Annotated in this window: 59 protein-coding genes, 1 tRNA gene and 1 pseudogene; 24 read left to right on the top strand and 37 right to left on the bottom strand. The window is 51.5% G+C overall.

Translation table 11 applies throughout. The features are described 5' to 3' along the window. Positions 1–119: 119 nt before the first annotated feature. The gene (locus tag HXY31_RS09765) at positions 120–455 is read right to left on the bottom strand and encodes an Sjogren's syndrome/scleroderma autoantigen 1 family protein (protein ID WP_292642513.1); all 336 of its coding nucleotides are present in this window, start codon (positions 453–455) and stop codon (positions 120–122) included. A gap of 96 nt (positions 456–551) precedes the next feature. Here HXY31_RS09765 and HXY31_RS09760 point away from each other — a divergent pair, with 96 nt between their 5' ends. Together HXY31_RS09760 and HXY31_RS09755 are read left to right on the top strand one after the other, a co-directional pair. Next, positions 552–860: a translation initiation factor gene (locus HXY31_RS09760; RefSeq protein WP_292642512.1), complete on the top strand. Its 309-nt coding sequence runs from the start codon at positions 552–554 to the stop codon at positions 858–860. A gap of 46 nt (positions 861–906) precedes the next feature. Next, entirely contained in the window at positions 907–1,338 is a 432-nt protein-coding gene (locus tag HXY31_RS09755; protein WP_292642510.1) for a hypothetical protein, read from the top strand. Here the strand turns inward: HXY31_RS09755 and HXY31_RS09750 are convergent. Next, on the bottom strand, positions 1,328–2,242 hold the full coding sequence (locus tag HXY31_RS09750; protein WP_292642508.1) for a transcription initiation factor IIB: 915 nt from the start codon (positions 2,240–2,242) through the stop codon (positions 1,328–1,330). The two genes, HXY31_RS09755 and HXY31_RS09750, sit on opposite strands and share 11 nt — an antisense overlap. A 198-nt stretch (positions 2,243–2,440) precedes the next feature. Further along, positions 2,441–3,637, bottom strand: a complete 1,197-nt coding sequence (locus tag HXY31_RS09745; RefSeq protein ID WP_292642506.1) for a transposase — start codon at positions 3,635–3,637, stop codon at positions 2,441–2,443. A 141-nt stretch (positions 3,638–3,778) separates the two neighbouring features. Between HXY31_RS09745 and HXY31_RS09740 the strand changes: the two genes are divergently transcribed. Then, the gene (locus HXY31_RS09740) at positions 3,779–4,543 is read left to right on the top strand and encodes a hypothetical protein (RefSeq protein WP_292642504.1); all 765 of its coding nucleotides are present in this window, start codon (positions 3,779–3,781) and stop codon (positions 4,541–4,543) included. Between the two features lie 114 nt (positions 4,544–4,657). Here the strand turns inward: HXY31_RS09740 and HXY31_RS09735 are convergent, their stop codons facing one another. Next, positions 4,658–4,864, bottom strand: a complete 207-nt coding sequence (locus tag HXY31_RS09735) for an AbrB/MazE/SpoVT family DNA-binding domain-containing protein (protein ID WP_292642502.1) — start codon at positions 4,862–4,864, stop codon at positions 4,658–4,660. A 101-nt stretch (positions 4,865–4,965) separates the two neighbouring features. On the opposite strand from HXY31_RS09735, the gene HXY31_RS09730 reads away from it, so the two are divergent. Continuing rightward, a complete protein-coding gene (locus HXY31_RS09730) occupies positions 4,966–6,084 on the top strand; it encodes a DDE-type integrase/transposase/recombinase (RefSeq protein WP_292642501.1) in 1,119 nt (372 codons plus the stop codon). Between the two features lie 198 nt (positions 6,085–6,282). On the opposite strand, the gene HXY31_RS09725 is transcribed toward HXY31_RS09730, so the two are convergent. Further along, complete coding sequence (locus HXY31_RS09725) at positions 6,283–7,263, bottom strand: hypothetical protein (protein WP_292642499.1); 981 nt, start codon at positions 7,261–7,263, stop codon at positions 6,283–6,285. A 422-nt stretch (positions 7,264–7,685) separates the two neighbouring features. On the opposite strand from HXY31_RS09725, the gene HXY31_RS09720 reads away from it, so the two are divergent. Further along, positions 7,686–8,012 carry a hypothetical protein gene (locus HXY31_RS09720; RefSeq protein ID WP_292642497.1) on the top strand — a complete coding sequence of 109 codons (327 nt, stop codon included), beginning with the start codon at positions 7,686–7,688 and terminating at the stop codon, positions 8,010–8,012. A gap of 32 nt (positions 8,013–8,044) precedes the next feature. Further along, positions 8,045–8,722, top strand: a complete 678-nt coding sequence (gene rpiA / locus HXY31_RS09715; RefSeq protein WP_292642495.1) for a ribose 5-phosphate isomerase A — start codon at positions 8,045–8,047, stop codon at positions 8,720–8,722. On the opposite strand, the pseudogene HXY31_RS09710 reads toward rpiA, so the two are convergent. Both HXY31_RS09710 and HXY31_RS09705 read right to left on the bottom strand, forming a co-directional pair. Further along, a pseudogene (locus HXY31_RS09710) lies at positions 8,719–8,961 on the bottom strand (DUF5654 family protein). The gene rpiA and the pseudogene HXY31_RS09710 overlap by 4 nt on opposite strands. Before the next feature lie 60 nt (positions 8,962–9,021). After that, positions 9,022–10,428, bottom strand: a complete 1,407-nt coding sequence (locus HXY31_RS09705) for an amidohydrolase family protein (RefSeq protein WP_292642493.1) — start codon at positions 10,426–10,428, stop codon at positions 9,022–9,024. 82 nt (positions 10,429–10,510) lie between these two features. On the opposite strand from HXY31_RS09705, the gene HXY31_RS09700 reads away from it, so the two are divergent. From HXY31_RS09700 to HXY31_RS09690, 3 genes are all read left to right on the top strand, one after another. After that, a tRNA-Ala gene (locus HXY31_RS09700) sits at positions 10,511–10,583 on the top strand. 54 nt (positions 10,584–10,637) lie between these two features. Then, positions 10,638–11,945, top strand: a complete 1,308-nt coding sequence (locus HXY31_RS09695) for a hypothetical protein (protein WP_292642491.1) — start codon at positions 10,638–10,640, stop codon at positions 11,943–11,945. Positions 11,946–12,035: 90 nt separating this feature from the next. Further along, positions 12,036–12,884: a hypothetical protein gene (locus HXY31_RS09690; protein ID WP_292642489.1), complete on the top strand. Its 849-nt coding sequence runs from the start codon at positions 12,036–12,038 to the stop codon at positions 12,882–12,884. Between the two features lie 41 nt (positions 12,885–12,925). On the opposite strand, the gene HXY31_RS09685 is transcribed toward HXY31_RS09690, so the two are convergent. Continuing rightward, complete coding sequence (locus tag HXY31_RS09685; protein ID WP_292642487.1) at positions 12,926–13,900, bottom strand: hypothetical protein; 975 nt, start codon at positions 13,898–13,900, stop codon at positions 12,926–12,928. An 18-nt stretch (positions 13,901–13,918) separates the two neighbouring features. After that, positions 13,919–14,107 carry a hypothetical protein gene (locus HXY31_RS09680; RefSeq protein WP_292642485.1) on the bottom strand — a complete coding sequence of 63 codons (189 nt, stop codon included), beginning with the start codon at positions 14,105–14,107 and terminating at the stop codon, positions 13,919–13,921. Positions 14,108–14,255: 148 nt separating this feature from the next. On the opposite strand from HXY31_RS09680, the gene HXY31_RS09675 reads away from it, so the two are divergent. From HXY31_RS09675 to HXY31_RS09660, 4 genes are all read left to right on the top strand, one after another. Continuing rightward, on the top strand, positions 14,256–14,831 hold the full coding sequence (locus tag HXY31_RS09675) for a hypothetical protein (RefSeq protein WP_292642483.1): 576 nt from the start codon (positions 14,256–14,258) through the stop codon (positions 14,829–14,831). 65 nt (positions 14,832–14,896) lie between these two features. After that, on the top strand, positions 14,897–16,168 hold the full coding sequence (locus HXY31_RS09670; protein WP_292642481.1) for a DNA methyltransferase: 1,272 nt from the start codon (positions 14,897–14,899) through the stop codon (positions 16,166–16,168). A gap of 29 nt (positions 16,169–16,197) precedes the next feature. After that, positions 16,198–16,857: a BsaWI family type II restriction enzyme gene (locus HXY31_RS09665; protein WP_292642479.1), complete on the top strand. Its 660-nt coding sequence runs from the start codon at positions 16,198–16,200 to the stop codon at positions 16,855–16,857. A 160-nt stretch (positions 16,858–17,017) separates the two neighbouring features. Further along, a complete protein-coding gene (locus HXY31_RS09660; RefSeq protein ID WP_292642477.1) occupies positions 17,018–17,596 on the top strand; it encodes a hypothetical protein in 579 nt (192 codons plus the stop codon). 50 nt (positions 17,597–17,646) lie between these two features. On the opposite strand, the gene HXY31_RS09655 is transcribed toward HXY31_RS09660, so the two are convergent. The 10 genes from HXY31_RS09655 to HXY31_RS09610 form a co-directional block, all read right to left on the bottom strand. Continuing rightward, positions 17,647–17,937 (bottom strand): hypothetical protein, encoded by a 291-nt coding sequence (locus HXY31_RS09655; RefSeq protein ID WP_292642475.1) that lies wholly within the window; start codon positions 17,935–17,937, stop codon positions 17,647–17,649. Between the two features lie 222 nt (positions 17,938–18,159). Next, the gene (locus tag HXY31_RS09650; protein ID WP_292642473.1) at positions 18,160–18,468 is read right to left on the bottom strand and encodes a hypothetical protein; all 309 of its coding nucleotides are present in this window, start codon (positions 18,466–18,468) and stop codon (positions 18,160–18,162) included. Positions 18,469–18,493: 25 nt separating this feature from the next. After that, complete coding sequence (locus HXY31_RS09645) at positions 18,494–18,718, bottom strand: hypothetical protein (RefSeq protein WP_292642471.1); 225 nt, start codon at positions 18,716–18,718, stop codon at positions 18,494–18,496. Between the two features lie 93 nt (positions 18,719–18,811). Beyond that, positions 18,812–19,111 (bottom strand): hypothetical protein, encoded by a 300-nt coding sequence (locus HXY31_RS09640; protein WP_292642469.1) that lies wholly within the window; start codon positions 19,109–19,111, stop codon positions 18,812–18,814. A gap of 39 nt (positions 19,112–19,150) precedes the next feature. Next, entirely contained in the window at positions 19,151–19,537 is a 387-nt protein-coding gene (locus HXY31_RS09635; protein WP_292642467.1) for a hypothetical protein, read from the bottom strand. Beyond that, the gene (locus HXY31_RS09630; RefSeq protein WP_292642465.1) at positions 19,531–19,779 is read right to left on the bottom strand and encodes a hypothetical protein; all 249 of its coding nucleotides are present in this window, start codon (positions 19,777–19,779) and stop codon (positions 19,531–19,533) included. The genes HXY31_RS09635 and HXY31_RS09630 overlap by 7 nt, the downstream gene beginning before the upstream one ends. A gap of 47 nt (positions 19,780–19,826) precedes the next feature. Continuing rightward, positions 19,827–20,339: a CAP domain-containing protein gene (locus tag HXY31_RS09625; protein WP_292642463.1), complete on the bottom strand. Its 513-nt coding sequence runs from the start codon at positions 20,337–20,339 to the stop codon at positions 19,827–19,829. Positions 20,340–20,558: 219 nt separating this feature from the next. Further along, positions 20,559–24,548 (bottom strand): hypothetical protein, encoded by a 3,990-nt coding sequence (locus HXY31_RS09620; protein WP_292642461.1) that lies wholly within the window; start codon positions 24,546–24,548, stop codon positions 20,559–20,561. Beyond that, complete coding sequence (locus HXY31_RS09615; RefSeq protein WP_292642459.1) at positions 24,549–24,932, bottom strand: hypothetical protein; 384 nt, start codon at positions 24,930–24,932, stop codon at positions 24,549–24,551. Further along, the gene (locus tag HXY31_RS09610) at positions 24,932–25,216 is read right to left on the bottom strand and encodes a hypothetical protein (RefSeq protein WP_292642458.1); all 285 of its coding nucleotides are present in this window, start codon (positions 25,214–25,216) and stop codon (positions 24,932–24,934) included. Before HXY31_RS09610 ends, HXY31_RS09615 begins: the two co-directional genes overlap by 1 nt. A gap of 111 nt (positions 25,217–25,327) precedes the next feature. Here HXY31_RS09610 and HXY31_RS09605 point away from each other — a divergent pair, with 111 nt between their 5' ends. Continuing rightward, entirely contained in the window at positions 25,328–25,657 is a 330-nt protein-coding gene (locus HXY31_RS09605) for a hypothetical protein (protein ID WP_292642456.1), read from the top strand. Between the two features lie 20 nt (positions 25,658–25,677). On the opposite strand, the gene HXY31_RS09600 is transcribed toward HXY31_RS09605, so the two are convergent. Then, positions 25,678–26,964, bottom strand: a complete 1,287-nt coding sequence (locus HXY31_RS09600; RefSeq protein ID WP_292642454.1) for a winged helix-turn-helix transcriptional regulator — start codon at positions 26,962–26,964, stop codon at positions 25,678–25,680. Between the two features lie 425 nt (positions 26,965–27,389). On the opposite strand from HXY31_RS09600, the gene HXY31_RS09595 reads away from it, so the two are divergent. Next, the gene (locus HXY31_RS09595; protein ID WP_292642452.1) at positions 27,390–27,824 is read left to right on the top strand and encodes a hypothetical protein; all 435 of its coding nucleotides are present in this window, start codon (positions 27,390–27,392) and stop codon (positions 27,822–27,824) included. 166 nt (positions 27,825–27,990) lie between these two features. Beyond that, positions 27,991–29,256, top strand: coding sequence for a helix-turn-helix domain-containing protein (locus HXY31_RS09590; RefSeq protein ID WP_292642450.1), 1,266 nt, complete (start codon positions 27,991–27,993; stop codon positions 29,254–29,256). 393 nt (positions 29,257–29,649) lie between these two features. Here HXY31_RS09590 and HXY31_RS09585 read toward each other — a convergent pair whose 3' ends face one another. From HXY31_RS09585 to HXY31_RS09550, 8 genes are all read right to left on the bottom strand, one after another. Next, complete coding sequence (locus tag HXY31_RS09585; protein WP_292642448.1) at positions 29,650–30,108, bottom strand: hypothetical protein; 459 nt, start codon at positions 30,106–30,108, stop codon at positions 29,650–29,652. An 11-nt stretch (positions 30,109–30,119) separates the two neighbouring features. Continuing rightward, entirely contained in the window at positions 30,120–30,320 is a 201-nt protein-coding gene (locus tag HXY31_RS09580; RefSeq protein ID WP_292642446.1) for a hypothetical protein, read from the bottom strand. Positions 30,321–31,110: 790 nt separating this feature from the next. Further along, the gene (locus HXY31_RS09575; protein WP_292642445.1) at positions 31,111–31,374 is read right to left on the bottom strand and encodes a hypothetical protein; all 264 of its coding nucleotides are present in this window, start codon (positions 31,372–31,374) and stop codon (positions 31,111–31,113) included. 4 nt (positions 31,375–31,378) lie between these two features. Then, positions 31,379–31,642: a hypothetical protein gene (locus HXY31_RS09570; RefSeq protein WP_292642443.1), complete on the bottom strand. Its 264-nt coding sequence runs from the start codon at positions 31,640–31,642 to the stop codon at positions 31,379–31,381. A 103-nt stretch (positions 31,643–31,745) separates the two neighbouring features. Next, positions 31,746–32,981: a P-loop NTPase fold protein gene (locus tag HXY31_RS09565; RefSeq protein ID WP_292642441.1), complete on the bottom strand. Its 1,236-nt coding sequence runs from the start codon at positions 32,979–32,981 to the stop codon at positions 31,746–31,748. A gap of 52 nt (positions 32,982–33,033) precedes the next feature. After that, on the bottom strand, positions 33,034–33,525 hold the full coding sequence (locus HXY31_RS09560) for a hypothetical protein (RefSeq protein ID WP_292642440.1): 492 nt from the start codon (positions 33,523–33,525) through the stop codon (positions 33,034–33,036). A gap of 89 nt (positions 33,526–33,614) precedes the next feature. Beyond that, positions 33,615–34,178 carry a hypothetical protein gene (locus HXY31_RS09555; RefSeq protein WP_292642438.1) on the bottom strand — a complete coding sequence of 188 codons (564 nt, stop codon included), beginning with the start codon at positions 34,176–34,178 and terminating at the stop codon, positions 33,615–33,617. A gap of 713 nt (positions 34,179–34,891) precedes the next feature. Beyond that, complete coding sequence (locus HXY31_RS09550) at positions 34,892–35,017, bottom strand: hypothetical protein (protein WP_292642436.1); 126 nt, start codon at positions 35,015–35,017, stop codon at positions 34,892–34,894. Positions 35,018–35,184: 167 nt separating this feature from the next. On the opposite strand from HXY31_RS09550, the gene HXY31_RS09545 reads away from it, so the two are divergent. The 5 genes from HXY31_RS09545 (at position 35,185) to HXY31_RS09525 (ending at position 38,555) form a co-directional block, all read left to right on the top strand. Then, positions 35,185–35,910 (top strand): hypothetical protein, encoded by a 726-nt coding sequence (locus HXY31_RS09545; protein WP_292642434.1) that lies wholly within the window; start codon positions 35,185–35,187, stop codon positions 35,908–35,910. Positions 35,911–35,967: 57 nt separating this feature from the next. Then, positions 35,968–36,237 carry a hypothetical protein gene (locus HXY31_RS09540; protein ID WP_292642432.1) on the top strand — a complete coding sequence of 90 codons (270 nt, stop codon included), beginning with the start codon at positions 35,968–35,970 and terminating at the stop codon, positions 36,235–36,237. 410 nt (positions 36,238–36,647) lie between these two features. Further along, complete coding sequence (locus HXY31_RS09535; RefSeq protein ID WP_292642430.1) at positions 36,648–36,923, top strand: AbrB/MazE/SpoVT family DNA-binding domain-containing protein; 276 nt, start codon at positions 36,648–36,650, stop codon at positions 36,921–36,923. Between the two features lie 3 nt (positions 36,924–36,926). Then, a complete protein-coding gene (locus tag HXY31_RS09530) occupies positions 36,927–37,334 on the top strand; it encodes a putative toxin-antitoxin system toxin component, PIN family (protein ID WP_292642429.1) in 408 nt (135 codons plus the stop codon). Positions 37,335–37,745: 411 nt separating this feature from the next. Continuing rightward, positions 37,746–38,555, top strand: coding sequence for a hypothetical protein (locus HXY31_RS09525; RefSeq protein WP_292642427.1), 810 nt, complete (start codon positions 37,746–37,748; stop codon positions 38,553–38,555). A gap of 175 nt (positions 38,556–38,730) precedes the next feature. On the opposite strand, the gene HXY31_RS09520 is transcribed toward HXY31_RS09525, so the two are convergent. The 5 genes from HXY31_RS09520 to HXY31_RS09500 form a co-directional block, all read right to left on the bottom strand. Beyond that, on the bottom strand, positions 38,731–39,780 hold the full coding sequence (locus tag HXY31_RS09520) for a DNA/RNA non-specific endonuclease (protein ID WP_292642425.1): 1,050 nt from the start codon (positions 39,778–39,780) through the stop codon (positions 38,731–38,733). A gap of 2 nt (positions 39,781–39,782) precedes the next feature. Beyond that, positions 39,783–41,039 (bottom strand): hypothetical protein, encoded by a 1,257-nt coding sequence (locus HXY31_RS09515; protein ID WP_292642424.1) that lies wholly within the window; start codon positions 41,037–41,039, stop codon positions 39,783–39,785. Positions 41,040–41,048: 9 nt separating this feature from the next. Beyond that, positions 41,049–41,327, bottom strand: coding sequence for a hypothetical protein (locus HXY31_RS09510; protein ID WP_292642422.1), 279 nt, complete (start codon positions 41,325–41,327; stop codon positions 41,049–41,051). A gap of 101 nt (positions 41,328–41,428) precedes the next feature. Continuing rightward, a complete protein-coding gene (locus HXY31_RS09505) occupies positions 41,429–41,929 on the bottom strand; it encodes a DUF5667 domain-containing protein (RefSeq protein ID WP_292642420.1) in 501 nt (166 codons plus the stop codon). Between the two features lie 77 nt (positions 41,930–42,006). Next, positions 42,007–42,864, bottom strand: a complete 858-nt coding sequence (locus tag HXY31_RS09500) for a methyltransferase domain-containing protein (RefSeq protein ID WP_292642418.1) — start codon at positions 42,862–42,864, stop codon at positions 42,007–42,009. A 359-nt stretch (positions 42,865–43,223) separates the two neighbouring features. On the opposite strand from HXY31_RS09500, the gene HXY31_RS09495 reads away from it, so the two are divergent. Beyond that, complete coding sequence (locus HXY31_RS09495) at positions 43,224–43,436, top strand: TRAM domain-containing protein (RefSeq protein WP_292642416.1); 213 nt, start codon at positions 43,224–43,226, stop codon at positions 43,434–43,436. A gap of 75 nt (positions 43,437–43,511) precedes the next feature. On the opposite strand, the gene HXY31_RS09490 is transcribed toward HXY31_RS09495, so the two are convergent. The 3 genes from HXY31_RS09490 to HXY31_RS09480 form a co-directional block, all read right to left on the bottom strand. After that, entirely contained in the window at positions 43,512–43,958 is a 447-nt protein-coding gene (locus HXY31_RS09490) for a hypothetical protein (RefSeq protein WP_292642414.1), read from the bottom strand. A 42-nt stretch (positions 43,959–44,000) separates the two neighbouring features. After that, entirely contained in the window at positions 44,001–44,780 is a 780-nt protein-coding gene (locus tag HXY31_RS09485; protein ID WP_292642412.1) for a hypothetical protein, read from the bottom strand. A gap of 201 nt (positions 44,781–44,981) precedes the next feature. Further along, positions 44,982–45,170, bottom strand: a complete 189-nt coding sequence (locus HXY31_RS09480) for a hypothetical protein (protein WP_292642410.1) — start codon at positions 45,168–45,170, stop codon at positions 44,982–44,984. Positions 45,171–45,359: 189 nt separating this feature from the next. Between HXY31_RS09480 and HXY31_RS09475 the strand changes: the two genes are divergently transcribed. After that, positions 45,360–45,683: a hypothetical protein gene (locus HXY31_RS09475; RefSeq protein ID WP_292642408.1), complete on the top strand. Its 324-nt coding sequence runs from the start codon at positions 45,360–45,362 to the stop codon at positions 45,681–45,683. A gap of 135 nt (positions 45,684–45,818) precedes the next feature. Further along, positions 45,819–47,951 (top strand): hypothetical protein, encoded by a 2,133-nt coding sequence (locus HXY31_RS09470; RefSeq protein ID WP_292642406.1) that lies wholly within the window; start codon positions 45,819–45,821, stop codon positions 47,949–47,951. Positions 47,952–47,994: 43 nt separating this feature from the next. Here the strand turns inward: HXY31_RS09470 and HXY31_RS09465 are convergent. Further along, positions 47,995–48,991: helix-turn-helix domain-containing protein (locus HXY31_RS09465; RefSeq protein WP_292642405.1), on the bottom strand; the 997-nt coding region annotated here is incomplete at its 5' end.

Below are 48,991 nucleotides of genomic sequence, written 5' to 3'. Positions count from 1 at the left end.
TACATTGTGTAACATTTTGAGCACGAAAAAATGATACAATTTTGCATGATGGCAGGAGGCAAAAAACAATCTCGTGCGCAGAATTAGTTCTTTTAAGGCGGACTTTTTTTGCAAAGCCGCTACCTGACTGACAGGCTCCTCATCTTTTCAAGTATCCTGAGGTACGTCTCAAGCAGGTCTGCCTTCTGCTTCTGGATTGCAAGGTCTTTTTCGTCTGCAAGCTCTGCCGCAAGCGCGCTTATCCTGCGCTCGATTGCTGCCGCAGAATCAGTGGCGGCTACTGCTTGCGCCGGCTTTTCCTCCTTGCTTTCCTGGCCGCAGTTGATGCAGGTCGTCTTGCCTCCAAAGCGTACCTGCACGCCGCCGCATTTTGGGCACTGCTCGCTCACAAGCGTGCCACCCTTTAGCAGAATGGACGCAGCGCTCTTTATCTTGGAGCCGTCTTCAGCAGACATGCTACAGAGTTGCACGAGCCTGCAAATATCTTCTTCGACCTGTGCGTGAGACACAACAAGGCTTAATAAGAGGAATTGCGAAAAGCGTGTTACTCGATGGCGGTTATCTGCAAAAAATGCGGTCTCCCTGACGACCTCTGCGCCTGCGGAGAGCTCGACAAGGAAGAAGCCCGAGTCGTAGTCCGCCTTGAAACCAGAAGATTTTCCAAGACCACGACGCTGATTGAAGGCATAAACCCCAAGCTGTCCGACATGCAGAAAATTGTCAAGGACCTGAAGAGCACCTTTGCGTGCGGCGGCACGGCAAAGGACGGCTTTATCATGCTGCAGGGCGACCACCGCGACGACGTCAAGAACTACCTGGTCAAGCTTGGGTTTAACGAAGCAGCTATAGAGGTTCAGTAATATTATTCGACAAGGCATTTAAGCCGGCCGGCGCTTCAGCTTGACAGTGCACAGGAACAACGTCCGGCGACGGCGCAAGCTGGAAGGCAACCTCGGTGAGACTGTCAGGATTGCGTCCATTGTGCAAAAAGGCGTGGACACCGGCAGGTCAAGCTACGTCGAGATGAGGGCGCTAGCCCGGACCACAAACCGCAACCTGAGGCCCAAGGTCCGCGCAATTCTGGAATATCTGGATGATGATATCATCAAAATCCTGCCTGCCGAACTGTCTGAAGGCTATACCGACGTGCTTACGCCAAACGGCAACGTGAGGCAGGACAGGCTGGACCGGCTTCTGTCGATAGACGCGGACATTGTTACATACCTTGGCATAATCGAGTCGGAACTGAAAAACAACAGCGCGCCTTCAGACTCGCTAAAGGCACTAAGAGAGCTGGTTCAAGAAAGGAAAAAGTTTGTGGACGCCCTCAGAGCTTGAGGTGCGTCTTTAGGCCCTTGTAGCGGTTCCTGATGGTTACCTCGGTGACGCCTGCTGCCTCGGCCACGTCCTTCTGCGTCTTGTTCTCTCCGTTCATGACGCACGCGACGTAAAGCGCGGCTGCTGCAAGCCCCATCGGGTCCTTGCCTGCAGAGATCTTGCCCTCTTCTGCCTTTTTCAGGATGTCAAGCGCCTTGCGCTTGGTTTTCTCAGACAGCCCTGCCTTGCTTGCAATCCTTGCGACACATTTCACTGGGTCAACCACTGGCATCTTCAGGTCCAGCTCGCGGATGAGCAGACGGTAGCACCTTGCGACGTCCTTCTTCTTGATGTTGCTTGCGTTTGCGATGTCTTTAAGCGTCCTTGGAGTCTCTGTGTCGCGGCACGCCGCGTACAGCGCGGCTGCGACAAGCGCGGATATCGACCGGCCGCGGACCAGGCCCTTCTCAAGTGCCTTCCTGTACACGTAGGCTGCCTTTTCGATGACCGCGTCGCCGACTGCCAGCTTGTCCTTGAGCCTGTCAAGCTCAGAGAAAGCCTGGCGGAAGTTGCGGTCCACCGGCTCGTGCACCTGGCTCCTGCTGTCCCACGTCCTGAGCCTCTCAATTGTGCTCTTCATGGAAGCAGAGAGCGGCTTGCCCGACGCGTCCTTGTCGACTGGACCTATGATAGTAGCAAGGCCCATGTCGTGCATTGCAAGCGACGTGGGGATGCCTGCCCTGCTCCTGTCCTCGTGCTCTTCCTTTGAGAAGGCACGCCATTCCGGGCCGAGCTCCTCTATCCTCTCGCTGACGACGAATCCACAGTTACCGCAAAACATCTCACCGCTCGAGTTGTCTGTCACCATCGAACCCCTGCCGCAACGCGGGCAGCGGTCGCCAAACACGGAAATGTCTTTTACCAATTTCTCTCCACCAAAATTCCTGTTCCCTTTGTAGGCCTATATTTATATTTTATTCTAATATATAAATATTACGCCAGGCGGTACTGGTAAGTTATCGGCTCATGCATGCGAATTTCGTCACTGTTAACTGTCGGCGCACACCTCTCGGGGCAAGAAATCTATAGATTTTTCATATGATATTTAGAGGGCTGTGAATAACTATCCTTGGAAGCATTTTACACACCTACTCAAGTCCGGCCTTCCTATTTCTACAGCCGTTTTTGCCACCAGTAACATCACCATACAGATACACACGGAGTGCAGCGTAGCCCACTCTATTCCCACATGTTTCAAGGAGTCAAGATTCAGGGAGCCTTTCCCGACAGAGAACCCTTGCTCCGAAAACGTCCTTGCATCAAACTCCCTATCAAACTCTTCAGAATCAGGGTCTACCCAGAAATTCCTGACGAGATTCTTTACATAGAACTTCAGGCACAGTTCCTTCCTTCTGGCCTTCTTTTCTTCAATGGTAGAGCCCGAAGCGTTCCTTGTATTGAGTGGTATGAAAGGGACTGCTTTGAGCCTCCGGATTATCTTCAGCCTCGTCTCGTTACTGTCGTATCCTGCGTCTGCAAGGAACTTGCTGACACTGACGCCAAGCCGCAATACCATCCTTACAAACCACGAAACAGTCCTGTTCTCGCCGTAGGCGGCAGTAGTTACTGTAATCATAACCGGCAGTCCGGACGCCGAATCTATCATTATGTGAACCTTGTAGCCGTAGACGAACTTTTCCCTGTGGCTGTCCCACGTCCATGAAGCGTCTTTGTCCCTGCTCTTGTTGCGCCTGCATTTCTTTTTGTCATGCCTGGGGCTGTTGCTCCACTTGCAGTCCTTGAACCAAGCCCATATTATGGAGCAATCAAGGCTAACCTTATCTCCCTTGATTATGCCGAGCTGTATCAGCTGGACAACCATGGAGATGAATATGTCCAGCATCTTTTCACGCCCAAGCCTCTCTGCAAACTTGTAAAAGGTAGTCCTGTCAGGCACCTTGTACTGTATATTTCCACGTACCGCCTTTCTCAGGTCAAGTGTTACCAGCCACTGTGGGTGTGTGTTGAGGAAGCGTACCAATGCAAGTACGCTGTCCATGCTTTGCAGGTACATGAGCAGCAGTGCCATAAAGATAGAGCTTGGGCGGTAGCCTTTGGGGCCAGACCTCTTCTCTCTGTCAGGGTCTACTATCCTGTCTACAAATGAAAGGTCTGTCTTTTGGAACACCAGCTCGGAAGGAAACGCGTCCTCCCTGACCGGTTTTGGTTTGTTGTTAGCGCGGTCCTTATTTACTACGCTTGGTTCCCCGTGACAGGAGTGGATAACTCCTCTGCTATGGCCGTCCCTTGGTATTTGCATGTTACCAATGCCAATCCTCTGGGACGGGTCATAGCTTTATCGAGCGATTCAGGTTGACAAAATAGTGAGAGAGCAGTTATTCACAGCCCTCTATTTATGAAGTACTTAAATAGCTGTAATAGGCACCTAAAACCGACCGGTATGACTATTGTTGTAGGAATACGCTGTGTTGATGGTGTCGTGATTGCGACAGATACGCAATCCGAATTTGATAGGGGTGTTTCAGTCAAAAGGCTGAATGTGACTAAAATACACCCACTCAACGGCAAATTCGCGGTTGCAGGAGCAGGTGCAGTAGCACACATAGTACGAGCCGTCGAGCTAATCAGGTTAGCAATGCGACAGGCTCAAGAAGAAGCGAGTAAGGATGAGTTAACAGACATTATCATAACAGACATAATCGAGAAAACCTTAACTGCGGCGCATAAGCGGTACAACCTAGACAGAGCAAGGGAACTCGAAGATGGTAGTGAGAGAGACTTTTTCCAGCCGATTCTTCTATGTGGCGGGATCTGCCCTTGTGCAGATGGTAAGCAAAATCATTACCTTTCAGTTCTCCATTCTGCAGGTTTGGTTGAACCTACTCAAGACTACGCTACGATTGGAAGCGGTGCGGCCTATGCAGAATACATCTTAAAAAATTACTACCATGATAAGATAACAGTTGACGAGGCAATCCCAATGGCAATCTACGCAATAGATGAGGTGAAACAGATTGATCCCAACTGTGGCGGTGAAACCAGAGTCGGCGTAGTCAAGAACGAATATCAGGAATTGCCTCCTGAGGTAGTTCAAACGATCCGAACTGAGCTTGTTTCGGTTCTAGACTATATTGACAAGAATCTGATACCACAGGTCTTAAAAGGTAAAATTAAGAAAGAAGATATATCGAAGTTAGGAGACTAGAGAGTGAGAGAATAATGGTTGGGCGATCGGTGACGGATAAGCTTAAGAAATCTGACTCATACTATAACAGCGAGCCAATTGAGGAAATAATAAAGAGGCTTGTTCGTGAAACCATCAATAAGCGGATGCAGCACCAGATTTAGAATCTCTCTTTTCCTTTCCTTTTGGTGTAAGGACTAATTTACCATCCTTGATATTTGGTTCAAGTTCAACACCCTCTTTCCATCCAAGTTTTTCAACCTCATCCTGAGGTAGGACTAAAACCCATTTGTTATACTCTTTATTGCCTACCTTGCGGTTGAAGCGCTTCTGTAGCTTCATATATTCTAAAGAACACACCGGTTCCTAATAAACATAGGCACCTAACTATAATTAGGCACCTAAAGGTTTATAGCTAAGTTGTTTGTAGTATTAGGTGCCTAATGCAAGCGCAGAATGAACGACAGATAAAAGGTCAGGAAATAGCCAGGCTCGAAGGTGCAATTCAGCGCGTCAACGAATATTCTTACCGTGTAAAGTCACAGTCAGGAAAGGGAGACTATGAGGTTATTTCAAGCGAATTTGGATGGGGTTGCTCCTGCCCCGACCACACATACCGCAGCCAGAAATGCAAGCACATCCATGCGGTAGAGTTTTCCCTGACAATACGCAAAAAGGTGGAAAGCCAGATTGTTATCGCGCCTGTACCTATTGGCAATTGCCCGCGATGCAAGTCTGAACGGGTTGTACGTCATGGCGTCCGCAAGAACAAATCTGGCACAATTCAGCGTTATTTCTGTAAAGAATGTAAGTTCTGGTTTACTCTCAACATAGGCTTTGAAAAGATGCACGCATCCCCTCAGATGATAACGACAGCCATGCAGCTATACTTTAGCGGCGAAAGCCTAAGAAACGTGCAAAAGTTTCTGCACTTGCAGGGCATAAAAATCAGCCACGTTTCTGTGTACAAGTGGATTGGCAAGTATGTAACTTTGATGCAGGAATACTTGGATCAGATAACTCCGCAAGTATCCGGCACCTGGCGTACTGACGAGCTCTACCTAAAAGTGAAAGGGAATACAAAGTATCTTTATGCTCTCATGGATGATGAAACTAGGTTCTGGATAGCGCAGCAGATAGCAGATACGAAATACACGCAAGATGTCAGGCCACTGTTCAAAGAGGGCAAAGAAGTAGCAGGCAAAAAGCCTGACATGCTGATAAGCGACGGCGCACACAACTTTCATGAAGCATATCTTAAGGAGTTCTGGTCAAAGGTTCCGCCAAGAACTAGCCACATTAGGCACATCCACATTGCGGGGGACATGAACAACAACAAGATGGAAAGAATGAACGGGGAAGTCAGAGACAGGGAAAAGGTCATGCGCGGACTGAAAAAGCAGGACACTGCCGTGCTGAAAGGCTATCAGTTATACCACAATTATTTCAGACCGCATGAGGGGCTAGGTGGTCAGACACCGGCGGAAGCGGCGAACATCAAGATTGAGGGTAGAAACAAGTGGATGACAGTGATTCAGAATGCGAGTGTCGATCTAAACTAATGGCTGCGCATTTCCTTACCTATCTGTCGGTTAATCGAATAACCGACAGCGAGCATATTGCCCATAGAAGCTTTGATGACTTTTGTACAATCATCCTTATCTTTAAGCTCAAACTTTGGAACAGGCAGACCCATACATCTTTTCCATTAAGGTTCATGGATATAATTGTACGAGGTCGTCAAACTCTCTAGGATAGCTCTAGAAACATTGACTAGTACATTGCACAGCTAATCCTACGAGAATTAGCAAGTTAGCCGAAATTAGAGCAATATATACCCAATTCCATCTAGCCATTAATTCAACATCGTGGAAGAGGATAATCCTAAGACCGATCATAGCCGCAACAATTCCTGCCGTTAATGCCGCAGAAAATTTGAAGCTCTCTATAACTGCTACGAAGATATACAAGTTAAACGGTATCAGCAACCCGCCCGCAAGTATTCCAAACCATGCCCAATTTCTGACCATAAGTGGGACACCCACCTTGTACTGAATCTGAATAGTTTGGGGAAACTTTCGACCAAAACGCAAAACATAGTTCCTTTTGTCCTTGAGAATTACTTCGTAATCTTTCGTGTCCTCTAATCTTCTAAGTGGATAAATGAAGCGCGGGTTGTCAATGCCTATAGTCTCTGGGTGCTCATCATCAAGTGAAAAAGTGGTCGGTAATTCTGTCAGTTCATATTTTTCGCTAACTTTTATTTCTACATAAAGACTAGATTCTTCTGTTGGAGAGAATTGCCTATTTAGTGGCACATCGAGAGTGAGAATATCATTAGATTGTTTATGCCCTATTGGTTCTTTCCAATTCAATTCTAATTCTTCATAGTAGTCTGATTCTCGGTACGGCAGAATTATCAAAGCAAAGTTTTCAGACGCCAAAACTTCTTCTTCTATCACACCTTTGGTCAAATCAGTAGCAATTTTCTTTATTTCATCTAACGTAATGTTGCGTCCAAGCAATCTAGAAAGTTCAGTATATGGCAAGATTGGTAATTCAGTACCGTCTTGTAGTCGAGCATTTAGATGCGGCAAATATTTCCTAAATGGATAGATATAGAATTGTGTTTTGGCAGGAATTAACATGGTAAGTTTAACTTGGACTTTCATCACACAAGAATCCATAATTTCGTATATGTGATATTGCCTGATAATCTCCACTTTCGGCGATGCAGACACTTTCAGCTTAATCCCAGAGACTAGTTTAAGAACATTGTTACATTAGGCGAATCTCAGACAGTAACTTTTTCGCACCGTGCGCCGACAGTTAACAGTGACGAAATTCGCATGCATGAGCCGATAACTTACCAGTACCCGCCAGGCCGAATTCCGCGAACCGCGGTGGAAAATGCACGCAGTCAGCGCGCTAAACCTGCAAGAAATTCCAGCCACTGATGCAAAGGCTGAAAATTATAGCTCTTACCTTGGCTTGTGGCGCTTGCGCCTTTCTGCCTTGGCGTACTTTTTGCTGCCGGACCTCTGCGCGCTGTACGCATGCGTCCTCTTGTCGCGTTTTGCCATCTTGCAAGTCTAGCGATACCCGCGCTATATATTCTGTCGTAACAAAAACAATAAATGGCATACGCTGCATGCGTAATGCGATGCAGAACCAGAACCGGATTCCGCGCTGGCTTGTCGAAAGCGACCCGTCGTGGGAAAAATCCATAGACACCGACATCGGCATGTTAAAGTGGACAAAGAAGGGGACCGGGATCCAGGCAGTGTGCTCGCCTACTGCCATGTTCTGCGACGTTTTGGGAAGCGACGACCTGCAGCAGGGCGTCACTGACCTTTCTGCAAGCGTCTCTCGGATGAACAAAAAGGCCGACCTTGCAAATGACATCGCAAAATATCTGTCAAGCAGGTACCTGAACCCGGGCATAAACGGGCCGGCGCGCTTTGACCTGAGAAAGACGCGCAGGTTCTAGCTTTTTATACCAAATGCTGCTTGCGGTTTCCTGTGTCTTTACAGGACGCGATTAGCAAGCTCGCAAAGGACGCCGTCGAAAAATTTGTCAAGCCCGGCCAGGTTATCGGCCTTGGCAGCGGCAGCACCGCGGCAGTAATCGTCAGGGAGATGGCAAGCCTCGGGTTCAAGGACTCGCTTGCGTGCATACCCACCTCGCTCCAGATAAAGGCAGAAGCTGAAAAGAGCGGCCTTCGGTTTGCCGACGAGGGCCGTATACCTGACATCGACGTCGTGTTTGACGGCGCCGACCAGATAGACGCAAGCTATTACATGATAAAGGGCGGGGGCGGCGCGCTATTGCGCGAAAAGATCCTGATAAGCTCCGCAAAGACAGTAGTAATCGCGGCAGATTCTTCCAAGTTTGTCAAGTCGTTCTCAAGGTCCGTCCCGATAGAGGTGCACCCGCTTGCCCGCGTGTCTGTCGCCAAAAAACTGTCGAGCGTGGGAGGCAAGCCAGTGCTTCGCACCCTTGACAAGGGCTACCCGTTTATCACGGAAAACGGCAACGTGATACTTGACACTACCTTTGCTTCAATCGCCGACGTGCCGCGCATGGAAGTAGAGCTGAAAAGCATCGCCGGCGTCATGGAAGTGGGGCTGTTCACCCGGCGCGCCGACGCCTACTACAGGGCGCAGGCCGACGGGACCTTTGAAATAGTCAAGCCCTAGGACTTGGTCTCGTCAGCCGGTCCTGCGACCTTGCTAGAGACCTTTCCAATCCACAGCGTCACAAACACCGCGATTATCGTCACCACCACGGCGTAGGTTATCATCGCCCACAGCCCGCTGCTCTAGCCGAAAAAGACCTTGAACACTTCCTGGATGGCGCTGTTCCACGCTAGCGCCGCAACAAGGCCAAAAGCCGCCGTTATGAGGGCTGCAAACTTCTCTACAACCTCTTTTTTCATCAGGCACGTTGTCCGAAAATTATTCTATTAAGCATTCAGGAAGATACATCCGGTCGGTGTCTAGGCCGGCCTTTTTACAAACTGGCCGTGGCCCAGCGCGTCGCCTGCTACCTTTCCGTCTTCCATCACGACTTTTCCGCGCACCATCGTCAGGACCGGCCAGCCCTTCATCTTCTGCCCGTCGTAAATCGTATAGTCTGAATATGACTGCAGCAATTCCGGCGTCACCTTTTGCTCAAGATCCATGTCGACTATCACAAGGTCGGCGTCGGAGCCCGGCTGAATCGCGCCCTTTTTGGGGTACATGCCAAGTATCCTTGCAGTGTTGTAGCTTGTCAGCTCTGCGACGCGCTCTATCCCTATCCTGTCCTGGTTGACGCCGTGGTGCAAAAGCACCGGAATCATCGTCGCTATGCCGGGAAAGCCTGCAAGCGCGGACCAGAGGTCGCCGTCGCCCATCTTCATATCGAGCCTGTTTGCGACGTGGTCCGTGCCGATTGTGTCAATCACGCCGTTTCTGAGTGCAGACCACACGCTCTGCACGTCGCTTTTTGAGCGGATGGGCGGGACCACCTTGCCTTTTAAACTGTCAAAGTCAAACGTGTGGGTCAGGTACTGCGGGCAGGTCTCGATGTAATAGTTTGCTTTTCCTTTCTGGCGCTCGTTCAGTATTGCGTCAATTGCGGCGTTTGATCCGATGTGGACGAAATACAGGCTGGCGCCGAATTTTCGACCAATCTCAGAAATCTTGGCGACGCTTGCAGCCTCTGACGAAGGCGGCCTGCAGTCGGACCACGCCTTCAGTCCCGACATTTTCGTTTCCCTGCCGCGCCTGATGTGCTCGGCGCATACCGCCGGGTCCTCCGCGTGGACAAGAACAGTCGAGTGCGCGCGGGCTCCCTGCTTAACAATAGACGAGAGCAGGCTGTCGTCCATGTTCACCTCGCCGTCCTTGACCCTGTGCTCGCCGGGGTCAAGGTCCATGTAGATGTGGTTCAGGTCCGCGCCGAGGTTCATGTATATCTTTAGAGAATTGACGCCGATGCTTTTCAGGTAGGGGATGTCCTTTACCTGCTCCTTTTTCAGTATCGACGCGTGTATGGCGTAGTCGATGTAGTGTGATCCCTTGCTTGCCTGCAGCTGCTTTTCAATTGCGCGGTAGCTGTCGTCATAAAGCCGGAGCATGCGCACCATCGTAGTCACGCCGCCGACAGCTGCAGAGCGCGACTCTGTCCTTGCGGCCTCTTCTATCGGCGTGTAGACGCCATAGTGCACGTGCGGGTCAATTGCGCCGGGCAGGACGTACCTGCCGGCTGCGTTTATCCTCCTTGACGCCTGCACGTTTTCTGCCGACTTTTCTAGCGCCTTTATCCTGCCGTCCTCTATCAGGATGTTTGTCTCGACGACGCCCGCCTTCGGGACGACTGCCTGGGCGTTTGTTACCAGCACGTCGCACGAGTTTTGCATCCCGCTACAGCTGGATGGCTTGTGCTTATGATTTTATCGCTCCGATGTTTTATATTCGGGCGCCAGCAACGACAGACCTGCCGGGCTGGTAGTTCAGGGGTAGTAATGCTCGCTTCGCAAGCGAGAGGTCGCGGGTTCAAATCCCGCCCAGTCCACTCCTATATGTATTCAGAACCCTTATCTATTTGGCCCTTTTATGACATCTAGCCGTGTCTGGGGAACGATACAACTACAAGGGCTTGCTTGCTGAAGACAAGAATCTTGAGCGCTGGTACAACAATCTAAAGCGCTCTAGTCCGGCAAATGCCGACAAAAGCCTTCAGCGCGTCGGATATGTTTGCAGAGTCTTTAACACGACAACGGCAAAGATGGCGACCATGACTGCAAAAGAGGCCGCAGATCTCATCTACGATGTGCTTTCTGCGCTAGAGAAAGAAGGAAAGCAACCAACCTACATGCAGGATTATGTCAAGTCTCTAAAATCGTGGTTCTTCCATAATCAGATTCAAATCATTCAAAAATTCAAACTGCCAAAGAGCAAGTCTTCGACAAAGGTCTCAGACGAGCAATCCCCTACCCCCGATCAGGTTAGAAGGGTCCTCAACGCAGCGGACCAGAAGCAGAAGGTCGAATGTACTCTTGTTGGCTTTGCAGGGTTGAGGCCAGAGGTCGTCGGGAACTACCTAGGGGATGATGGCCTGCAAGTCCGGGACCTGCCAGAAATGAAGGTAAACCACAAGAAAAAGACTGTAGAGTTCGAGAAGATTCCTACTCTTGTTATGGTACGCGAGAATCTGTCAAAGGCAGGACACCAGTATATCACATTCATGCCCGACGAAGGATGCCAGTACATCAGGGAGCTCCTGGAGCTTCGCCTCCGACGAGGAGAGAAGATAAAGCCAGAGTCACCAATCGTTAACTCGATCAAGTATAACAAGCATCCAGGCCACATCAGGACTACGAACATCGGAGACTCTATGAGAACTGCCATAAGGAAGGCCGGTTTTGACTGGCGGCCATACATCCTTCGGACCTACTTTGATACAAGAATGATGATGGCGGAGGGAGACAGGATAATCATCGAGGACTGGCGCGTATTCTGGATGGGTCATAAAGGAGACATCGAGCACGTCTATACTTTAAACAAGAAGAAGTTGCCTGAGGACCTTATCGAGCAGATGCGAGAGGCATTCGCCAAAGCGGCCGAGAAGCATCTGGTAACGACAACAAAGCGAGAAGTAATGTCGCAGGATTTGATAAGAGCGCAGTGGAACCGTCAGTTCCTCGAGATGGCCGGCTATTCCGCGCAGGAGATAGATGCAATGGGTGACCTTTCATCGCTGACACCCGCCCAGATCAACAAGCTCTTTCAGGAAAAAACAAAAAGGAATCTTGGCCTGAACGGCAATACTCAGAAGGTTGTACCCCTTGAGGAAGTTCGCACTCACATAATGGATGGATGGGAGTATGTGAGGGACCTTCCTCCTGGCGATGCAATAATCAAACTGCCAAGCTAGGAACCTGCGCGCTTCAACCCTATCGCCCAATCGAAATGCAGGGCAAATGTTCTATAGTTTTATTAGGTTCCATATGAAAACGGAAATTAATTGTCACGCGTGGAACCAATCTTCGAGATCAGCGAGATCAGAACCTTCGCTTTCGAGGCCCTTAACCGAATATTGCATGCGAGACCAAATGAAGGTGGGGGCTCGCAGCTTGCAAACCTCTATACGACAATTCAGATAATAGCTGCCGAGAAAGGCCGGATTGATTCACCGAACGGCGAAGCCCGAAATGCCCGAATGCGACATCCAACGAATGGGCGCAGGGTTTTGACGGCTGTATCGCATCTCTTCAATGAAGGAATACTAGCTTGGGGGTTGAACATTCATTCCGAATGGGACTCGCCATGGTTCACAATTACAGAATATGGGGAGTCGGTTCTGAAAGGAGATCCCAATCCCCACGACCCGGAGGGTTACATAAGGCAATTCAAAGATAAAGTCCCTAATCCGGACCCAATCGTACTCATGTATCTAGAAGAGAGTCTACAATGCTTTAGAAACAACAATTTGTTGGCCGCTTCTGTGATGCTCGGAGTTGCTTCTGAGGCCACCTTTGACAGATTCTTCGAGGCCCTTCACAATTACACAACTGGTCCTGACAAAGCGAAGCTAGAGAAAATCAAAGAGCGTGGGAGTACAAAGGAGAAGTTTGACCTGACAATGAAGGTGGTGAATGATTTCAAGAAACACTTTCCAGATGAATTGCAGGATGCACTGGAAACCCAGATTCAGGGCATCTTCACTTTGATCCGCTACCAAAGGAATGAATCTGGCCACCCGACCGGGAAAAGAATGACAAGGGAAGAAATGCACGGCTATCTTCTGATCTTTATCATGCAGGCACGTAGGTTCTACCAGTTGGTAGACTGGATGGTCAAGAACAAACCTTAGACATCACTCGACGATACTGCTAGGATAGCGACCGGCTCTTATCACGACCTTCCCTGACCAGCAGGTTCAGGTGGCTGAACCGGGGGAGGCGGCAAGTTCATTGTTTTCATGAACGCCTTACCTCGGTGATTTTCAATGATTTTGAGGGCATTGGTGCCGTTGAAGGTGTGAGTTGTAGCATGGTAAATAGACAATACAAGGTCCTGAAATTCTTGGTCTCTCTCTAAGTCTTCTATGTAAAGCCCAAGTTCTCTGGCTTTAGTTCTGCTAATGGGCCTTGAGTGAGTCCTGAAATTGTCATGGTTCGACAGATATTGCGCGATCCTTTTCGCTTTTTCTTCTGCATCTCCAGCACCCAAAAACATGTAGTTGGAAAGCCATTCAGAGACAAGGCTCTCAGACAGCTGTATAGCGTTATCACATTCTACCAGCAAAGCAGGCCCGTACTGTTCCAGAATGGGCATCCAAGAGCCGAGGTTAGCAGGATCTCGGCATTCAGTTCTGGCAAGCTGGAATTGCTTTAGAATGTCATGCGCCGGCACGGCTTTTGGCCCCAATTTAGTGAGTACCATCATCTGCGGGTCAATAGGGCCCAGAAAGGAATGCTTGCCCATCACAATCGAGTTTGCAGAACAAGCGAGCATGGTGGCAGCAGACATTGCGGCCTGTGGGATGATGACCCGGATATTCTGAAACTTTGTCCTAAGATAAGAGACCATTGCTTCCGTGGCCTCTGCCAAACCGCCGGGGCTGTGCACTATAAGGTCCAGTGCCCCGCCGTTTAGGCCATGGATCACCTCCATCAACCCTTGCAGGTCCTCGAAGGTTATACTCAGGCTGTTAGGGTCTACGTTGACGTCTGTTTGCATCCACTTTGTTGCGTACAGAATAACGTTTCTGCCCGTCTTTTGCTGCAGCTTGGCAAGGTATTTCTTGCGAACGCTGTCAAAAGGGATTATGTTTTCTCTGCTCGCAACCTGCTGGAGCTCTTCTATTATCTCGCCCCAGGTAGGCATTAGGTTAACTTCATCCTGCTACTGTGAGGATGAGTTGGATGTAGATATTATAACTTTCGTGCCGGGCCTAGACAAATATGCATTAGCTCGTTTCACGAGCTCGTCGTATCTGCCATACGCCTTCATCAGTTCTGCTATGCCAGGTTGCTGTTGTGCCTTTTTTACTACCTCGTCATACTCCGCAGCCATGTCAGAACCAGTTACCACAATGGAAGTTTCAACCTAGTATAATAAAAGGATTCTTAGTTTGACACGAGAACATTTCAGGCGCCACCACGATAGTGAATATTACTATAAAAGTCCTCTACAAAAAGGCATCCGAAAGGGATATGGCTGAGAGACCTACATAGAGAAGGTGTTCGAGGTCGTTTCTCTCGTACTGGCTCTGCTCCGTAGAAGGCCCCAGGACCTTCGACAGAAGAGTATGCCCTTTAGCCTTGCGGGATTGATAATAGCACCTCTTGCATTCTCCCACCTCGGACCATCTGAAATGGCCCCCTTGGTCAGTCCGATCATCAACCCGTTGATACTGGCCGCCATAATGGCTGTTTCAATGTTTCTGTTCTACTTTTACTACAAGGACATCATCAAGATGCGATACCGCTATCCCAAAGCCATCTTGATAGGCGGAATGGCCATGGTTGGGGCCATTGCCTTTGCCAATGTGGGAGGCACTGTAGCGATAACGTTTGTGACAAGTGCGCTTGATTATGGAATGTACGACGCCGGCTTTGATTTCTTTGCATACATCAGGGGAGAGATCTCCTGGGAGGAATACCATGAACGTTACTATAACCTACTAGTCCTGAAGGGAGGCTGGACTGTGATGTCAACTTGGATGAACTATATGGTATTCAGCACGGTGGAACGAGACATTATTGAGTGCACTTACCGGAAGTTGAGAAAGCGGTTTCCGCGATTGCCAAGGTGAGCCTATTATTAATGACGACAGTAACAAACAAAAAACTGTTATAGTTGAGTTCTAGCAAGGTCGGTGTGCTGTCTCTGGAAGTCGACGATTCCTGGTCGTTCAAGGACGCCACAAGAACAGAAACTTCCTATCTTACGCATGGTTATCACCGGTACCCTGCCAAGTTTATCCCACAGCTTGCAGCAAGGGTCATCAGGGAGAATACGCAGCCGGGGGACCTAGTTTGCGACCCCTTCATGGGTTCAGGAACCACCCTGGTGGAAGCCATAGTGAACGGTCGCAGGGCTTATGGAACCGATGTCAATCCCGTGGCCGTGTTGATTTCCACAGCAAAAACGACTGCCATCGAGCCCGAAAAGCTGAAGCGGGAAGTCGGTGCTGTCTTTGAGTATCTGAAGGCGGCCATAGTGAAACAGGAAGGTCAGGCGCTCCTTACTTCTGAAAGCTTTGATGTGCATTTGCCGGCCCATTCCAGAATCGATTATTGGTTCCCCGAGAAACAAAAGCACGACCTAGCTCTCATTCTTGGAAGGATCATGGCTGTCAACGATGAAGATGTGCAGGCTTTTCTACTCTGCTCTTTCTCAAACATTCTGAAGGGATGCTCAAGATGGATGATGAAGTCTGTCAAGCCTACCATAGACAAGCACAAGGTGCCAGCGCCCCCATACCAGAGCTTTTTGTTGCAGACAAAGAGGATGGTCAAGAGGAATGAAGAGTTCTGGAGCGCTATCCGCAACCAAGAAATCGAATGTACAGTTGACGGCAGAGATGCGAGGAATCTGGCTTTAGCAAACGATTCAGCACAGCTAGTTGTTACGAGTCCTCCTTATGTAACGTCCTATGAATATGCTGACCTACACCAGTTGACCGGATTGTGGCTTGGATATGTTGACAGCTTGAAGGAATTTAGAGCGAAATTCATAGGCTCAATACAAAAGGAAGATGGAGAGCTTGATCTGTACAGCTCCATTGCAAAGGAAACAATAAAGGAACTGCGGGACAAAGATAGAAGAGAGGCCACCGGTGCCGAACGCTACTTCTTTGAAATGCAACAATGCTTTGAAGAGATGCACAGAGTTCTCAAGAAAGGCGGCAGGGCAGCCATCGTAATAGGAGATACGGACCTGAAGAAGGTGAAAATCAGAAACGGAGAGGTCTTTATCGAAGGAATGGAACACATAGGGTTCAAGAAACACCAGATAATCAAGCGCCCAATCCCAAGCAAGATTCTGCCGCTAACCCGGGATGAAAAGACTGGCAAGTTTGCCAGAACCGCCGCCGCTGACAGGATGGCCTATCCGACAGAATACATCATAATAATGGAGAAAGCCTAGTGCCTTTCACTTTTGACGACCTAGTTCGATTGTATGAAAGGAAACGAGAAAAACATGGCACCCAGACTTATCGATATATTTCAGGGATTCTGAAGGAAGCAAAACTACTGCATAAGAAGCATTTCGATGGAGATGACCACGAGCAATCCTGGAGGGCTTTCAAGGGCAAGAATCTTGAAAAGCTGATTGTCTACATTCTGGATAGGGAGATTCGCGAATTGGGCTTGGAGCTTGTCCAGGGCCACACATTGGAACGCAATTCCAATCTTTCTCACAGCCTCGATAAAGTGAAACGCAACCTAGTTATCGACTATGGTTCTCATGGAATGCATCTTCCTGACGTAGACATCATAGTTTTCGACCCCACAGACTCCAGCGTACTGGCAGTGTTATCGGTTAAGGTCACACTTCGGGAGAGAATTGCGCAAACAGGCTATTGGAAGCTAAAGTTACTAGCAGGACCTGTCACCAAGAACATCAAGGTATTCTTTGTGACACCTGATGAAGATGGAACGCTATCGATAAAGACCCCTGCCAAAAAAGGGCGAGCTATTGTAGAAGTCGATACTGACGGCAGCTACGTAATGAGCGAGAGTAGCATTGAAGAAAGTGAGCGTGTTAAGACGTTTGACAAGCTCATAGAGGATCTGAAGACACTGCTCGACCTAAAGCTGAAATCAAATTCTTGAGTAAAAAGCTATTAGCAACGCCTTCCATTAGCGAAGCGTGGCCTGCAGGGACCTGTGTCGGACATCTGCTCGCGGGACATATCGTTGCAACGTCGGCTGTGGGAAGCGTGTCGATGTTGACAAGCGAGGCCGATGTGCCTGCTGCGGCGGACGCGTCAGAATGAGCATCAAGGAAAGAATGCAGCTCGCCAATTTCATTGTAGAGAAAGACCCACGCTATGAAAAGTTAAGAGAGTGTTGGCGGCGCTATTATCAAGGACACAGGGAAGAAATCATTGAAAGGTCGCGTCGCTGGTACGAGGAGCACAAGCAGGAGAAATCCAAAAAGAGCCGGGTTTATCGTGAATCGCACAAGGTGCAGATAGCTGCTAGTAAACGGCGGTACTACTTGGCGCACAGAGGGCAAGAAATAGAACGCACTCGCCGCTGGCGCGAGACCCATAAGGAGGAGTTCAAGGCATACACAAAAAGATACCTGCAGGAACACCGCGATGCAATATTAGAACAGAAACGGCGCTATAGACGAAGGAACCTTGAAAGGGTTCGCGAATATGAACGACAGTACAAGCGGCTTGAACGACAACACAAAAAGGAGGCTAGAATGCTTCAAAAGGAATCCATAGCCGGCAATGGAGACACCGATACCGGGGAGATGCGAAATCGCCCCGCATTTCCAAATAGCCAATTGCCCAACACGACGGACATCGACCAAAAACCATCTTTGCTCGCGTTTTCCTGAGCCTTAACCAGAATTTCTTTGTAGGACTGAGTCCTGAACGACGCGACATGTCAGCCATGATAAAAGCTCTTCATGAAGTCGTCAGATCCTTTCTTTCCTTTCTTGCCGTCACCACCGCCCATGCCGGCCAACATGATCTCTTTGTATGCATCCATGCTAAAGCCACCGGAGCCGCTCATGGCCTCTTTGGGAGAGTGCTTCTTTCCTCCGCTGCTTCCTAGCATCTGCTTCGCAAAGTCGCCGCCCATATCGACAGGGCTCGCGCCCTGAGGCTTCTTCGCGGGACCTCCAAAACCGGATGTGAACAAGTTCTCGTATGCGGCAGGGTTAAACTCTGCCATGCCACTCCCGCCGCCTGCGCCATCAGAGCCAAAGAACCATGCTTCCGTACTCAAACCCGTAAAAGCCATCGGGTCGACACTGGCCGGCCTTCTTGCTGCCCTTTGACCGCCTGTGAATGAGCGTACACCCGCCGCTATCCTCTGACTGCGGGCCCTAGCTATCCTGTTTTTTAACTCTGATTTTTTTGCTCTATACTCTAGCGCCTTCAGCTCGTCGGCACGTTAATCATCGCTCAGCTCCCGTCGACGAAAGCGCTCCCCGAGCTTTTCAGAGACGTTATCGAGCTGTGCTCTGACCTTCGCAAACCCCTTTGCAGTCGCAGTCGACTTGACCTCGTCGATGACCGGCTCTTCCGCCTTTGGAGCCGGCGCCGGTTTGTCATAGACTTCTCTTTTGGTGACGTTGCCGGCATCGTCTAGATGTGAGCGATAGGTAACTCCTGCTTTCTCTTCGTGTGTCGAGCCGCTGCTTTCGATAACAATGTCGTCCTTCTCCTTGTCCTCCTCGCGCTTCTTGCGGAATAGGCCCATGTCCTAGGCTAGAAAGATGATAGCTTTAGGTCTTATGCTCCCGTAGTTCTCTGAGACTACTTTCATCTCTTGCTATTCTGTTGAGCCGACGATAATCGTGCGGTATCGCACTTACCAGCCCGCGACCAAGTCTCACAGAGGTCTTGGTAAATTGCGTGATCTCTGCCAGCCTTTCCTTCATCAAGCTCTCATAGAACTCGTGTTCGCGTTTCAGGCCAGCCGCCCAGATTTTGTAGTCGGTTTTGGTCATGTTAAGAACACCGACATCCATTGCGCATAGAACATGACGGTGTGCGGTACCATTCCATTTTGAAAGTCTGTGGCAAAGATGCCCCTCTTCGAGCTATCGCTTGCATGTGTGGCACTTGCCATCGATAGATGGTTCTTCAAGAAGCGTCCAAGACTTGTCGTAGTTCAGACGCGCAATCGGTTTTCGGTTGACAAGGTCTCCCCGGGACAGACGTTTGAGAGCAGGCAAGAGACTCTTTGTAAAGTCTGTTCCTGGATAATCCTTGCGGGCCTGCTCTGCAATCTGTTCAATGGTGGCTGTGCCGCCAAGCGCCTTTAGAAGCCACGGCGCCTTCCAGTAGGCAAGGTTCCATGCACCTACCCTGAAGATCGACTCATTCTTTCGGAGCTCCATGCCTATTCACGTTTGGTAATCCTAGCTTTAAAGATGAAGTCAGGCCGCGGGATTATGGAGACGCACTTTCCATACAACGTAGAGAGTGAACCCGATTGCCACTGCCAGCATTATCCAGCCGATGTAGAAGGCTCGCTGCGCTACCAGGATCGCATTGCCCGCGTTCATCGCTGCCATCAAAAAGACCCCCATAAATCCTGCATACATCATGTTGCCGGTCCTGCGATAGTAAATGCCGACTACGAGACCCCAGACCAGGGGGAACGCAAAATCTCCCAGGGTCAGCAAGATGGGTTGCTGAAGCCATCCCAAAACGCCCTGTCCATCCGGATTCAAGGAGCATGTTGCTGTCTCAATGCAAGTGCCTTCAAGTCCTACGAGTGTGATGAGGGAGAAGATTACTTGCAGCTCTGCTATCATTACCATGCTTCTTGGCCGTCCTTCCTCCCTGACGCGATAAATCCCCAAAGGAAAACGATGCCAAGCAACGGCACGGCGAGCATCAGAAATACTGTGTAGACTCCGTCCCGGACTACAATGCCTTCATCTGGAACGTTGCTCCAGTCTTGGCCAATCTTCATGCCGTGCATCATCGGCAATGCAATGTAGATCCCCATGCCAACGGCCATCAACGCGGCGATAGTCCGAATGATGAGGTTGACGCTCACACATTGTGGAGAAACTACCTAGCTAAAGCTGTTACTCCTTGTCCTTGTTAGCAAAAGTTCTGTGTGACGTAGTACCCGCGTTCATCGTTGAATGCAACGCCGATGCCCTCACGCGCAAATGGGAAGAGGATATTCTCCTTGTGGCCCTCGGTGCTTTCCATCCAACCTTGCACAACTTCTTTCGCTAGCCGCTCAGAGCTTATGGGGCCTGTTTCGCCATGCCAAAAAAGATTCTCAGCGCTTGCTTCGCAATAGTAGCCGGCCTTTGCATAACGATGCTCGTGCGCCCACTGCGTGTTAGGATCATGATGCTGGAAAATGTTGCGCGTTGCCATCTCGTCGGACCAGCCTTGGGCCACCGTCGCTAACGTCGGGTCCCACACCAAGACGGGGCGGCCAGCCTTCTCTCTTTCCTCATTCACTCTCTCATGAATGGCAAGCGCAATCTGGTCAGTGGTTGGAGGGTTAAGCACGTATGGATTCTGATAAAGATACACCGCGTACACTCCCAAGATTGCCACTACGGCGGCGATTGCGGCCCACGCAAAGGGACCTACCACGGCAGATAGAAGATTACTCCGGCTAATAGCTTTATGGCTAATTTCCCATGACAGCGTACTGACGCTCTGGAAGATTATCCTTCCACACGGCATTGTGAATCTTGATGCACCGCCACATAACATAATTCATCACGATGATTTTGTATTCTCCTTTGAAGTTGCGCTCGCAAAAGTTGAATGCATTCGCAATCACTCCGTAAAGGTGTTGGCGTGGGTCCATCATCGTCTGCGGCCCCTTCCTTTCTTGCCGCCAAACATGAAATTGTTGAAATCTGGTGCTCCGGAACCGTAACCTTCTAGTCGTCCCGGTCCACCCCCGACAATACTTTCCAGTGATAAAAGCATCCATTCTTTCAAGCCGGGAGTTATGAGTTCAGATTCATAGTCTCCTTTACGCACTCGTTTCTTGTCGGTCAGCAGTGGGCGGGGCCTTGGTATTCGCCATGGAGGTATGTCGGGTCGGGGGATGGTAACAGTCGTTCTGCCAAATTCGAGCTCTAATTTTGTATCTTGTTTTGTGGCTGTCAAATCTCGCAGACCAGTGTCAAGCCTCGTTCCTTCGTCGAGGCGAGTACTCGTGTCAAGTAGCCGGCTGAGGCCAAGCAAGTCAGCAATGTCCTCCCTTTCAGTCGGCACCGTTTTCAAGCCGTACAGGTCCGACAAGTTGACCTTGATTCCCGGCTTCGACATCAGCGGCAGGTCTACCCTAAAGCGGCTCAGGTCCAAGATACTCTTTGCCATCTCGGGCATTTCGACGCCAGGAGGATAACGCACGACGTCATAACCATAATCAAAAGTGCTAGTACCGCCGTGCAGTCTTTCGGCTCCCGTCGCACCGCCGTGACCTAGCCCACGTGCAACGGCTGCGCCGGCCCCAAGCATCGCTGAGGCTGCCGCTTCTGCGGCCTTGGTTGTCGACTCCGCCGTTTTGCTTGACTTCAGCACGCTAAGGTCGGGTGCCTTTGCTGCATCTTTTTCGAGCTGCTGGACTATTGCGGCAAGGCCGCGCTCCTGCACCTTTGGCACAGTTTTGGGTGCTGGCAGTTTCGAGATCTGCTCGAGGGCCTCGTTAGCCTTCCGAATCTGCTCGGCGCGTTTGGCTCCGACTTTGGCGGCTTGGCTCACCGATGGTTGCGAGTAAGTGATGATGGACGCTACGGGGTCCTTGCCCTGATACTTGACAAGTTTGCTGCCACGGATGATGTGTTCAGGCGCCTTCTCGACGAGGTCGATACCAACCTTGCCGAGCTTCGGAAGGTCCACCTCAAAAGACGATGATTCCTGAATCAGCTTAATATCCTCGGCCAGCGTTGAGACCTTCACGTTGGTGCCCAGGATCTCCCCTGCCTTTGCGCCAGTAAAGCCTTCGCCGTACACCTCCTCGATTTTCGTGGCGGCAATTTCTCCAGCCTGCAACTTGCGCGGGGCAGGAGGGCCTATGCCAATCTTCGGAGGCTCAAGGCCACGCAGTAGTATCTTTTCCTCCTCAGTGAGAGGGGCGGTGACCATCTTAATCTCCTGTGTTTTTGGCAGGATAACACCTATCTCCTGAGCCGCAGGGTCGACGCCGGAACGGATGATGACGCTCTCCGGTGACGTCGGGATCTTGATTGGCGTTTTACCTATCCCGAGCTTGGCAGCATCACCGACGACTTGCAGCTCTGGATAAATTATCCTGCCACTTGCCGGGCCCGCGGGTCGAAGGAAATAGCCGAAGGGTCCTGCCGCAAGTGGTGTGTCCTGCCTTAACGCTTGGATGCCTGGCTCCTCAATGCCAAGTGGCTTGGCCGCCGTGGCTGCGAGTCTTTCAGATTCATAGACGCGCAAGGGCTTGACGACAGAGGCGCCGGTCCTAGCGAGCTTGATACCCTTTGTCACGGCTTGCGGACCGACCCAAGTGACCGCCGATGCGGCGACGTTGCCAGCCACATAGAAAGGATTCTTCATGAATGCTTCAGATAATTTCCCGAAGTCATTCACGCCAACATCTGTCTCACCCTTTTGAATTAGGTCCGACGCGCCTTTGACCCCTGTTGAGACCAGCTCCATTTCAACGTCATAACCGTACTTTGGAGACTCGAGCTCTCCCACTTTTTGTGCTGCTCTACTTTCAGCAGGTCCTTTCCCGGCGGCTATCTCACCGATAGCCTCAAAGCCCAGACCAATGCCGCTGCCTATCTCGCCCACCTGCTTGAACAGATTTTCGAGTGGTGCCCTACCGCCGGCAATCAGGTCAGCGACGACGTTGCCTGAAGGGTCAGGGACCTTCGGACCTTGTTCAACCGCTTTAGGTTGCGGGCCGTACGGGGGAGCCTTGTAGACCTTGATAGTTTTCCAAGGGTTCGTAGGGTCAGGTCTTTCATACTCCACTATGGCGGTGCTGCCCTTCAAGATTTCTCCTCTTGGGCCTAGCACCTCGTAAACGAACGGTGACTTGGGCTGCAAGCCCACTCCCCTGCTCGGCTGCCAGTATGCGTCGTCTGCCGCGCCTTTGCCAGTGAGATAGTCGACGTAGCTGTTTATCTCGCTCGGCTTGGCGACTACGAGGCCAGTCTTGTCTTGCAGGCCCTCAAAGCCAACCGCTTCAAGAGACTTGACGTCCTGATCTGTGAGCTGGATGGTAGGTGACTGGCCCTGTGCGGCGGAGGCCAGCATCTTTTCGACCTTGCCCGCCGCGACGTTGTAATCCTTCATCTGCTCTGGAAGCGCCTGGACATCTTTGGCAATTTCTGTCGACACCCCGCCTTTTTCAAGTGCCTTGACATCGGCGTCTGAAAGTGTGAATGCGGAGCCTGTGCCGGCCTTGGCACCCTCAACGATGGCTCCTGCCTTCATGCCGGCGTAGTTCATGTTGAGCGCATCGGCGGCCGCCTTGTCGTCGACGACAGGGACGCCAGCTTCATACTTGCCTCCAGGCGATACGAGCTCTGCGGCCTTCTCGGCAATCCTTTCCGTGGTAATAGTGACTGGCGAACCCGAAGCAAGTGCTTCCTTTTGTGCCTCTTTGCTTGCCTCCTGGAACGCCTCATACCGTACCTGCTGCTCTGCTTTCTTTTCAAGCGCCTCTTGCCTTGACGCCTCTGCTTGCGTCTCTTTGACGGTCGGGACACCTTCCAGCAGCTTGTCGATGTATGCCGTCGACTCTTGTGGGGTCATGGCCTTGACGGGTTCGGGCTTGGGTGTCGATTGCTCTACAAGGTAGTCCTTGTATTTTGCCACTGACTGCGATGCCCCGATGTTGAAGGAAATGCCGCCAGAGTAATACGAGTTCCCTGCCAGAGCTCTGTCAAGGTCCTTGTCTGTACTCAGAGCAGTAGCAAGGATGCCCCGCGCAAGGTCCTGCTCTGTCATGTAGACGCCCCAATTCCTGCTCGTCATGGTCTGGACGTACTGCGGATAGAACTCTTTTGCAAGTGACACGGCAAGAGCCGCGCGGTCGGCGGATGTCCCAACATCTACCGGCTTGCCCGTGTCAGTCATGATCGCAGGCGACTTGTTGTAGGCTTCGAGCAATTGTTCTGCCTGTTTTGAGGCGTCAGCCGAACCCAGAGCGAACTCGGCAAAGCCCTTCTTGCTTGCCTCAACAAGCGGCGCACGCTCTGCTGTGAGCGCCTTTGTCAGTAGGTCTCTGTAAACTAGCTGGTCTCCCTGTCCGCTGTAGGCGGCTTTTGTCAAGAGTTCTCTATCATGATCGGAGAGCATGAAAGCTGACGCCTCTCCTTTGGCGGCTGCGTCAACTATGGTCTGCGCCTTCAGCTTTGCATATTCCGTTGCGACTCGTGTCTGGTCGACGGTGACGGGCTGTGTGCTGGTCTTTGAAACTACTGAAGGGTTGGCGGCTTCTGCCTTTGCCAGCAGGTCCTTACCTGTCGGCGTCGCTTCCAGTAGGGCCCGGTCTGACGGAGATATTGTGAATGCTGTTGCTTTGCCGCCCGCGTCTGCGATGGTCTTTGCCTTGAACTGTGCGTAGGCGGCATTTGTGGCCTGCGCCTGCGTGTTGCCCGAACCGCCACCAGATGGGCTGCTGACGCTTGGCGATGACACAGCAGGTCCCGAGCTTCCGCCTCCAGACCTTGGCGCCGGTGCGCCAAATGCTGCTGCCGCCTGCGCAGGCGTAGAGATGGCGGTCGTCGGTTTGGAGAGACCGAGCACGCCTGCCAGAGGGCTGGATGAGAGGGCTGCTTTGGTTGCGGCAGATACGTTGGACATTTACATCATCCTCCCAGATACCAGATAGTAGACTGTCCAGGCGCCATAAAGGAATCCGATGACACGCATGCCCATCACAAATGTTGGGTTGAACCCTAACATCTCTAGAACTCCGGGTAGATATTGCTGGAAGACCGCATAAATGATGGCTTGTGTGATTCGCAAAAAATCACCGAAGATAAAGGCGGTGTTAAAGCCATCGCTGTCTGAGAGAGTTTCTGCTTCATTTTGTTGCTCATCAAGAAATGACTGGAGATCTATTGGGAGTGGTACATCTATGCCGGCATACTCTGTTATCAGTGCGAAACCCACGCTAATGCAAACTGACAGCAAAATTGTATTTTTGACTGTGGTCGCTGGCGTGATCGTTTCAGACGCAGACATCAGCGCATCTCCTCCTGAATCTTCACTGGTCTATTTCTAAGGCGATACAGCAGAGACAGTAAGAACGCCGTCTCTCCGGCGAAGAGTATCGCTCCGGTCTCAAGGCCTTGTTGCAAACCCGCGTCGACGCCGACCGACACAGTAACTAAAGCAGCCGTGATGGCACCCATCATTGCTACATGCCAGACGTTTTTGGAAAGTAGACTGTGGATGAAAACACCAGCCGCCCAGACTGAAAGAAGCGCTAGTGATTCAATCATGGTTATCGCTCCCTCGCTGGTCATTAGCGCACCGGCTACGAATGCACAAGAAGGACGAGGGAGCCTTGGCCATGACCGCCTAGCCTAGAAAGTTCATAGCTTTAAGTTTAAAGATGTGGAACGTCCAGATTATCCGTGCTCTCAAGAGCGGTTCTGTCGGTAGTTGCAGTCGTGGCCATCGGCACCATGCTCTTGATCCCGAGCTTTGTTTATGCACAGTCCACCGATGACAGAAAGTCCAAGATCACTCTGGGTCAAGCGAAGCAGGTGCTGGAAAAAGGGGACGACATTCGCCAAGAGCTATCAGACTGTGATGGTGTGTCTCCGGAAACATGCGCCAAAATGCAACCCATGTTTTCCAACGTTGCACTTGCGTTCATCATCCTAGGAGTAGGTATCACAGTCGCCATAGTCCTCAGGGGATGGGAGATAGTGTCGGCGTTGCTAGGCTTTTTTGTCAGATAACCTTGGGCTGAGCCTGGCACTCAGGCTTTCACTTGATTTCCGGGGTCAAGCATGTCCTCACTTGCATCGTCTATGTCCACGTAATGACTAAGCAGTGTCGACTCAGAACGCCATCCCATACTGCGCAGGCGCGGAATGATTGCGATGCCGTACCTGTCAATCCAGAACCAGGCGCTGATGTGTCGCATGCAGTAGAGTGTATCTTGGAAGTAGATGTCCTCCTGCTTACCCAGATACTCAAAGAGCTCTCTATAGCACGCACCGAAGCGCTCACGGACCTCTGCGAGTCTAGCCGATTCGTACTTTTCAGGCTGATAGTAGTTGCTGTCTACGAACAGGTGTGCATAGTGAAACTTCAGACGTCTGAGCTTCCAGTGCCACGCCCACTCTGCCAGAATGGGATGTATGATTCGCTTGTTAAAGATGTCCCCCGTCTTCGGTTCATACGCGACAAAGCGCACATGGGAGCCGTCGCTGTTCTTGTTTGCATACAAGGCTACCTGCTCGACCTTGACCCATAATAGCGGGGAAGGCCTGATGCACCCTTCAAGCGAAAATGCAAAGTGTGCCTTGAGCTCATCGTGTGCTGAATCAATTTGATCAGGCGTCGGTTGTACTGGCGAATCAAGGATGTACTTCTCTGCGGCTTCCCTCCCGGAGGGCCCCTCAATCCAAGCGATAGCCTTGTCTATCTCTTGCAATGAGAGTCTGATGTGTCTGTATTTTCCGCGCGGCTTTGGTGGTTTCAGCTCTAGCGATTCAACCCGTTTGTATTCGCTTTTCAAATCGATATTTAACGCGTTGGCAGCAAAGGCCCGGAGTGACTTGACAAGGATGTCAGGCATGGCACGTTTGTGATAGTGTTTGTCCCAAGCGGAACGAAACGCATAGAACGTATTTGGCCACTCCCATCCGCCTGGATGCATGACAAAGTCAGGTACGAGCTTGCCAGCGCATACGCGATACATCATGTTGATGTATGAGCGCCTTGTCGGGTTGCTTCCAGCTCGGTCGCTCCATTGCTTCATACCTTCTGAGCACTGGTCAAAATGAGCACGATAAACGAAGCACTTATCACCATAGGCTCCATGCGCTAGCAGGTAGTAGTGGGTGAACGGCACCTTAGCCACCTTATCTTCGAGACGCTCTAGGGCGCTATGCACGGTACGCTTTGAGACGTTTAGCTCTTCTGCAATCTCTGCCGGTGTACGGCCGTGTTGTTTGAGCAGATTCAGGATCGACCGATCGAACTTGCCAATTTCTGGCTGCTGGCCATCCTGCTCAGTGGTTATCTGTAGCGCACTCATCACTTTGATTGCAGAATGTCTAGCTTTAACTGCTCCGCTTCATCGGTAAAAATGCGCGACGAATAGAGGGGTGGCTACAGCAAGGACATCATACACGCTTAAATTAAATGTACAAAGGTACAAAATAATTCTCTATATTGTTTTATGATAAAGAATCAGGAGGGAGACCTGCGATCTCTTGTTTTCTTGCAAAATGGCCTAATATGAGCGTGGAATTGCGCAGATAATGCCTGTATAGCTATGAGTTACGCATTCGGGGAGTCAAAAAATTCTGGGGAAGTGGTAAACGCGGTACAATAGCGACTAAGCCTGCTTTTTGGCCGTCTCACGGTGAATCCACTGAGGCGGCTGGCCTAAGAGCATTGATGTGGTGAGGTTTCCAGTACATCCTACTTCTTAAATGAGCGGGATGCTGATGTTCGGCATTGACAGAATCTGAGGATGGGAAGCTCAGTCAAATTCTTGCATTCATGGATAGGAAAACAAAGGCCATCCAGGAGATACGTGATTTGATAGCGAAACCGATGGAAAGTAATCAGGAAATAATCTCGTTAGAAATCAAGAAGAAGGCTGACGAAATCTTTGGTTGCCTTACTTCAATGGCAGCGATCGTGGGTGGGGGAGCTTCACAAAAGATGGACAATGAGATCGAGCAATTGCAGGAGCAATGGCTCTGGCTCGTCAACGCTTCAAACGTGTTTCATCTCGGGTTGAACAAGATTCCCCAGACTGAATGGTGGCTTACGAACGCAAATACAGTACACGTACGCCTTGACGGCAAAAGGAAATTGCAGGTAGAGGGCAAGATTAACCCCATCTCCGGCGATGTTGGCGGTGGCTTTTCACTCGAAAATAGATAATCTGAATTAAAAACTAGGCTTGTTTTTTGCCTCTAACTGCCAACCTTTTAACTTCACATCATTACTAAAGCAACGTGTCAACAGTCCTGCCGCCGTCAGATACCAACTTTCTCTTTGGCGCCGGCAAACATCACCCTTAAATCATAACGCCAAATTCCATATTCCGATGAGCGCTACGGTAGACCTGAACACCTTCATCCCGCAGATGACTGCCCGCATAGGGCATTCGCACATAATGATTCGCCTGGCGCTGGATAATAGAAATGGCAATCCAAACACGTTCTGCTTCGGAAAGATAGATTTCATACCGCAATCAATGACACTAGATGATGTCACCTACGACTACGGCAACTTCAGGTTAATCCGCCGGACTGTTCCCATCGACCAACTTACAAACATAATTGGCCAAATTCAGTCGGGCGCACTGACTATTGACGGCACTCCGATTAACTTGGACAGGACAGGTGGAAGGGACTCACATCGCTTCATCCCATCTGAATCGAACTGGGGTGTCATCGACGCCGACGGGCCGCAGCATGTAATCTTTACCGGGGCCGGTGGCAATAGACAAGTGCCATATGATTCACTAGAAAGCAGGCCGGGAACTCCGCATTATACAACCAAGATTCAGGCAGTGGTAGATTTTATGGGTCTCCGTCAAATAGCACAATCCACCAGCGAACTCATCCTTTCGGTGCACGAATTGAGAGGAAAAATAGCGAAGCTGGAGATAGTAGGAAAGAACCTGACTGTCGAGGTCAACGGCACGGCAACGGATGAAAGCCTCTACGTTCAGTTTTATTGCAGGAAAGGCGAAAAGAAAAGCGACGCCACTCTTGATATTCCAGTCTCTAGCCGCAAGGCAACATATTCCGTACCTTTCGAGCCGGACCTTGTTAACGCCATACTAGTGAGGAAGGGGACTAACGAGATACTGGATGAAAAGCACCTGGGAGGGTGGATTCCTGGCCAAGGTGGAATAATAGTCAGAACGCCTGAATCTGATTTGAGAGACATGATCGCGTCAGGAGAGTCAAGGACAGTAGAGTTCAAGACGGGAACAGGTGAAGACCTCTTCAGAACCGTAGTGAGCTTTTCAAACACGGATGGCGGCACGATTATCGTGGGTGTAACAGATGACAAGAAGGTGATCGGCTTTGAGGCAGATGAAGAGCGAACTAGAAAGTCGGTGGAGTCCCGGGCAAACACTCAGTGCTATCCAGCCATTGAGCCCAAGCTGGAGTGGACCGAGCTTGACGGAAGACCCCTGTTGATAATAAAGGTGCCAGAAGGTACGAATAAGCCCTATACTCTTCGAGGGAGTGGCGGATTTATCAGAAATGGCGATGGGGACTATCCCATCGAGCGGCCTGATTTAGACAAGATCTATGAGGGAAAGAGCCAAGGAAATCGAGGATTTACGGGGAACTGAACTTCTCCAGGGCGAACGAGGCGCGGCCGTCCAATAACAGTGGATGCTAGGTCTGCCAGTTACCTTCTACGCGTTTGAGTATGTCGATTTCGCCTAGGGACGTGAGCACCCATCTAAGGTAATTTAGATTCGGTCGAATCTTCTTGCTTGGCCTGCCTGTTCAGGTAGGCATTGCGCCACTTCGGAGCTCGACATCTTCCCAGATGTAGATTCTTCCTCGGACTTTGTGGTGCACAGTGCGAACATGCTCGTCAAATTTGCTCTCGCCCCCGGCCGATTTGTGCAATCCATTGCCAAGATATGTCTCGTCAAGAAAGAGCTTGGGGCAGAACGGGCATATCCAGTATGCTTCATCTTTCACTTCGGATTTGGTTTCCGTCATATCTTATCATATTAGCTCCTAGCTTTAGGTACTGCGGCCTGCCTCACAATGAACCACCACAGTAGGCCGCCAAGGGAGCCGACTTGAATTGCTGTGACGACGATGTCAGACGTCGACGTGAAATAGAACTCTGTTAGGAATCCCTCCAGGAAGATCTTTGCTCCGTGGTCGACACTAAACGCCAAACCTACTGTCAGGAGGGCCACGCTACGGACCGCCCTGGATGCCACGATGATTGCAAGCGAGCCGGCTAAACCAAAGACGCCTCCTATTGCAAGAAAGAAGGTGTTTCCGTCGACGTCGGCCAAGCAATCAAGCCACATCCCTCTCATTGTCAGGCCAATGCGGAAGGTGTCTCCCTCCATCCAGCAGACTACACCGTGGCCGAACTCGTGAAGAGCGCTTATCGGTATCAAGAGTGCGAAGTAGAAAAGAAAGGAGTGAACGACCACTCCCTGTTTCCCCGTCAAGAGTCTGGCTTTCATGTCATCAGTTTCCTTAGTCCGCGCTCAAGTCGCTCCGGGTTGTTGAGCAGAGTGTCAATGTGCTCCTTCAGGACGTCCGCAGTAAACTCTTCGAGGCTCCTGTTCTTGCCATCTGCAAACTTGCGAAGGCGATGGATTTGTCGTATGTCGTCGTCAGACAGTAGATTTCGTGACAGACGTATAGTCAAGTCTCCCATGTCTGAATCCGCGGATTCAGAAGCTATAGGGCTTGCTACTAACGGCTGCTTAGCAAAAGCTATAAGCCAATCCGCGGTTTCATGCAAATAGTGAAGGAACGCCGCCCGATGCTGACGTGTACCCACTGCGGCTACCGGTGGCGCCAGCGATTTGAGAGAAAACCATCCTCTTGTGCTGGCTGTCATGTCGCAACGTGGGACGTCCCTCGTATGAACAAGCGAATGAAGAAGGCCGAGAATTTGTGACCGGCTATGTGCCATTTGTGAGACCGAGTGGTTTCACTGTCTGGTAATCCTTGAAGAGTTCTGAAATTCGGTGTATGCTATGATTCACGTTCTCGGTCGAGGTATTTGAAAGAAAACTTCGTGCTTCCACTTCTCTTGCCCCGTTATTTTGTATATGCCACGCGGCAGTGAAGAGACACAAGTCGCACGACGCGTCGAATGCATCACGATGATCTGTATGGTCTAAGTACAGGTCCAGGAGGATTCTTACTCGTTCACGTGGTTCCATGGACTTTGGATGCTATCTTTCGTTATACCTTTTGCGCGGAATACTGTTTGCAAACAGTAAAGAAGCGCCGACCTTGGCTCACATGCACACACTGCGGCTACCGGTGGCGCTCGCGTTTTGACCGCAAGCCCTCATCTTGTGCAGGGTGTCCAGGGATGCGCCTCGAATGAATAAGTGGACGAAGGAATCTAATGGTCCACGATTACACACTTCCAGCAAACTAGAGGGAACTCGGTAGGGCCTCTGAACTTCAAGTGTTTGCCGCATTTGTGGCAGCTATTCCTTCTCCGTGCCTTCAAGCGCCTCTTCCACTTCTTTCAGCTGTTGGTAGTGCCGGAAAATGATGGCCATGATCATGGGTCGGAAAGCAACAGGATGACTTGGCAGTGCCATCATAATCGCGTACCGAAGCAGCTTTGCGCTTTGCATCATGGCGTCAAAGTCCTTCCTGTCGGCCCTTGGTAGCATGGCACGAAACGGCCGCCATTCCTCTATTCCGCGTCGGAGCAGGTCGGTCGCAGTCGGCAAGGTCCTGCCCATAAGCTCACCGCCGCGACCTTTGTATGACGCCTTGTAACCAGAGGAGAGCGGACCATTCCCAATCGAGTCGTCGCACTTGCAAAATATCGTTTGTCTGGTTCATTGCCACTTCCTTGGCATCCATGAGGGTCTGTATTGCCTCTACCGAGCGAGGAGCGTTCTTGATGGTTTCTATCCAAATCTTGGATTTCTCCTTGGCAGCAGGGTCAAACTCGATGCGCTTTCTTTCATATGTCAGATGGGTTTGGATGATGGATTCCAGTTCCATGCACCCGGGATCTTGCCAGCTGATTTAATGTAGCTAGCACCTAAGGGGGAGGGGGTGTGTGCTAACATGTTAGCACATGTAACCGTTAAAGGGAGAATCTAGGTCAAGCCCTTCTAGAGAATGCAACTATCTGACCCAGGGCCGTGTAAATGTCTCCTCCCTTTCCAGAGAAGGGCCGGACGGCCTTAGAGAAATGCCAAAAATCTCGCAGACTAAGCTTACCCAGTGATACATTTGAGAATAGTGAAAGTTTGCTACTAGACTTGAGCTGGTTCTCCCATGAGCTCTCCGAAAAACCACCGAGCTCGTTTATGGCCTGCAAAAACATGCTAGGATCTCCATATGCATTGTACATCTTGGCAGCTGCTTCTTCACCGGCCGCATGTTCCATCGCCGTCCAAACTAGAGCTGCTTCAGTCTTCATTCCACCTGTTTCTGGTATGTTCGCTCTAAAACTGACGAGGTTCAAGAATCGCTTTATAGAGCGCGGATTGGTCAGGTTTAGCGCAGCTATCAAGTTGCAGAAATCGTCGGTGTAGCCAGGGTCCAAACTCTTCAGGTACTCCTTGAGCTGCTCATTACTGGGTTTCGGAAGTTCCAGCTGGATCTGGATGATCTTTTCGAGATACTTCAATCCCTCCTCGGTGAGGCGGTCCGCCTTGCCGTGTACTGGGCCCTCGTCGATGGACTGCTCAACCCTGCCGTATTTTAGACTCCAAGCGAGCTTTACTTTAGAAATGTCGACGGCAAGCACGAACACGGCCTTCGGCACTGTCAGAAAGAGCTTTACCGCTTCAAGGAGTTGAATAACATTTTCTAGGCTGCATCTATCCAAGTCATCAATAAAAACCACCATTCTCTCCGCCTGGACATCTTCCTGCAGATACTTTTCCAAACGGTTACTCAGAGTCGTTACGGCGGAGACAGAACCTTCAAAATGTTGTTTGATTGCCGGCAGATCAATACCGGCCGTCTTCCTCGCAAAGATGTCCAGAGCCAAGCCTGCCATCTCTTTGGCCTTCCTTCGGATTTCCTTATTTGGACCGGTTTGGCTTACGATCTGGTAGACCATCGCGCCGGCTGGCTCCGAGTACTCGTACTGCCAAGCATTGAAAATGGCCGTAACCGTGCCCTTCTTTTCTATTTCCTTTTTCACTGTCGTTATTAGGCTAGTCTTGCCCGAACCCCACTCCCCATTCACCGCAATTACCAAGGGAGAGATCAGGTCCTTAGAGGCCAAGAAGTCGGCCAATGTAGAGACCATCTTTCCGGCTCCTAGTAGAGTTGCATTGTCGACTGGTTCATCCTTGTGCGGCTTTACGGTGAAGGTTAATGCCACGCATCCAAGAATGCGGCAAGGATGAATAAACTTTCTTACGAAAAGTCAGGACTTATCCTGCCGTAAATGCCTCCAAAGTGAAGGAGGCACCTGCGTCCATGGCTTTTAGACGCCAGGTTAGCCAATCGTCAAATTCAACGATCTCTGCCCGGGTCCTGTCGAGTTTGTACGCTACTACCGGTCCGGATTCATACCTTGTTCCTGTGGGTTTGCCAACCTTGTCGAGCTCTATTGCCTCAACTAAGCGCCAGGCTCGAAGCTCACTGATGCGCGTCGCTACTGCCCTGGCAGGGGTCTTGTAATCAAAGTTAACGTCAATGTAAAGCCGGATCTCGTCGACAGTGGCAGGACCCTGAGCGGCAAGGGCCTTCATAATGTACTGATGCACTTCGCTAAATCTCTCGATTTCTAGCGCGGCCACGGTGCCTGTCCCGCTTGCAGACTTGCACCACTGATGACAAACAGGGCATTGATGTCGCTCGCCGTGGTCCTGGGGCGGCGGGGCCGCCCTGATGCCATAGTCGCGCTGGAGGCCGCGTTGCACAGATTTCTTATACTTGCTGATGTCAATCTTCTTGACAACGCCACAGCCACAATCACAGGACCAGACGATGAAAGTACAGTCCTTTTGGTTCACTGCGATCCCCTTTGACTATTCGCTGCATCTTGGAGGATCTTTGTTATTTCATCATCGGACATCCCCTTCGCCTTGAGCGCGTCGATTAGTGCAAACTTGTCGCGCTTGTGATGTTCTGCAACGCGCTGCGCCGCCTCTTTGTCCATGACCTCTGCTTCGCGTTCCTGTAGGGACTTGGCGATGTTCTGCGCTTCTCGTTCCTGCCGCAATAGCATCAGTTCCCTGTCTTTTCTTCCGCGCTCGTTATCGACTGGCTTCCAGCGAGGCCGCAGTTTGATGATGAGTGTGGGGCTGTTGCCGCGGGTCCCTGGAAGGACGATGAAGGGGCTAAGTCTGCTCGTGGCCTTCGGTAGCCATCTCGCTTCGATTGTGGCCGGCGAAACGTCGCAGTACTCTGCCCCTTCGGCTATGGCTTCAGGAACCGTGAGCTCGTCTTTCCTGCCTACATTGTTCCAAAGAAAGACTCTGAACAAGTCTTCACGCTCGCTTATCTGCATCTCGCGCGACGACCTGTTCAGAGCTGCCGCCGTCGCTATCAGCTCAGGCCCGCTCGTATTCACACACACATCTATACCAGTTGGCAGCGGACCATTCGACACAAAATCGGGCCTTTTTCGTTGATTGCAGGAATTGCAGACAAAGCCGATGTTTTCAGGGCGGTAGTCGGCAGGATTGCCGTTTGCATGTTCTACAATTCCATCATCTTCCCGCTGCGGTTGATTGCAGATTTTACATTTTTCACCCTGGGCCTTCCAAGCAAAGTGTCGTATCAGGCGGCGCTGCTCGGTCCTTGTCGGAGCATACCTAGCCATGGTAGGTCCCCTCGCGCGCACACAAAATGTCAACAGGTCGAAAGTTTAAAGCTAGGACTAAGTAAGAAAATACTATCGTCCCAACCTTGGACGTCAACCCTTGGCGGGGGCTCGGCGTAGTGGTTGATGGCCCGATGCCGAAGCCCCCGCGGTGTTCTTCTTGCCAACATGGCGCCGTCTTCAGCCGGCGCGCTGTGCTGCGAAAGTATTTAGCTAGGCTAGAATAATGAAGACCTGTTAACTCTGTCTTCCTATGGCGGGCGCCAAGGTCCATCTCTTGGCTCCCTGCCACATCCCTTTTTCCCGCGTACTGTATTAGCCCAAGACTCCCTTCAAAAATGAAGGGTATTTGAGCTGAAGTTGCTCCGCTTCCCGTTCTTCCTGAAACCACCAATTTTGCTCACTCTGTTCGATGGTCCTTCATCGTCAGAGAACCGTCGGTGGCTGTCAGTTCCGATGCATTATTTCTGGATGCCCAGCTCGCGCCTCAGCACGTCTGCCAAACTCTCTCCAGCCTTTCCTCTTTCAGCTATGGCGTCGCGAAGAGTGCGGGGCACCGTCATCGTAGTCATTTCCGCTGCAGGCATTTCACCAATGCGTGAAATTATCTATCTTTAAGCTTTACGGGGCGCACAATCCTCGATTTTGAGCACAAATTATGCTAACATGTTATAATGCTAACACGATTTTCATAACTAGAGGTGCGGCTGGCGGGAGCTGACTTTATTAGAAGAATGTTACATTTTGAATTGTCTTGAAGGCCGGAATGAAGTACGCATTGGTTGGACTAGCTGGCGGATTAATTGGCGCCATCATTTCAGGTCTTCCATCCTACATGGAGTTATCCAGACAAGACCAAGTACTGAGGCAACAAGAGTCCGAACTGGTTACCCAAAAAGAACATCTTGATGAGGTAAGAAGACAGGCCGACATTATGCAGCAAGACCTTGAGAAACAGGAAGATAGGAACCAAATCCAAGAAGCCGAGCTTCAAGAACTTAGGGACCAGACAGAAATAATGCGTCAGGCGGTGGAAAAGAAGTCATACATTGTGATGTTTGTCCAACCCCACACTGGCTTTGAATGGCAGGACACTATTTCCACGGTAGTTCAAGGGGGCGAGAACGACACGGCTTCAATAATAGATGTCAACTCGGCTCCTCTGATTGGTACCATGCGTCTGCATAAGGGAGAGGTGGCCTCGGTCGAGATCGTCCTCTCAAACGCCGGCTCGAGCATTGCCAACCTGTACTCGTATCGATTTTCGGTCGTTCCGGAGCTGGGTACAGACGAAACTCAACTCAAGACAATGCCACAAATCAGACTCGAAACCTTTCTCGAACCTAATTACAAACCTGTCTTTATTCCGGTGAGTTTTGAAGTCACCGAAGATTTTGCTCCGAAAGGGAAGATCTATTTCGAGGTACTACATGATGCCGGGATTAACAAAGTTGTTCTTGATTATGTCTACGTGGCCTAGGCTCCCGGTTTGATGCTCACCGCAATCGTTAAAGATAGATAGTTTCTCTCTTTTTCCTTGTCAACTGCGGCCGTCACAACAAAGAAGGTCAGCCTCGATGGCTTGAAAAGACTGGCACAGAAGCACCTGAAACCTTCGAGTGCTCTCCGCAACCTTATCATGTCAGAGCCTGATGAGCTACCTGTGCAGGAGCTAGGGCCGAAAGTTGAGCTCTATGCCAAGTTGCTGGACCATGAGCTTCGCGCGTCCTCCGTCGTGACATCAGAAACACCTAAGAGCAACGCCAGCCAAAGTAAGGAACGACGGGCAAAGATGCGCAAGGGTTAATTTTTCTTACCTACACTCCATACTCATATGCACTCAAATCCCGCCCAGTCCACCACTCTTTTAGCGGTACGTAGAACCGCAGATTTTGAATACGATTTTGGCCTCCATGGTACCAGAAAAAGCACAATTCGGCCTGCGCTGATGCAGCTTCATGGTATCATCCATGGTACCATTTTTCGCGTTTCGCAAGAATCCATGGTACCATGGACACCGCCCATGGAACCATGGTCCTTCCTTTAAATAGAAGGTAACATGGGTTTTGCAGTTTTGTCGTTAGACCAAACTAATTTCGATCAAGCTCTACTCGCGGCATTCAACCATTTAGTCGACAAGTTCTTGTATTACAGGGCTGACCGCAACACATCCATATAAATAGTAGGAATGTAAAACATTATTACAGGTAAAGCAACATGGCTCAAGAAACCGAAATCACAACCATGAGCGAGAAGGGGCAGGTAGTCATCCCGCAAACCATAAGGAAAAAGCTCAAGATAAAGCCCAAGACCAAGCTGCTAGTGTCTGCCAAGGACGATGTCATAATCATGAAGGCGTTTGAGCTTCCTGACATCGAAAGCGAATGGGCAAAGGTGTTCGCATCAGCCGACAAGAAGAATCTGCAATTAAGTGAAAAACAAGTCTACGACGAAATCCAGGCGCACAGGGCAGAAAAGAAGAGAAAAGCCTGACAAATGCTGCGCATAGTTCTTGACACCAACGTACTTGTCAGTGCAGCAGCATTTTCTGGAAAACCCCGAGAACTTGTAACGCTAGCAGCCAAGAGAAAATTTGTTCTGATTGCGTCAGAAGAGATAGTGGATGAGTTTACTGAAGTACTGGGAAGATCTCAGTTTAAGAAGACTCGTTCTGAAATTCGCACGGCAAGAAACGCGCTACTCATGACGGCCAAACTCTACAAGGTAACGTCAAAAAGAAAGGTCGTAAAAGAGGACCCGGACGATGATGTTGTCATAAACACCGCCTTGGATGCAAAAGCCGACTATATTGTATCAGGGGATCCGCACTTGCTCCGTCTCTCAGTCTACAAGGGCATAAAGATAGTCGGAGTTGCAGACATGCTGTCAAAGCTGGAGAGCTAGAGCATTCCCGCGCAAAGTGCGAGTGCTCGCGGATAAAAGCGAGTAGTTTACTCGCATAGTTCTACACCCTGAACTGCTGTTCTGAATTGAATTCAGAGCGGTGGAAACGATCGCTCTCTGAGCGCTAGGTCTCTGTTTCAAATCCCGCCCAGTCCATTACTTACGCGGACTCGACTACGAAAGCGATTTTACGTAGGTCCGCGTAGGTTGCCTACCACGCTGTCCGCGATAGTTGAGAAATAGTTTGTCCGATCAGACGAACACTGCGCATTTGTCTAAGACAGCTTGCGACTCATGCCAAATCTGCTGCATGGCGCCAATCTCTGTCGTACAACTATATCTGTTAATTGCCCTATTGATAAATAATTATGTAGAATTATCTGTTCTATGCCACAGCAAAAAACTCAAACTTTGTTCGATATAAAGAAACACGGGTTCAACTTTGTCAATTCTTGGGAAGGCAACATCACTATCAAGATACCAAAACTTTCGATCGGACCGCTCAAAATAGATCTTGGCGAGGTTACGATAATGAAGAATATGTCGTATGGACTTTGCGGCGGTATGATTTATTCTGCTCTGGATTCTTTTCTTGAAGGTCGTGAAATTCCTGACCAGCGTTGTGATGCTTATGGGAGATTAGTTCTAGATGCGGCTACCCGGCCCATAAAGAAATACATCTGGGCCCGGCAGATGGATAGCTTGCGAAGTGACGATGACGGATGGGGACCCGTCAAGAAAATGCTTGACTGGGTGTTTCGACAAACTAAGGGTGAAGTTATCGGATGGAGTACTGACCGGTTTAAGTACGAAATTGCGCCAAGAATCGACGGTGGAGTGCCTGTACCCTTGTTACTAGTGAGGAAGGCCTACGGTTACAAATCTCTTCTTAAGAACAAGAGTCTCGCCAAAGCTCTATACACCAACCACCAAGTCCTAGCGATTGGGTATCGCCGACATGAGCCGGCCGGTCAGCTTGCACACTGGGATGTTGATATCTATGACCCGAATTATCCTGACGAAGTGCATACACTGCATCATCATAAGGAAGGCAAGAAGGTCATTCGAATGCAGACAAGAAAAGTGGATTCGGACAGATTTACGAACTATGATTATAACAGTGGTGTCGATGTAAATAATCCGCTACCAAGTAACGGCATTTTCCGTGGGTTTTTCAACACCACATACTTCATAGATAAAGAAGAGCGAATTATGCCATGATAATGCCAAGTTAATAGACTCGGATATCGGTCTGTAAAAGGGTCGAATCCGCGTATTGTTTTCTAATCGCACCCAGTTCCTACTTTTTAAGCTGTAAATGAGGTGCATAGGCGGCAAGATCCAAGAAAATGCTGTAAGGGGCATCGCAGTTCATTACTTTTACCTTCCTCGGCGCTCATTCGTACAGCTTGATAATTTCTGCTGTGTGATCCTCGCCAAGAGATGTCGTCGCGTCCTGCGCCTTCTTTGCGCCTGACTTCATGGGGTTCAGGAAGTAGTGCGTAAACTCCTCTTCAGTGCCGTCTGGAAGTATCTTCTTCCATTTTGCAACGAGCCCTGACGCCCTCCCTGCCGGTATGTCCGGGTTGTTCTTGGGGAAAACAACCCTGATGTTGACCTCTACCCCCGTCCCGTCTTCAAGCAGCCTGGCCCATTCGTTCTCAAGAGCCTTCCATTCTCCCACGTTCATGGTGGGGTCTTGGAGGAAGAGGTTGTCCTCTATCTCCGGTCCGCCGAACCTGCGGCCTATGATGTGTCCTGCATGCTCCTTGGTGCCCTCTGACAATTCGCTGCGGGCAGCGGCGTTGTAGTGCTTCTGCGCCAGGCTGGGAGGGACAAGCCTGCCCTCTGCTATCTTGTAGGTGAAATTCTCGGTCTCGTCTTTGGAGAACCTGTAAAAGCTCTTCCAGGACCATTCCACTGCATCGGTGCCGAGTTTTATCCCCTGCTCGTCAAAGAACTTTTTGATTATTGCCTTGAGCTCGTCAAGCTCGCTCATCAGCCCGTCGGGAATTGCGCTCAGCACAGAGTACAGCTGTTCAAGCGGCTCCCTGACGTACTTGAAAAATGTGGGGGACTCTCCTGCCCGCTTCACAATCTTGACTACCACCTCAACCCACTTGCCCACCTTGCCCAGCTTTGCAAGGTCGCCGGCATAAGGAAAGATACTTATGACGCTCAGTGTCGCGCCGACATAATCGCCGCTGGCAAGTGAAAGGCCTGCGCCAACAACGTCGGAGGCGCCCGTCGGGTCGACTATCCCGGCGACATCCGCCACGACTGTAAGGCACTCCAAAATCAGTTGCTCGTCTTCTTCGGTAAGGAGCTCGTCGTTTGCAAGCGGCTCGTCGGTCAGGCATTCCGCGTAAAGCGCTTCGTCGTGGGTCACGAGCTGCGACTTTTCAAGGGCCAGCTCGTGCCGGTTAAGGTACATGTCAGACGGCATCTTTAGGACTCTTCTTCTTCTTCCTCTTCAGGGGGCGGGAACAAAAGCTCGTAGACCTTTGCGGCATCCATGTCCTTTCTTTTCAGTATGTCGTTTTTGATCCTTTCACGCTCCACTTCCAGCGCGAGCCTCTCGTTTGCCAGCCTCTGTCCCTTCACTTTCTCGTCCTGCAGGCCCCTGGAATAGTCGTCCAGCGCGTCTGCCTGGCCCAGGAGCGCCTCGACTATTACGCCGTCAGTCCGCATCACGTTTTTCGTTGCCTTTAGAATTATCCCGGGCACAGCTATCTCGGTTCCGGTGGCAGCGTCCTTGTACACCGACACGTATTCCTTCTTGGCGCGCCAGTACGATCCCGTGCCCCTGAGCTTTACTTCTTCGATAAACGAGTGCTCTTTGTCCTGGTAGTCTTTGATGTAAAGCAGCTCGTTGATGATGGCGTCCTTGACTTCCTTCTTTTTTGCAGGGAGGATGTATTTGTCGAGCAGGTCGTCCAGTTTTGCAAGCGGCACCTCGTCGCGCGATTCGCCGTAGCCGTTAAAGAACGCCACCCGGACATCTACGAGGTGCAGTATGGTGATGAACTCCTGATTCATCTGCCGGAATGTGAAGTTGAGCGTCCTTCCGACGTTGATGTTCTGTATCTCCCTCGAAATTGCTGTTTCCTCGCCGGTCTGCTCTGTCGTTTCAAAGCTCGTGTTTATCTCCACGTTGCGCTGCGCAGAAGCCTTTGCTGCATGTTTCGAAGTCGAGTTGGATACGTTCTTGGCAAACTCCTCCCTTGCAGACGTGGAGCTCCCGCTGACGCCTCCGCTTACCTTGGCAGAACCCCAGCCCCAAGTTGCGCTTGCCTCGGCGTCTGCATAGTATTCAAAGCTCTTCGTGGTGTTCTCCTTGCTTGACTGTTCGTTCATCACCGACGTTTCAAACTCTTCGGCGCTCTCCTCGGTGTACGAGTCAAGTATGCTTGAGGCCTCTTTGGACGTGGATTCAGTGCGCTTGTACGTGGAGATGCTGATAGTGGTCTTCTCGCCCGGCAGGAGCGAGTATGTCTTGATAGTTCTGCCCGCGCCATATTGCCCGAGATAGGTGGAGAGCCTGTAGGATTCCACTATCAGTATTCTCGGCTCGACCTTTGGCTCTGGCAGGTAATTGTACTTCAGGTTTCCGGAAAGCGAGGTGTAAATGTTTAACCGCTTGCCAGCGGCAAGGTTGGCCTGCATCTCCTTCTCGTCTATCTCTAGCATCTTTTCTGTAGGCATCACGACCACCTATTTTCCGGCAACGGTGGCCGAAGGCTTGGCTGCTGTAGCGGACTTTAGCCCTAACTTTATGCCAGACAGAGTTTTGAATGTCGGCACTTTGGCGGTTGAAGCGGTCCCGGACAGGCGTTCTTTCTCGGGAACTTTTTTTGCGGCTGGCGTGAAATATTCGTCTGGAAAGACAAGCTCGATGACGTTCTTGCCCGAGTAAGACGTCGGTTCAGGAACGTTATAGCTTATGACGGCTGCTTTTCCTTGCGTGTCGAATTTGATTACAGGCTCGGCCATGTCGCAGTGGACAATATTCCAAGTATTTAGCCTTTCTGGGAAAATCTGGCTCGAGAAGATGTGCCTGCTAGGAAACTTACTTCAATTCTGGATCGGCCTAACTATTCCGATTCATCGTCTTCGTCCGTGGCGCTTTCTCCGCCCTTCATCGACGCGTCGATGGCGCCTTCAATCGCAGCCCTTGCGGAAGCCGGCACTTTGAGTTTCACTTCATTCAAGACATCGATGTGCGCAGACGTTGCCGCCTCGATGCGGTCCGTTACTTCTGCCCGTTTTTCTGCATCTTCAATGTCCGCAGCATTTTCATGCGCCTCTTCAATCTTGGCTTCGTAATCCGCGACTGCCTTTACTGCCAGGTCATCTTTGTCCATGTCTGCCATGACCTGCGCCTCTGCCAGCCTCACCTCTGCAAGCTCGAGCGCCCGCTCGGCCCGGGCCTCGGCCCCGAAAGTAAAGGTCGTCCCTATGGACTCGACAAACAGCTTCAAGCTATAGAAGGGACTGTCGGGCAGCATCCCGGGGTCAGGCATCCCTCCCTGTGCGTATGCAAAAGGCAGCACCAGCAACATCACCGGCACCAGGGCTACTGTTCGCTCCTTCATGACCAGAATCCCTGCACCATTTCTTTTAAGACTGCTGAAGTTGTGCTATAGAGGAGATTTCGCTAGCGCGCGACCATCTAGCCGCGTTCTGCGACGACGCACATCGTCTCGTTGTCCATCTTTATCCTGCCGTCAGGGCCCGCGTATTTTGCGGCAGCATCTCTTATCGCATTCAAGACCTCCTCCCGCTTTTCCCTGGGCTTGTCTGCAAGCAGCGCTATAAGCGGCCCGTTTATCTCCATGTGAAAGCGCGAGTACTCGTCGGCAGACCCGAAGGTAAAAGTCAAAGTCATCTTTTCAGCCCTGAAGTTCTTGAACCCTGCGCCGGCAAAAACGCGCTCGAGCATCTTTGCATCTGCAAGGTTGAACGGCGGCATGTTTGCCGGCATCGGCGGAAGCCCAAGGACTTTTCTTGCAACGCCGATGGGTGTGCTTATGGTGGGCGCCTTTTCCGGCTCCGTCCAGACGGCTGCTGCTATCCTGCCTCCGGGCACAAGCGCCTCGCGCACCGACTTGAGCGACTCCTGCAGGTTTGGCAGGAACATGAGCCCCCACCTTGAAAGTATTGCGTTAAACGCGTTCTTTTGCAGCGCGACAGACTCGGCGTCGCCTTCCCTAAGCTCTACAGTGTTTTCAAGGCCGTGCTCTTTTGCCCTCTCTTTTGCGATTGAGAGCATCTTGGCCGAGATGTCTATTGCAAGCACCTTTCCTGCGGGTCGGACTTTTTTTGCCGCCGTGACGGCAGGCTCGCCAGTGCCGGTTCCTAGGTCGACCACCGTGTCTCCCTGCTTTATGCCGGCAAGCTCGACCAGCCTGTCGGACAGCTTTTGGGCGCCGCTTTCAAAAATGGGCCACCACTTCTTCCAGCCCTCGGCGGCGGTATCCCAGGCCTGCTTCTGTATCTGCTTGAACTGCTCCGGAGTAGGCGACGACATGCCTTGTGTAGGCGCGTGAAATTATTAAAGAATTGTGGCCGGTCACGATAGTGCAAACAGCGATTTGGTCTTGTTGGCAAAAGCCGCGGACTGGGCGCAGACGCCGCTGTAAAAGGGCCTGCCGCACCGCGCTTCGCCGCACTGGTATATCAGGCCGCACTTGGTGCACTGGTGCACACACGCAGGTTTGCGCCGAGGGGCGTTCATCTCAAGCGTTGCCTGCGTATTTTAGGCCGCCATCGGATTTAACCCGACAGTATTTTCGCTATATTCCCGGTCTCTGTACCTCGCACCAGGTGCGATTGTTAGCCAAGGGCTTTCTGTCCAGTATATATTAGGGAAAGCCCTCACGCCGGCTAATGAGTTACGGAAGAGGCGACTTTGGTGGCCCAAAACCAGTAGAGCAGGGCAAAGAGTATGACGTCGAAGTGACAGAGATCAGCCGCAAAGGCGACGGAATCGCAAGGGTACAAGGCTTTGTGATATTCGTCAAGGGCGGCAAGGTGGGCGACAAGTGCAAGGTAAGGATTGAAAGCGTCGGCCCGCGTTTTGCCACTGCGGCGAAAATCTAGACCATATCCCAAGGTTGCCTTTTTTTCAGCACTGCCCGCGTATGGGCAGCCTAGGCAGCTGTCTTTTTTGTCATGTCAGCCGTGGCGAGGCTTTTTCCTGCTTTTTCGCGGTCTTTCTCCGCTTTCCTGCGACAGCCTTGATATAATCTGCTCAGACTCGACGGCCAAATCCATCGCCTTTATCATGTCGCCTTTTTTTGCGCCCCGAAGCGTGAGCGAAAAATCCAGGATCTGGTTTGCGTTGACGTTGCGAAGCCTGTTGAACTCGTTCAGGACGGCATAGTCCTCCGCCCGCAGCAGGCCTTCTGACCTGAACATGTCTATCAGCTGCTTGAACCTCCTGTGTATCGTGTCAGGGCCGTAGGCCTTCCTGTGCAGCGCGTTGAGCTTTTGCTCGAGGTACTCGTGGGCAAGGAGTATGGCCTCAAGCTGCAGCCCCTGCTCAAAGACCTGCCTTGCGTGGGACATCACGTCCTCTATCATGCCTATCCTGTGACCATCGTCGACGTACTTGAACGGCACATGCACAGCTGCACTCAGGCGTGTATTCAGCTTTGCGAAAAACTACCTGGCGCCGGCTACCTCGACCGACTCGAGCGCGCTCCTGCCCTTGGCATTGAGCCTGACCTCTACGCCTTCCATGCTTTTTTGCAGGTCGACAAGCCCCTTCTCGCTCATCCGCTCAAGGAACTGGTGCGCAGAAGAGGAGCGCCGAAATCCCAGGATCTCTGACCACTGCGAAAGGCTCAGGGAGCCGGTCACGTCTGCCACCTTGGCGAGCTTTTCGCGGTCTGCGCGCTGGATCTGGACCTCGCCGGGGTTTTCCGCCGGGGCCTTTTCCGGAACCATCTTTACAGGCGCGCCGATGGTTTCAGATTCCTTTGCTTCAACAGGCCCTGCCGGTTCTTCCGGCTCGCCGTCCTGGTCCTGCATCTCCTCGCCAGTGTTGGACACGACCACCGGCTTTCTCAGCTCTGCAGGGTCGACAGGCACGCTTGCAAGCGGCTCGCCATCTTCGGGCTCTTTCTCGGGGTTTGACCGGGAGATCTGCACGGCCTTGAGTATCGTCGGGAACACGGTGGTGACCTTTGACCGCTTCTTGGCTGTTTTGGATTCGTCAGGCGTGGCAGAAAGCGGGAACCTGTGCTTCTTGAGCTCGCGCTTTAGCTTCTTGACGTGGGTCTTGTGCTCCTTGAGCGCTTCTTTGAGGTTCTTTCTCACCGCCTCTTCAACGGCCGCGCGCTCCTTCTTTACCTGCATGTAATCGAGATAGTCGTTGACTTCGCGCTGGATCTCCTTGAGGTAATGTATCGCATCGTCAAGGTTATCCCTGTTAAGCGCCAATTCAAAGCCCTTATAGTAAAGTTTTATGTCATTTGCCACTACAACAATATCCTTTACCATTTCCCTATACTCTTGCGGGGTAAAATAAAAAGAAATTGGTAATTTCAGCCAAGAATCGAATCATTAATTAGGATCTGCCTGCAAGAATGGGGCCCAGAACCCTCAAACCCTCTAGGATGGGGCAAAAACCCCGAAAGGCCGTTATTCTACCGCCACGCTTTCTTTCCGTGCCTGCCTTAGTACGCGGATTTTCCTCAACAACCCTGCGCCTGTTCCTGCCGCCCTGATGGCTGCAAGCGCGATTCCGGCCTTCCACTGGCTGCGTCTCTGGCGCGCCCTGTAGCGCTTCCATCTCTTTTCAAGGAGCCTCTGCAAGTCTTTTTGCTCCATGCTGCGCTACCGGCCACTGCGAGGATATACGGCTTGCCTGCAAGAGCTCTATAACCGTGCATCGGATCTATCTTCCGGATCTTTTTCCGGAAATGCTGAGAGTCCGGCAAATCAGGGTCTGGATTCTTGTCCATATTGCCAAACCCTGATGACCCCTGCTGATAAAGGCTATCGATGTTTATTCACCACGTGGCACTTGCAGACTTTATTCTCCCGTCGGAGAACATAGAGTTCATGAGCGACGACGACGTGCTGTTTGGAGAAAAAAGGTACCGGGTGATAGTAACAGACCGGCGCTTCATGCTGTATTCTAGGCGCGGGCTTTTGTTCCGGTCAGACGACATGATAAGCAAGAGGCTCGACTCGATAAGCGAGCTCCAGTATAAGGAAAAGGGGTTCCTTCTCGGAACTGCCACGATTTCCGTCCTCTCTGACACAAAACTTGACCTCGCCGGCTCCCCTTCAAAGATGAAGCCCCTGTTCGTGCTCCTCCAGTCGATTCTCGGCAAGTAACCGCTCTCTGTATGATGGGCAAGTGAGAATCTTGCGCCCTTCGTGATGGAACCTTCTATCCGTGGAGTCCCTTAACTCGAATTCTTGTTAAAAATATGCTGAACGCACATGGGAATCTTTGACAACAAACTCCAGTTGGCGTTGGTAGCCGTAGTTGGCGCAGCCATAATCGGAATGGTTATGGTGCCAAGCTTTGCGGCCAGCGGCCAATCGTACGATACAACCCCGGTGCAGTTCCCAGCTCCCACCCTGCCGGGTGAGGAGGCGCAGAACGAGACGACTGAGGAACCAGCACCAGGTGAAGAGACGCCATTACCCGGTGAAGAGACACCGGCACCAGGTGAAGACACAACTACACCAGGTGAAATAACGCCGCTACCCGGAGAAGAAATGACACCAGCTCCGGAAGGCAACCTGACAACGCCGGAAGAGCCCGAGCCATTCGCGGTGCAGGCACCTGAAGAAGAGACACCGAGCGAGGAGCCAACACCGTTTGGCGTGCCGTCGCCGGCACCCGGTGAGGAAGAGACAACACCGAGCGAAGAGCCGGAAGGCGCAATGACGGAAGAAAATCCTGAAGGGATGTTCTCCACTTCAATGACCATGTCTCCAACCCCTGACTCTGAAGGTACTGTTACCATAGAAGGGGCAGGGCTGAAGATAGAGAACATGGACTTTGAGCAGGGATTGGAAGGTGCAAACCCCACAGCCAAGGTGGTGGCAACGTTCTCTGTAGAGCCTGATGGCTCTGTCGAGCCGATAGCTCCGGAGAGAGAAGACGGCAGCGACGGATTCTTCAATGCCGTGACGTTCTCGCCGGCGACAGGCTCGTGGGCAAACCTCATCATCGAAGGCACTGGGCTGACGGTACAGGGCATGTCTGTCAACCAGTCGATGGGAACGCCTACGGAAGAAGAGACCATGCCGGCTCCGGGCGAGGAAACAACCACGCCTGAAGAGACTTCCCCAACCTCTACCATAACACCAACCCAGTTCCCGGCTCCAACAGAGCCCGCACCTGAAGAATCGACAACTCCAGAAGACAACCTGACTACACCAGAAGTACCCGGTGAAATAACGCCGCTACCCGGAGAAGAAATGACACCAGCTCCGGAAGGCAACCTGACAACGCCGGAAGAGGCAGAGCCTGAACCAATCACACCAGAGCCGTTCGCACCAGCACCAGCTCCGGAAGAAGTAACTCCGGCACCTGAGGAAGAAGCCGCGTCCGAGGCAGAAGGCGAGACCTTTACCATAACGGTACAAGTCACCTTTGCTGCTGAAGGAAGCGTAACACTGCCCACACCTGCGCCGATAACACCAGAGACAACAGTGCCGCCAGCGCCTGCACCGATAACACCAGAGACGACGGTACCGCCAGCACCCATCACGCCGACACCTATAGCACCAGAGACAACAACACCCGCGCCGACTGAGGCCGTTCCGACAGTAACGCGCGCTACAGTCACCATCATACCCGAATCTGCCATTGCAGGGAGCCAGGTGACGGTAAGCGGAGTGGACTTTGCGGGAGACCAGAGCATAACCCTTGCCTTCGATGGCGCACCAATCGTCACAGACCCAATAACAACCGACCCAACCGGCTCGTTCTCTGCGCAAGTATCGATACCTGCCGACGCGGCACCGGGTGACCACCAGCTGACTGCAACCGACGGTTCGGGCAACAGCATGGTCACGAACTTTGCCGTAACGGGAACCGTGACCGGAGAAGCAGCACCGACCCCTGCAACACCTGCTACCCCGGCACCGACAACACCAGAGACAACAACCCCAGCTCCTGAGACTGTCACACCTACGCCGCCTGCCATAACGACACCAGAGGCAACCGCAGCTGCTACATTGACCCTTGACGTAACGTCAGGGGCTGCAGGAAGCTCGGTGACAATAGACGGCTCAGGGTTTGGCGCCAACGCAACTGTCGACCTGATGTTCGACGGAGTGCCGGTGGACGCAAGTCCAGCAACTGCTGACGCGACCGGCGCCTTCTCTGCAACTGCGACCATTCCTGCAGACGCTGCAGAAGGTTCGCACGAGATACTGGCGCAAGACGCGACAGGAGTCTCTGCATCTGCGAGCTTTACCATAGAGGCAGCGGCAGGAGCAACTGTCACACCGCCAGAAGTCACGACACCAGAGACAACGACTCCTGAAGGAGGAGCGTCAGCCACTCTGCCTGGATCCGAGGCCACGACACCAGTACTGCCAGAGAACACCACATCGACTACGCCAGAGACAACAACACCTTGATGGAATAAAGGGCCCAACGGGCCCGGCCCATCTTTTTTCTTTTTTACTGATGCGCTTCAGGCTTTAGCTTGTACCGCACCATGTTCTGGTTGCCGAACTTTGTTATCTCGACAAGCTCCTCGCGCTCAAGCCGCCTCATCAGCCTCCATGCGGTGCTCTTTGGAAGGCCGAACTTGTTTCTTATCTCCGCCAGGAGCGCCTCGCCGCCCCTGTCGACTATGTACTTGAGGACCATCCTGTCGTCCTCTCTCAGGTGGGGCTTTTCCACAAACACTGACTGGAGGTTGGAGCCGTCGTCCTGGACGACGCTTTCCTGCGCGGGAGCCTTTCCTGCGCCCGGCAGCCTCCTGTACAGCACATACAGCACCGCAGCAGCGGACATCCCAATTGCGGCGACTATCAGGAAGGGGTTTATCTTCGTCGTCGCGGCGTCCCTTGCATAGTTGGCAAGGTTCAGGGCCTCTTCATAGCCTCCGTACGAGTAGACCTCCTTTGTGTGATCAAGCAGCTCCTCTGCCTGTGAGACGTCGCCTCCAAGCGTCTTTGTCGCCATGATGGAAGTCTCGGCCTCGTTCATGACTGTATTGGCGACGACTGCAATCCTGTCGGCCCTATGCGCGGCCTCGATGGCCTCGCCTGCAAGGTCGGTAGCAAAGTGGTACTTGCCAAGGTACGCGGCGTCTGTTGCCTGCAAAAGCAGGTCATCGGCCTCGCCTGTCACGACGCCTTTTGCCTTGTACGAGGCGATGACTGATGCCGCCTCGTTCAGGGTCGAGTACGCGCTCTGGTATCCGAGCGGCTCTGCGGCAACCGCGTTGCCCCTGATGATTATGGACTCTGTGCCTGCAGGCACGGTTACCCTCAGGGACCTGCTCTCTGGATCGGCGCCAGTCTCGTCGTAGCTGAGCGTGCTGCTGCCGGCGCGTATCGAAAACGGCATGTCCTTGCCGGAAGCCCTTGCGTCAAGCAGGTTCCTGTCGATGGTCAGCTGGAGCACGTCGTACCCGGGCACGTCAACGCTTATGCGAAGCGCGCGCAGC

This window comes from Nitrososphaera sp. (assembly GCF_013388945.1).
Lineage (GTDB): Archaea > Thermoproteota > Nitrososphaeria > Nitrososphaerales > Nitrososphaeraceae > Nitrososphaera.
Note: the sequence above shows the minus strand (reverse complement) of the source record. Positions and strands in the feature narration are given on the sequence as shown.

Bases quoted from the DNA above. Each gene is read 5' to 3' on its own strand.
- HXY31_RS09500 (WP_292642418.1), bottom strand. From the start codon at position 42,864: ATGTCGTCGCCTACTCCGGAGCAGTTCAAGCAGATACAGAAGCAGGCC.
- HXY31_RS09685 (WP_292642487.1), bottom strand. From the start codon at position 13,900: ATGCCTACCTGGGGCGAGATAATAGAAGAGCTCCAGCAGGTTGCGAGC.
- HXY31_RS09705 (WP_292642493.1), bottom strand. From the start codon at position 10,428: ATGCAAAACTCGTGCGACGTGCTGGTAACAAACGCCCAGGCAGTCGTC.
- HXY31_RS09590 (WP_292642450.1), top strand. From the start codon at position 27,991: ATGAGCGCTACGGTAGACCTGAACACCTTCATCCCGCAGATGACTGCC.
- HXY31_RS09735 (WP_292642502.1), bottom strand. From the start codon at position 4,864: ATGAAGCTACAGAAGCGCTTCAACCGCAAGGTAGGCAATAAAGAGTAT.
- HXY31_RS09720 (WP_292642497.1), top strand. From the start codon at position 7,686: ATGCAGAACCAGAACCGGATTCCGCGCTGGCTTGTCGAAAGCGACCCG.
- HXY31_RS09535 (WP_292642430.1), top strand. From the start codon at position 36,648: ATGGCTCAAGAAACCGAAATCACAACCATGAGCGAGAAGGGGCAGGTA.
- HXY31_RS09510 (WP_292642422.1), bottom strand. From the start codon at position 41,327: ATGGCCGAGCCTGTAATCAAATTCGACACGCAAGGAAAAGCAGCCGTC.
- HXY31_RS09515 (WP_292642424.1), bottom strand. From the start codon at position 41,039: ATGCCTACAGAAAAGATGCTAGAGATAGACGAGAAGGAGATGCAGGCC.
- HXY31_RS09505 (WP_292642420.1), bottom strand. From the start codon at position 41,929: ATGAAGGAGCGAACAGTAGCCCTGGTGCCGGTGATGTTGCTGGTGCTG.
- HXY31_RS09580 (WP_292642446.1), bottom strand. From the start codon at position 30,320: ATGGGAGACTTGACTATACGTCTGTCACGAAATCTACTGTCTGACGAC.
- HXY31_RS09615 (WP_292642459.1), bottom strand. From the start codon at position 24,932: ATGTCTGCGTCTGAAACGATCACGCCAGCGACCACAGTCAAAAATACA.
- HXY31_RS09575 (WP_292642445.1), bottom strand. From the start codon at position 31,374: ATGGGCAGGACCTTGCCGACTGCGACCGACCTGCTCCGACGCGGAATA.
- HXY31_RS09635 (WP_292642467.1), bottom strand. From the start codon at position 19,537: ATGGTAATGATAGCAGAGCTGCAAGTAATCTTCTCCCTCATCACACTC.
- HXY31_RS09570 (WP_292642443.1), bottom strand. From the start codon at position 31,642: ATGGAACTGGAATCCATCATCCAAACCCATCTGACATATGAAAGAAAG.
- HXY31_RS09650 (WP_292642473.1), bottom strand. From the start codon at position 18,468: ATGGGCCTATTCCGCAAGAAGCGCGAGGAGGACAAGGAGAAGGACGAC.
- HXY31_RS09740 (WP_292642504.1), top strand. From the start codon at position 3,779: ATGACTATTGTTGTAGGAATACGCTGTGTTGATGGTGTCGTGATTGCG.
- HXY31_RS09610 (WP_292642458.1), bottom strand. From the start codon at position 25,216: ATGACCAGCGAGGGAGCGATAACCATGATTGAATCACTAGCGCTTCTT.
- HXY31_RS09655 (WP_292642475.1), bottom strand. From the start codon at position 17,937: ATGGCAGAGTTTAACCCTGCCGCATACGAGAACTTGTTCACATCCGGT.
- HXY31_RS09520 (WP_292642425.1), bottom strand. From the start codon at position 39,780: ATGCCGTCTGACATGTACCTTAACCGGCACGAGCTGGCCCTTGAAAAG.
- HXY31_RS09620 (WP_292642461.1), bottom strand. From the start codon at position 24,548: ATGTCCAACGTATCTGCCGCAACCAAAGCAGCCCTCTCATCCAGCCCT.
- HXY31_RS09600 (WP_292642454.1), bottom strand. From the start codon at position 26,964: ATGAGTGCGCTACAGATAACCACTGAGCAGGATGGCCAGCAGCCAGAA.
- HXY31_RS09480 (WP_292642410.1), bottom strand. From the start codon at position 45,170: ATGGAGCAAAAAGACTTGCAGAGGCTCCTTGAAAAGAGATGGAAGCGC.
- HXY31_RS09660 (WP_292642477.1), top strand. From the start codon at position 17,018: ATGAGCATCAAGGAAAGAATGCAGCTCGCCAATTTCATTGTAGAGAAA.
- HXY31_RS09645 (WP_292642471.1), bottom strand. From the start codon at position 18,718: ATGACCAAAACCGACTACAAAATCTGGGCGGCTGGCCTGAAACGCGAA.
- HXY31_RS09640 (WP_292642469.1), bottom strand. From the start codon at position 19,111: ATGGAGCTCCGAAAGAATGAGTCGATCTTCAGGGTAGGTGCATGGAAC.
- HXY31_RS09530 (WP_292642429.1), top strand. From the start codon at position 36,927: ATGCTGCGCATAGTTCTTGACACCAACGTACTTGTCAGTGCAGCAGCA.
- HXY31_RS09765 (WP_292642513.1), bottom strand. From the start codon at position 455: ATGTCTGCTGAAGACGGCTCCAAGATAAAGAGCGCTGCGTCCATTCTG.
- HXY31_RS09550 (WP_292642436.1), bottom strand. From the start codon at position 35,017: ATGCCTGCAGCGGAAATGACTACGATGACGGTGCCCCGCACTCTTCGC.
- HXY31_RS09745 (WP_292642506.1), bottom strand. From the start codon at position 3,637: ATGCAAATACCAAGGGACGGCCATAGCAGAGGAGTTATCCACTCCTGT.
- HXY31_RS09760 (WP_292642512.1), top strand. From the start codon at position 552: ATGGCGGTTATCTGCAAAAAATGCGGTCTCCCTGACGACCTCTGCGCC.
- HXY31_RS09730 (WP_292642501.1), top strand. From the start codon at position 4,966: ATGCAAGCGCAGAATGAACGACAGATAAAAGGTCAGGAAATAGCCAGG.
- HXY31_RS09495 (WP_292642416.1), top strand. From the start codon at position 43,224: ATGAGTTACGGAAGAGGCGACTTTGGTGGCCCAAAACCAGTAGAGCAG.